General features: G+C 45.3%; 53 protein-coding genes and 2 tRNA genes (1 of these 55 running past the window's edge). 32 read left to right on the forward strand and 23 right to left on the reverse strand.

Annotated elements, in window-relative coordinates; all coding sequences use genetic code 11:
- A partial coding sequence (locus tag B0H50_RS04365; protein ID WP_199219607.1) for a DUF4372 domain-containing protein occupies positions 1-398 on the reverse strand: 398 nt, incomplete at its 3' end.
- A 104-nt stretch (positions 399-502) separates the two neighbouring features.
- On the opposite strand from B0H50_RS04365, the gene B0H50_RS04370 reads away from it, so the two are divergent.
- The 8 genes from B0H50_RS04370 to B0H50_RS04405 all read left to right on the forward strand — a co-directional run bounded on the left by B0H50_RS04370 (position 503) and on the right by B0H50_RS04405 (position 7,629).
- Positions 503-1,606: a BamA/TamA family outer membrane protein gene (locus tag B0H50_RS04370; protein WP_106197238.1), complete on the forward strand. Its 1,104-nt coding sequence runs from the start codon at positions 503-505 to the stop codon at positions 1,604-1,606.
- An 11-nt stretch (positions 1,607-1,617) separates the two neighbouring features.
- Positions 1,618-2,028 carry an acyl-CoA thioesterase gene (locus B0H50_RS04375; protein WP_109587308.1) on the forward strand — a complete coding sequence of 137 codons (411 nt, stop codon included), beginning with the start codon at positions 1,618-1,620 and terminating at the stop codon, positions 2,026-2,028.
- Between the two features lie 127 nt (positions 2,029-2,155).
- Entirely contained in the window at positions 2,156-2,401 is a 246-nt protein-coding gene (locus B0H50_RS04380; RefSeq protein WP_106197240.1) for an acyl carrier protein, read from the forward strand.
- A gap of 23 nt (positions 2,402-2,424) precedes the next feature.
- Positions 2,425-4,821, forward strand: a complete 2,397-nt coding sequence (locus tag B0H50_RS04385; protein ID WP_106197241.1) for a beta-ketoacyl-[acyl-carrier-protein] synthase family protein — start codon at positions 2,425-2,427, stop codon at positions 4,819-4,821.
- Positions 4,822-4,833: 12 nt separating this feature from the next.
- Entirely contained in the window at positions 4,834-5,565 is a 732-nt protein-coding gene (locus tag B0H50_RS04390; RefSeq protein ID WP_106197242.1) for an SDR family NAD(P)-dependent oxidoreductase, read from the forward strand.
- Complete coding sequence (gene fabZ, locus B0H50_RS04395; protein WP_106197243.1) at positions 5,562-6,008, forward strand: 3-hydroxyacyl-ACP dehydratase FabZ; 447 nt, start codon at positions 5,562-5,564, stop codon at positions 6,006-6,008. The genes B0H50_RS04390 and fabZ overlap by 4 nt, the downstream gene beginning before the upstream one ends.
- 104 nt (positions 6,009-6,112) lie before the next feature.
- On the forward strand, positions 6,113-6,787 hold the full coding sequence (locus tag B0H50_RS04400; RefSeq protein ID WP_106197244.1) for a lysophospholipid acyltransferase family protein: 675 nt from the start codon (positions 6,113-6,115) through the stop codon (positions 6,785-6,787).
- The gene (locus B0H50_RS04405) at positions 6,784-7,629 is read left to right on the forward strand and encodes a patatin-like phospholipase family protein (RefSeq protein ID WP_106197245.1); all 846 of its coding nucleotides are present in this window, start codon (positions 6,784-6,786) and stop codon (positions 7,627-7,629) included. Before B0H50_RS04400 ends, B0H50_RS04405 begins: the two co-directional genes overlap by 4 nt.
- 42 nt (positions 7,630-7,671) lie before the next feature.
- Here B0H50_RS04405 and B0H50_RS04410 read toward each other — a convergent pair whose 3' ends face one another.
- Both B0H50_RS04410 and B0H50_RS04415 read right to left on the reverse strand, forming a co-directional pair.
- A complete protein-coding gene (locus tag B0H50_RS04410) occupies positions 7,672-9,156 on the reverse strand; it encodes a DUF1846 domain-containing protein (protein WP_109587309.1) in 1,485 nt (494 codons plus the stop codon).
- A gap of 61 nt (positions 9,157-9,217) precedes the next feature.
- Entirely contained in the window at positions 9,218-10,189 is a 972-nt protein-coding gene (locus tag B0H50_RS04415) for a cation transporter (RefSeq protein ID WP_106197247.1), read from the reverse strand.
- A gap of 126 nt (positions 10,190-10,315) precedes the next feature.
- Here B0H50_RS04415 and B0H50_RS04420 point away from each other — a divergent pair, with 126 nt between their 5' ends.
- The 5 genes from B0H50_RS04420 (at position 10,316) to B0H50_RS04440 (ending at position 18,018) form a co-directional block, all read left to right on the forward strand.
- Complete coding sequence (locus B0H50_RS04420) at positions 10,316-10,909, forward strand: PadR family transcriptional regulator (protein WP_106197248.1); 594 nt, start codon at positions 10,316-10,318, stop codon at positions 10,907-10,909.
- Between the two features lie 28 nt (positions 10,910-10,937).
- Positions 10,938-13,439, forward strand: coding sequence for a GH36-type glycosyl hydrolase domain-containing protein (locus tag B0H50_RS04425; RefSeq protein WP_106197249.1), 2,502 nt, complete (start codon positions 10,938-10,940; stop codon positions 13,437-13,439).
- A 110-nt stretch (positions 13,440-13,549) separates the two neighbouring features.
- On the forward strand, positions 13,550-15,025 hold the full coding sequence (locus B0H50_RS04430) for a vWA domain-containing protein (RefSeq protein WP_199219608.1): 1,476 nt from the start codon (positions 13,550-13,552) through the stop codon (positions 15,023-15,025).
- Positions 15,026-15,027: 2 nt separating this feature from the next.
- Entirely contained in the window at positions 15,028-16,533 is a 1,506-nt protein-coding gene (locus tag B0H50_RS04435; protein ID WP_106197250.1) for an ATP-binding protein, read from the forward strand.
- Positions 16,534-16,563: 30 nt separating this feature from the next.
- A complete protein-coding gene (locus tag B0H50_RS04440) occupies positions 16,564-18,018 on the forward strand; it encodes a leucine-rich repeat domain-containing protein (protein ID WP_109587310.1) in 1,455 nt (484 codons plus the stop codon).
- On the opposite strand, the gene rph is transcribed toward B0H50_RS04440, so the two are convergent.
- The 5 genes from rph to B0H50_RS13435 all read right to left on the reverse strand — a co-directional run bounded on the left by rph (position 18,010) and on the right by B0H50_RS13435 (position 21,115).
- Positions 18,010-18,732, reverse strand: a complete 723-nt coding sequence (gene rph / locus B0H50_RS04445; protein WP_106197252.1) for a ribonuclease PH — start codon at positions 18,730-18,732, stop codon at positions 18,010-18,012. The genes B0H50_RS04440 and rph overlap by 9 nt on opposite strands.
- A gap of 1 nt (position 18,733) precedes the next feature.
- Positions 18,734-19,594 carry a prephenate dehydratase gene (locus B0H50_RS04450; RefSeq protein ID WP_106197253.1) on the reverse strand — a complete coding sequence of 287 codons (861 nt, stop codon included), beginning with the start codon at positions 19,592-19,594 and terminating at the stop codon, positions 18,734-18,736.
- Positions 19,591-20,106, reverse strand: coding sequence for a C40 family peptidase (locus B0H50_RS04455; RefSeq protein WP_146129090.1), 516 nt, complete (start codon positions 20,104-20,106; stop codon positions 19,591-19,593). Before B0H50_RS04455 ends, B0H50_RS04450 begins: the two co-directional genes overlap by 4 nt.
- A gap of 81 nt (positions 20,107-20,187) precedes the next feature.
- Positions 20,188-20,604 (reverse strand): fibrobacter succinogenes major paralogous domain-containing protein, encoded by a 417-nt coding sequence (locus tag B0H50_RS04460; RefSeq protein ID WP_146129091.1) that lies wholly within the window; start codon positions 20,602-20,604, stop codon positions 20,188-20,190.
- On the reverse strand, positions 20,594-21,115 hold the full coding sequence (locus tag B0H50_RS13435; protein WP_199191837.1) for a hypothetical protein: 522 nt from the start codon (positions 21,113-21,115) through the stop codon (positions 20,594-20,596). The genes B0H50_RS04460 and B0H50_RS13435 overlap by 11 nt, the downstream gene beginning before the upstream one ends.
- Before the next feature lie 194 nt (positions 21,116-21,309).
- On the opposite strand from B0H50_RS13435, the gene B0H50_RS04470 reads away from it, so the two are divergent.
- The 5 genes from B0H50_RS04470 (at position 21,310) to pgk (ending at position 25,415) form a co-directional block, all read left to right on the forward strand.
- Positions 21,310-22,083, forward strand: a complete 774-nt coding sequence (locus B0H50_RS04470; protein WP_106197256.1) for an amino acid ABC transporter substrate-binding protein — start codon at positions 21,310-21,312, stop codon at positions 22,081-22,083.
- 18 nt (positions 22,084-22,101) lie between these two features.
- The gene (locus tag B0H50_RS04475) at positions 22,102-22,761 is read left to right on the forward strand and encodes an amino acid ABC transporter permease (RefSeq protein ID WP_106197257.1); all 660 of its coding nucleotides are present in this window, start codon (positions 22,102-22,104) and stop codon (positions 22,759-22,761) included.
- A gap of 8 nt (positions 22,762-22,769) precedes the next feature.
- On the forward strand, positions 22,770-23,561 hold the full coding sequence (locus B0H50_RS04480; protein ID WP_106197258.1) for an amino acid ABC transporter ATP-binding protein: 792 nt from the start codon (positions 22,770-22,772) through the stop codon (positions 23,559-23,561).
- 14 nt (positions 23,562-23,575) lie between these two features.
- Positions 23,576-24,016 (forward strand): acyl-CoA thioesterase, encoded by a 441-nt coding sequence (locus B0H50_RS04485; protein WP_106197259.1) that lies wholly within the window; start codon positions 23,576-23,578, stop codon positions 24,014-24,016.
- A gap of 142 nt (positions 24,017-24,158) precedes the next feature.
- A complete protein-coding gene (gene pgk / locus B0H50_RS04490) occupies positions 24,159-25,415 on the forward strand; it encodes a phosphoglycerate kinase (RefSeq protein ID WP_106197260.1) in 1,257 nt (418 codons plus the stop codon).
- Between the two features lie 146 nt (positions 25,416-25,561).
- Here pgk and B0H50_RS04495 read toward each other — a convergent pair.
- A tRNA-Pro gene (locus B0H50_RS04495) sits at positions 25,562-25,635 on the reverse strand.
- Positions 25,636-25,787: 152 nt separating this feature from the next.
- Between B0H50_RS04495 and B0H50_RS04500 the strand changes: the two genes are divergently transcribed.
- Positions 25,788-26,339 (forward strand): deoxycytidylate deaminase, encoded by a 552-nt coding sequence (locus tag B0H50_RS04500; RefSeq protein ID WP_106197261.1) that lies wholly within the window; start codon positions 25,788-25,790, stop codon positions 26,337-26,339.
- A 70-nt stretch (positions 26,340-26,409) separates the two neighbouring features.
- Here the strand turns inward: B0H50_RS04500 and B0H50_RS04505 are convergent, their stop codons facing one another.
- From B0H50_RS04505 to B0H50_RS04515, 3 genes are all read right to left on the reverse strand, one after another.
- A complete protein-coding gene (locus B0H50_RS04505; protein WP_106197262.1) occupies positions 26,410-26,688 on the reverse strand; it encodes a hypothetical protein in 279 nt (92 codons plus the stop codon).
- A 113-nt stretch (positions 26,689-26,801) separates the two neighbouring features.
- The gene (locus tag B0H50_RS04510) at positions 26,802-28,046 is read right to left on the reverse strand and encodes a conjugal transfer protein TraF (protein ID WP_106197263.1); all 1,245 of its coding nucleotides are present in this window, start codon (positions 28,044-28,046) and stop codon (positions 26,802-26,804) included.
- 12 nt (positions 28,047-28,058) lie between these two features.
- Positions 28,059-29,288 (reverse strand): hypothetical protein, encoded by a 1,230-nt coding sequence (locus tag B0H50_RS04515; protein ID WP_106197264.1) that lies wholly within the window; start codon positions 29,286-29,288, stop codon positions 28,059-28,061.
- A 107-nt stretch (positions 29,289-29,395) separates the two neighbouring features.
- Here B0H50_RS04515 and B0H50_RS04520 point away from each other — a divergent pair, with 107 nt between their 5' ends.
- Both B0H50_RS04520 and B0H50_RS04525 read left to right on the forward strand, forming a co-directional pair.
- Positions 29,396-30,181, forward strand: a complete 786-nt coding sequence (locus tag B0H50_RS04520) for a YkgJ family cysteine cluster protein (protein ID WP_106197265.1) — start codon at positions 29,396-29,398, stop codon at positions 30,179-30,181.
- Positions 30,171-30,950 carry a hypothetical protein gene (locus B0H50_RS04525; protein ID WP_106197266.1) on the forward strand — a complete coding sequence of 260 codons (780 nt, stop codon included), beginning with the start codon at positions 30,171-30,173 and terminating at the stop codon, positions 30,948-30,950. The genes B0H50_RS04520 and B0H50_RS04525 overlap by 11 nt, the downstream gene beginning before the upstream one ends.
- Before the next feature lie 67 nt (positions 30,951-31,017).
- Here the strand turns inward: B0H50_RS04525 and B0H50_RS04530 are convergent.
- The 3 genes from B0H50_RS04530 to B0H50_RS04540 form a co-directional block, all read right to left on the reverse strand.
- Positions 31,018-31,091: transfer RNA gene (locus B0H50_RS04530), tRNA-Ala, on the reverse strand.
- 41 nt (positions 31,092-31,132) lie between these two features.
- A complete protein-coding gene (ung, locus tag B0H50_RS04535; RefSeq protein WP_106197267.1) occupies positions 31,133-31,801 on the reverse strand; it encodes a uracil-DNA glycosylase in 669 nt (222 codons plus the stop codon).
- A 68-nt stretch (positions 31,802-31,869) separates the two neighbouring features.
- Entirely contained in the window at positions 31,870-32,559 is a 690-nt protein-coding gene (locus tag B0H50_RS04540) for an FISUMP domain-containing protein (RefSeq protein ID WP_109587311.1), read from the reverse strand.
- A 69-nt stretch (positions 32,560-32,628) separates the two neighbouring features.
- Here B0H50_RS04540 and B0H50_RS04545 point away from each other — a divergent pair, with 69 nt between their 5' ends.
- The 5 genes from B0H50_RS04545 (at position 32,629) to B0H50_RS04565 (ending at position 45,649) form a co-directional block, all read left to right on the forward strand.
- On the forward strand, positions 32,629-35,193 hold the full coding sequence (locus B0H50_RS04545; protein ID WP_146193675.1) for a hypothetical protein: 2,565 nt from the start codon (positions 32,629-32,631) through the stop codon (positions 35,191-35,193).
- Between the two features lie 21 nt (positions 35,194-35,214).
- Positions 35,215-41,931, forward strand: coding sequence for a hypothetical protein (locus tag B0H50_RS04550; protein ID WP_109587313.1), 6,717 nt, complete (start codon positions 35,215-35,217; stop codon positions 41,929-41,931).
- The gene (locus tag B0H50_RS04555; RefSeq protein ID WP_109587314.1) at positions 41,928-44,222 is read left to right on the forward strand and encodes a LamG domain-containing protein; all 2,295 of its coding nucleotides are present in this window, start codon (positions 41,928-41,930) and stop codon (positions 44,220-44,222) included. The genes B0H50_RS04550 and B0H50_RS04555 overlap by 4 nt, the downstream gene beginning before the upstream one ends.
- Positions 44,223-44,250: 28 nt before the next feature.
- On the forward strand, positions 44,251-45,009 hold the full coding sequence (locus tag B0H50_RS04560; RefSeq protein WP_158275877.1) for an FISUMP domain-containing protein: 759 nt from the start codon (positions 44,251-44,253) through the stop codon (positions 45,007-45,009).
- 82 nt (positions 45,010-45,091) lie between these two features.
- The gene (locus tag B0H50_RS04565) at positions 45,092-45,649 is read left to right on the forward strand and encodes a hypothetical protein (RefSeq protein WP_146129094.1); all 558 of its coding nucleotides are present in this window, start codon (positions 45,092-45,094) and stop codon (positions 45,647-45,649) included.
- On the opposite strand, the gene B0H50_RS04570 is transcribed toward B0H50_RS04565, so the two are convergent.
- Genes B0H50_RS04570 through B0H50_RS04595 form a run of 6 tightly spaced genes read right to left on the reverse strand, consistent with a single transcriptional unit; the run spans position 45,646 to position 50,528 of the window.
- Positions 45,646-46,797: a class I SAM-dependent methyltransferase gene (locus tag B0H50_RS04570; protein WP_106197276.1), complete on the reverse strand. Its 1,152-nt coding sequence runs from the start codon at positions 46,795-46,797 to the stop codon at positions 45,646-45,648. The genes B0H50_RS04565 and B0H50_RS04570 overlap by 4 nt on opposite strands.
- A complete protein-coding gene (locus tag B0H50_RS04575) occupies positions 46,797-47,771 on the reverse strand; it encodes a TrmH family RNA methyltransferase (protein ID WP_233244505.1) in 975 nt (324 codons plus the stop codon). The genes B0H50_RS04570 and B0H50_RS04575 overlap by 1 nt, the downstream gene beginning before the upstream one ends.
- Positions 47,749-48,453, reverse strand: coding sequence for a 5-formyltetrahydrofolate cyclo-ligase (locus tag B0H50_RS04580; protein WP_233244507.1), 705 nt, complete (start codon positions 48,451-48,453; stop codon positions 47,749-47,751). The genes B0H50_RS04575 and B0H50_RS04580 overlap by 23 nt, the downstream gene beginning before the upstream one ends.
- Complete coding sequence (tatC, locus tag B0H50_RS04585; RefSeq protein ID WP_106197277.1) at positions 48,450-49,166, reverse strand: twin-arginine translocase subunit TatC; 717 nt, start codon at positions 49,164-49,166, stop codon at positions 48,450-48,452. The genes B0H50_RS04580 and tatC overlap by 4 nt, the downstream gene beginning before the upstream one ends.
- Positions 49,153-49,386, reverse strand: a complete 234-nt coding sequence (locus B0H50_RS04590) for a twin-arginine translocase TatA/TatE family subunit (RefSeq protein WP_106197278.1) — start codon at positions 49,384-49,386, stop codon at positions 49,153-49,155. The genes tatC and B0H50_RS04590 overlap by 14 nt, the downstream gene beginning before the upstream one ends.
- The gene (locus B0H50_RS04595; RefSeq protein WP_109587316.1) at positions 49,383-50,528 is read right to left on the reverse strand and encodes a ribonuclease D; all 1,146 of its coding nucleotides are present in this window, start codon (positions 50,526-50,528) and stop codon (positions 49,383-49,385) included. Before B0H50_RS04595 ends, B0H50_RS04590 begins: the two co-directional genes overlap by 4 nt.
- A gap of 203 nt (positions 50,529-50,731) precedes the next feature.
- Here B0H50_RS04595 and B0H50_RS04600 point away from each other — a divergent pair, with 203 nt between their 5' ends.
- The 6 genes from B0H50_RS04600 (at position 50,732) to B0H50_RS13285 (ending at position 57,135) form a co-directional block, all read left to right on the forward strand.
- Positions 50,732-51,445: a tetratricopeptide repeat protein gene (locus tag B0H50_RS04600; protein ID WP_158256402.1), complete on the forward strand. Its 714-nt coding sequence runs from the start codon at positions 50,732-50,734 to the stop codon at positions 51,443-51,445.
- Positions 51,438-52,601, forward strand: coding sequence for a serine/threonine protein kinase (locus B0H50_RS04605; protein WP_106197281.1), 1,164 nt, complete (start codon positions 51,438-51,440; stop codon positions 52,599-52,601). Before B0H50_RS04600 ends, B0H50_RS04605 begins: the two co-directional genes overlap by 8 nt.
- 9 nt (positions 52,602-52,610) lie before the next feature.
- Entirely contained in the window at positions 52,611-54,086 is a 1,476-nt protein-coding gene (locus B0H50_RS04610; protein WP_106197282.1) for a sigma-54 interaction domain-containing protein, read from the forward strand.
- A gap of 246 nt (positions 54,087-54,332) precedes the next feature.
- Positions 54,333-56,636, forward strand: a complete 2,304-nt coding sequence (locus tag B0H50_RS04615; RefSeq protein ID WP_106197345.1) for a beta-xylosidase family glycoside hydrolase — start codon at positions 54,333-54,335, stop codon at positions 56,634-56,636.
- A 29-nt stretch (positions 56,637-56,665) separates the two neighbouring features.
- The gene (locus B0H50_RS04620; protein ID WP_106197283.1) at positions 56,666-56,983 is read left to right on the forward strand and encodes an alpha-amylase family protein; all 318 of its coding nucleotides are present in this window, start codon (positions 56,666-56,668) and stop codon (positions 56,981-56,983) included.
- Positions 56,980-57,135: a hypothetical protein gene (locus tag B0H50_RS13285; RefSeq protein WP_158256403.1), complete on the forward strand. Its 156-nt coding sequence runs from the start codon at positions 56,980-56,982 to the stop codon at positions 57,133-57,135. Before B0H50_RS04620 ends, B0H50_RS13285 begins: the two co-directional genes overlap by 4 nt.
- Before the next feature lie 45 nt (positions 57,136-57,180).
- On the opposite strand, the gene B0H50_RS04625 is transcribed toward B0H50_RS13285, so the two are convergent.
- Together B0H50_RS04625 and B0H50_RS04630 are read right to left on the reverse strand one after the other, a co-directional pair.
- Complete coding sequence (locus B0H50_RS04625; RefSeq protein ID WP_109587317.1) at positions 57,181-57,447, reverse strand: hypothetical protein; 267 nt, start codon at positions 57,445-57,447, stop codon at positions 57,181-57,183.
- 65 nt (positions 57,448-57,512) lie between these two features.
- Positions 57,513-57,671 carry the final stretch of a type I restriction enzyme HsdR N-terminal domain-containing protein gene (locus B0H50_RS04630; RefSeq protein WP_106197285.1) on the reverse strand. 252 nt of this gene lie beyond the right edge of the window, so only the last 159 of its 411 coding nucleotides appear in the window; its start codon lies beyond the right edge, outside the window; the stop codon is at positions 57,513-57,515.

Below are 57,671 nucleotides of genomic sequence, written 5' to 3' on the forward strand. Positions count from 1 at the left end.
CTGTCCGGTAAAAAACGGCCGAACTTTTCGTAGAGCGACTTGTAGACGGCCTCGAAGAACTTGCAGGGGCGTCTGTTGTTCGCGTCGGAGAAAGTGCTCATCTTCAGCGATCCCGTGAACCCGGCGTGCCACAGGTGCCTCGCTTCCGTGTTCACTCCCGTAAGGATTTCGCGCAGGGACCTGTAATTTTTGAATACAGCGAACAACAGCACGAGCAGGTGCTGGAACCCGTCGAACTTCTTGACATAGCGTTCCCCGCCAACGCTGCGGGATTGCCTCAGAATTTCGCCTTTAGAGAGGTATTTTGTGATTTGTGCGTATATCGGCTGTCCGGTAAAATTTCTACTTTCCATGGTGCTTTTGAGCTTGTTTTTGATTGCAAACTGAACAATAGTCAAAAGTGGCGACTCCCGGAAACGGAAGTCGCCTTTTTTTGTTAGATTTTAGGTTGAATTAAAAAGTTTTACCGGACACTAATAATTTATTTTAAATTTGCGCCAACATGTTTTTGGGAAAGAAAATTTTACTCGGCATTTTTTTGTTTGCAGCGCTTGCGTTTGCCGATGTGAATTTTTATTCTCAAGATACTCTAGCCTTTGACACGACTTCCCAGAAAAATTTTCAGCGCTATTCGGCGGTTCCGGTTTTGGGATATACCGAAGAAACGCAGATGCAGCTGGGTGCGATGATTCTTTTCTTCTTAAAGCCCGATGAAGTCGGCGGAAAAGTGCCCGAAATCGGCATCACCGCTTACGGTTCTTCGCGCGGACAATTCCAATTTACTTTGGAGCCTTACTTTTATTTTTATCACGATAAAATCAGCCTTTGGATGGATTTAGAATATCAAGATTGGTTCGCCAGTTATTTTGGACGCGGAAATAATCCCGATATCGATGATTTTGTAAACTATAACCGCAAAAAACTTTACCTCGGGGCGCGGTTAGAATCGCGGGTGGGGCTTCCGTCTTATCTCAAATATGGCATTGAATTGCATATCGAATCTTCGGATATTGAATTTAAAGATGGAGATGATGTGCCGCTTCCGGACCCGCATTCGGGAAGTCGCAACGGTATCGGTTATTTATTTGGCTTGGATACGCGGGATAATACGAACTGGACTTCGCACGGTTTCTTAGTCGAATGGACGCAGATTTATTTTAGTGATCAATTCGGCGACTATACATTCAACTTAGAAAGCTTGGATATGCGCGGCTATACGACTCTTCCTTTCGGATCGACCGCAGCGATGGGATTTTTGTGGCAGCGGGCAGGTGGCGATGTGCCGTTTGATATGCTCGCAGGTCCCGATGGCATTAAACGATTCCGCGGTGTCGAAAGCCTTTACTTTGGCGACAATCAAGCGTTGATTTTACAATCCGAAGTGCGCCGCTATTTCGGATGGATTTTCGGCGGGCATGTCTTCTTTGAAGGCGGAAAATCCGGCGGTTATTTTAGTGAACTTATGCGGAATAAATGGCACCGTTCTGTGGGATTTGGAGCGCTTCTTGCCTTAAATCGAAGCGAGAAATTATTTGCCCGCGCCGACGTTTCTTGGGTGGACTTTGACCATGTCGGGCTTTCTTTTTATGTGCGGCAGGCATTTTAATTGGATAAAAAATGGAAACTTGTCCTTTTCAATCGACGACAGAAATTGAAGTCCGCTATGCGGAAACCGATCAAATGGGAGTTGTTCATCATTCTGTGTATGCGGTTTGGTTCGAAAAAGCGCGGACGGATTTTTTTAAGCAAGTCGGTTCTACCTACGCAGAAATTGAAAAATCGGGATTTACATCGCCGGTCTTAGAATTAAACGTCCGGTATCGGAATCCGACGCGTTACGGTGACTTTGTGCGGATTCATACGACTCTCGAACGCGAAGGCATGTTGCATTTTCGCTTTCGGTATCGGCTTTTTGTGGGCGAAGTCTTGTGCACGGTCGGTTCAACTCTGCATTGCTTTTTAAAAGAAGGAAAGCCGACCCGCGAATTACCGCCAGAGGTTTTCCGCCTTTTTCCGCAAACTCCGTAAGATTTTTCGGAATTTTTCTTGGATTTTATCGCATTTTTGTCGCTAATTATCCACGAAAAGTCCGAAGAGATAACAATTCAGTGTAAAATTTTTCTATCCTTGCAAAAATTCTAAAATGAGGTAACCCATGAACCAAGAAGAAGTGAAAAGCAAGCTCAAGTCATTCTTTATGTCGGATCTCGGCGTCGATGGCGACGTTTTGAACTACGACACTCCGCTCTTTGGCGAAGAAATCGGCTTGGACTCTGTGGATTCGCTGGAAATCATCTCCTTCGTGGATAGCAACTTCGGCGTCTCGATGACCGGTGCGGGCAAGGAACCGTTCCAGAGCATCGATACCATCGCTGACTTTATTGCCAAGCATCAGGCTTAATTTTTTCTGTTATCAGGAATATCATGACTTCGAATGATCGCCGCTGTGTCGTCACCGGTTTAGGCGTAATCTGCGCCGTCGGAAACAATGTAGAAGAAACGTGGAAGAACGCTCTGAATTCGGTTTCGGGCATTCACAAAACGACATCTGTCGATACCGACAAATGTTATGCGGATTTAGCCGCAGAAGTTCACTGTGATACTTTGGATGAAATCGATCATCCGGAGGAAAAGGATCGCGCTTCGAAACTTTGCATCAAGGCGGCAAAAGAAGCCTTGGCCGATGCAAATCTTTCGGATTTTGCAGACGACCAACGCGTAAGCGTGATCATTGGAAGTTGTGTCGGCGGCGTGATTAGCGTGGAACATTACAATCGCCACGGTAAAAATGCTTTGGATATTCCGAAGATGCCGATTGCATCCATCGCTTCGCAAGTCGCAGAAACTTGCCGCGCCGGCGGTATTGTGACGAACGTGGCGAATGCCTGCGCTGCTGGAACGATTTCAATTGCACTTGCTTGTGATTTGATTCGTTCGGGAAAAGCGGATGTCGTTATTGCGGGCGGAGCGGATTCGTTCGCCGCAGTTCCGTATTCGGGATTCCTTTCTCTCCATGCGTTAGACGAAAATGGTTGCTCGCCGTTTAATCATTGTAACGGCATTACTCTCGGCGAAGGCGCAGGAATTGTCATCGTCGAATCATTTGCTCACGCCGAAAAGCGTAAAGCAAAAACTTATTGCGAAGTGTTGGGCGCAGGCGTTACAAGCGATGCGCATCACATTACCGCTCCGCGTGAAGATGCGCTCTGCTTAACCGAAGCGATGAATCGCGCCGTGAAAAATTCGGGCATTCAAAAGAAAGATATCGGTTATGTCAACGCGCACGGAACGGGTACCGGCAAAAATGATAACGCCGAAATTACCGCGTTTACGAAATTCTTTGGCGAAGAAAATCCGACGGTGAGCGTCAGTTCGACGAAGGTCATGACCGGTCACTGCCTTGGGGCAGCGGGCGCAATCGAAGCGGTCTTTAGCATTAAAGCGCTTACGACAAATACTGTCCTTCCGACATTGCATTATTCCGCCGAAGATTCCGAAGCGCTCAAAGCAAAAGTCGGCGCTTTGGATTTTGTGCAGAACGTGCCGCATGAAAAAGAATTGCAGTGCGTGATGAGCAATAACGTCGCCTTTGGCGGCACGAACGCGAGCATTATCTTCTCGAAGAAAGCGGGAAATGTGCAGGCGCTTTCTGCAAAAGACAAAAAAATCGCAGTCACCGGTCTCGGGATTGTGTGTCCGCTCGGCAATAGCAAAGACGCTTACATTGCCGCGGTCGAAAAAGATGCAAAGCCCGAAAGCGCATCGATTCATTCGACGATTGCCTTGGACGATTACAAAGAACTCGGCATCAAGATGGCTTTCTACCGGAAGCTTGACAATTTAGGTCAGCTGCAAACGGTCTCGGGCATGCGCGCATTGCAAGATGGTAACTTCAAAGTTTCGGACGAAAATGCAAAAGACATCGGCATTATCGTGGGAACAAGCGAAGGCGGTCTCGGTGCGACATACGATTTTGAAGAACTCATCGCAAAACTCGGCAACGCACAAGGTAGCGCATTTAAATTCCCGCATACAGTTTATAATGCAGCGGGCGGTTACCTTTCGATTTGTTCGGGCATTAAAGGCTACGGCGTAACGATTACGACGGGTCCGCTCTCGGGTCTCGATAGCATCGGTTATTCGATGAATGTCATTCACGACGGACAAGAACATGCGATGATGGCAACGGGAACCGATGAAAATCTCCCGATTATTACAGAATTTGCGCAAAAGTTAAATGTAGCTGCCGATCAAGTGGTCGCTCCGTATTCGAATTCGAACGGTTGCGTTGTCGGCGACGGTAGCGTTTCCATTTTGATGGAAGCGGATGACTTTGCAAAATCTCGCGGCGCAAAAATTTACTGCTATGCGCTCGGTTACGGTAACGGTCGTAAGAATGTGAATTTCGGACATATCTCGGGTTCGGATTCTGCGCTGGATCTCGCTATCCGCGAAGCTCTCGCCGATGCAAAAATTTCGGTGGACGATATCGACGCGGTCTGCGGATTTGCCAATGGCTACGCAAAACTCGATGCGATTGAAAAGTCGTCGCTTTCTCGCGTCTTCGGCGATCGTTTAGAAAAGCTCCCGCTCATCGAAGTGAAGGAACGCGTGGGCGAAGGCCGTGCGGGCTCGGCAGCGCTTGCTGCAGCAGAAGCCGCTTTGCTTTTAAGCGGTGAACTCAAGAGCGAAAACGCTTACTTTGTCGGCAAAGACGGTGCGGTGAAAACGCAAAAAATCGATGCAGCCGATTTGAAGAAAGTCCTTGTGATTTCGTTTGCAACGGGCGGTTCTTATAGCGCAGTCGTTCTCGGAAAGTAATTGGAGAAAATTATGAAAGTTGCATTGGTTACAGGCGCTTCGAAAGGAATCGGCAAAGCTTGTGCGCTTCGCTTAGCAAAAGACGGTTATACTGTCGTCGTGAATTATTCAAGTTCCGATGCAGCCGCTCAAGAAACTCTTGCGCAGATTCAGGCCGCGGGCGGCGAAGGCATGGTTTACAAAGCCGATGTTTCAAAACTCGATCAGGTGAAGTTAATGGTTCGCGAAGTCTTTAAGGCTTACGGAAGAATTGACGTTCTCGTGAACAATGCAGGAATTGTCCGCGACGAATATTTGCTCATGATCAATCCCGATACTCTTGACAAATGCATCGACTTGAATGTGAAGGGCTACATTTATTGCGCGCAGCAAGTTGCTCTCAAAATGTTTAAGCAAAAGTCGGGCGTTATCGTGAATATGTCTTCGGTCAGTTCGAAATTTGCCTTAGCGGGTCAAAGCGTTTACAGCGCAACAAAGGGCGCAGTCAATTCGCTCACGCAGACTTTGGCAAAAGAACTCGGCGGCTACGGCATTCGCGTCAACGCTGTCGCTCCGGGATTTATTCAAACCGAAATGATCGATGCGATTCCCGCAGAAAAGCGCGAAGAATATGTGAAGCAAATTCCGCTGAAGCGTTTTGGCACAGCAGACGAAGTGGCAAATCTCGTTTCGGCGATTGCATCCGATGAATTTGCGTATGTGACAGGTCAAGTGTTCGTCCTCGATGGGGGACTTTCTCTATGATGAACATTTACGAAATCAGCGAACGTATTGCGCAGCGTCCGCCGTTTCAAATGGTTGAAAAAGTCTTAGAACTTGTTCCCAATGAATCGGCAACGGGCATTAAAAATGTGAGCGTCAACGAACCGTATTTTATGGGACATTTTCCGGGTGCGCCGATTATGCCGGGAGTTCTCATCGTCGAAAGTTGCGCGCAGCTTTGTTCGCTCGTCATCGAGAAAAAGCCCGAAGATTTGGAAAAGAATCTTTATGTGCTGTTAAAAATCGATGGTTTTAAATTTGTAAAACCTGTGATTCCCGGCGATCAGCTCGAAATGACCGTCACAAAGACGAAAGGCGGCGGTGTTTTAGTCGGCTTTAATTGCGTCGTGAAAGTGAACGGCGTTGTGCACGCCAAAGGCGATTTAACCTTTACAACTGTTCCCAAAGAAAATTTGGGCAAGTAACGAAAAGGAGCTGCAAAATTGCGGCTCTTTTTTTATGCGAAATTCGGTAAGAATCCGACGAAATGCGCCGAGAAAGGGGATATTTTTCTACATTTTGCCCGCCTATGGCCGATCAAAAAACGGAAAATTCGCTTTACGAACGTTTGATGCGATTCTTTGTCATCGTGGTGATTTACACGGTGCGCTATGTCTTTTATATCTGGTTCCGCCCGAAGGTGACTTTTACCGATGATTCTGTCCGGTCTACACGACTCAAATCGCCGGCGGTCATTATTGCGAACCACACGAATATGCTCGATCCGATTATGATGCTCGCGGTATTTTTTTACCATCGGAGTATCGTCGTCGCCAAAGATCAAATTGAAGACCCGCATTTTAGTTGGGCGCTGAAACGCGCCGCTTGCGTGATTCCTTGCGACCGCTTTAACTTGGACACCGAATGGGCGTTAATCGCCAAGCGTGAAATTGAAAAAGGAAATTCGGTGATTATTTTCCCCGAGGGAAAGTGCCGCGACGATGGTCAGTTAAATGAATTTAAAACGGGATTTGCTTTCCTCGCCCGTTCCACGGGGACTCCGGTGATTTCCGTCGGGTTGGATGGAATTTACAAATTTGGACATCGGACGCAAGTCGTCATCGGGGCGGCTGAAAAAATTGAACGCGTCAAAGGAATTCCGTCGTCAAAGCATTTAACCGAACGCAGCGAATATTTCCAGAAAAAAATTTGGAAATTAAAACAACAGGCTTTGGGCAAAAGTTCTGAAGAGGTTTGTCCATGAAAGTAGGCCTAGTTCTCGAAGGCGGTTCGCGTCAGACAATTTTTTCGGCAGGCATTCTCGATGCCATGCTCGATGAAAATATCGTGTATCCGTATATCTGCGGCGTTTCGGCAGGCGGACATGCGGCGATGAATTACGTCACCCGTCAAAAGGGTCGTCTGCGCCACATTATTATGCCGACGAAATTGCAGCGCGGAAAAAAACACGCCAATCGCATTTTGGATGGCATTCAAAAAGAATCGCATGCGTTGCATTATCTCGCCGCATACGGTGCGATGCCGTTTGATTTTCAAACATTTTTCAATTCGCCTGTCGAGTGTGAATTTACTCTCACCACTTGCGAAACGGGACGTCCTGCTTACCTTTCGGAAAAAAACGACGAAAAGAATTTGCTCGATATTATCAATGCGAGCAGTTCTGTGCCGATGCTTTTCCCGGTAGCGCAAATCGGAATTTGGCATTATGTCGATGGAACCGTTTCGGATCCGATTCCGTTTCATCGCGCTTTTGAAAAAGGCTGCGATAAAGTTGTCGTCATTTCAACGCATTTCCCCGGCGAATCGGTGACGGATTTCCGCAAATACAGTCCGATTTTAAATCCGATGTTTAAACGCAAATACCCGAATCTTTTCCGCGTGATGATGGTGCGGTTCCGGCGTTATACGCGGATGTTTGAAGAATTGAAACAGTTAGAAAAAGCGGGTAAAGTCTTTTTAATGCGCCCCGAATCCGATCTCTGCGATCTTTTCGAAACGGATTTGGATCGGTTGAACGCTTCGTATGCGATGGGCCAAAATTACGCGACCCGCCGTATGGCAGAGCTAAAAGAATTTTTGAAATAATGAATTTTTAATTGCATAAAAAAAGCGGCAAAGCCGCCTTTTTTATTCGTGGTAAAGTTTTGCAGTTTGATATTTCGGCGCCGTCGTGAGATTGACGCGGAGTCTTCGGAATAAATCCACATCGACTTGCGCTAAAATCACGCTCGCATGTACTTCGCAATGTTCTAATTCCGAAAGTTTTTCGAGGGCGATTTTTGCATTGTAATCGGTGAGAGCGCAGACGGAAAGGGCGACGAGAACTTCGTCCATGTGAAGACGCGGATTTTTATGGCGCAGTTGTTTCGTCTTTAAATTCTGAATGGGCTCGATGACCATCGGCGAAAGTAAACGCACTTCATCCGGAATTTTGGCTAAAGCTTTGAGCGCATTTAAAAGGGCGCTAGAACACGCTCCGAGAAGCGATGTCGTTTTGCCGGTAACGATTGTTCCGTCTTGCAATTCAATGGCGACTGCGGGAGCATTTGTCTCTTCGGCTTTTTTCTCGGCGAGGGTAGCGACAGCGCGGTCTTCGGGTTTGATGTGCGCTTGTTCCATCACCAATTTTAATTTGTAAATCTGTTCTTTGTCCGCTTGGCCTTTGCGCACTTGGCATAATGTATTGTAATAGCGGCGGATGATTTCTTGGTTCGAAGCATCGCACACGGCAGCGTCATCGATAATGCAATTTCCCGCCATATTGACGCCCATATCTGTCGGCGATTTATACGGCGAAGTGCCGAGAATGTGCGAGAAAATCGTATTCAAAACCGGGAAAATTTCGACGTCGCGGTTGTAGTTGACAGTCGTCTTTCCGTAGGCTTCGAGATGGAACGGATCGATCATATTCACATCGTTTAAGTCGGCGGTTGCGGCTTCGTATGCGAGATTCACCGGATGTTTGAGTGGAATATTCCAAATCGGGAAAGTTTCAAATTTTGCGTAGCCCGCTTTAATGCCGCGCTTATTTTCGTGATAAAGTTGCGAAAGGCAAACCGCCATTTTTCCACTGCCGGGACCGGGAGCGGTGACGACGACGAGTTCGCGCGAAGTTTCTACAAATTCATTTTTGCCGTAGCCATTATCGCTTACAATTAACGGAATATCGGACGGATAACCTTCGATTGGATAATGCCGATAAACTTTGAGCCCTAAATCTTCGAGCTTTTTTTGATAGGCGACTGCACTCGCTTGATTGTCAAAACGGGTGAGGACGACGCTGCTCACATAAAGACCATAGCCGCGGAAGGCATCGATTAAACGCAGCACATCCATATCGTATGTAATGCCCAAATCGCCGCGGACTTTATTCTTCTCAATATCGTTGGCGTTAATCGCGATGATGACTTCGGCTTTGTCTTTCATCTTCGTGAGCATTCGAATTTTGCTGTCGGGCGCAAAGCCAGGAAGGACGCGGGATGCGTGAAAATCGTCAAATAATTTTCCGCCAAATTCCAAGTAAAGTTTTCCGCCAAATTGCGCAATGCGTTCTGCAATTTTTTCCGATTGCATCTTCAAGTAGGCGTCGTTATCAAATCCGATTTTGTACATAGAAATTCCTTTTTATTCTGCGCAAAGATAAAAAAACGCACCGCATTTGCGGCGCTAAAATTTATTCTAAGAATAGTTGCAGAATCAAATTAGGGAAAAGTTTTTGCAATTCTTTTTCGAGAGAATTTCGCGTTTCACGAAAACGGAAAATATTCATCTCGGAATCCTGGATGGGTGAAATGGTCACGTCGACTTCGTAGCTTGAACCGATGTGAAAAATCAGCAATTTGCGGAGAGAAAAGGAAGAATCCAAATGCGATTTGATGACGGCTTCGGTGCGGCGTTTTAAACTTTTATTCTGCGTCGTGCGCCCGATGAGAGAAAAAAATGAATGCGTGACAACGCGAATAGGCGGCGGTAAAAGAAAAAGCGAAATGATGATGACGATAATGGAATCGCCGATGTAATTCAAAAAAGAAAGACTAGAATCCGCGGGAATAAGCGCCATTAAAATGAGAGCAATTCCTGTGCCGACTGTGACAAATGTATCCATGTAAGCGGCGACAGTTTCGGATTTGAGAATGGGACTTTCGCCTCCGGTTTTATTGGATTGTCTGCGGTAATAAAGCCAAACTCCTGCGCAGGCAAAAACCATCGCAATCGTATAAATCAAAAGCGGAATCAGTTTTAATGGCTCGGCTTCGGTTCTGTTTCCACGGACAAAGTGCAAAATATTTTCGGCGCCTTGGAAAATCGCATAAACCGTAATCGCGATAAGCAAAATTCCTTGCAGAAGCGCGTAAACATTTTCGATGCTGTAAATGCCAAACGGATATTCATCGCTTTTCACATCGCGGTCGCGGGTAATGTAAAGCGCAATGATAAAACTCACTGCAGAAATCACGCATAAACTGCCGTCTAACGCAAGCGCATAAGAACTCGCAAAAACATAACCGACCCAACCGCAAATTCCCATTAACACGTTAATCCAAATGCCGACTTTTAAAGTTTGCATTTCGATTTGTTTATAGTTTTTCGGATCCTGTTTTGGAAGGACCAAACGAGAAAATCGCAATTTTTGTTTCGCAGGCATTTTTGATAAAGTAGAAATTCATTTTTCATTCGCCTTTTGCAAAGTTTTATTCGGAATGAAAAAATTTTTCCATCTTTTATCACTTTTATTTAGTATATTCTAACTTGGAATATCGGAGAGTATGAAATGAATCGTTATGACCTCGTTTTGCTCGGGCTAATTAAAGAGCGCGAACGAAGCGGCTATGACATTATGACGGAAATTAAAAACCGTGAATTGGATCGTTGGGCTAAAATCAGCACATCGACGATTTACAATCGTTTAACGCGTTTAGAAAAAAATGGTTCTATCGAAGGCCACGCAGAACGCGACGGCAATCGCCCCGAACGCACGGTTTATCGTCTTTTGGAAAAAGGCGAAGAACTTTTGAAAAAAGAAGTATTGCGCCATTTGACGGGTTTTAACGATGACCCGCGGACTCTCGGCTACGCATTTTTGTATGCGGTCGATCCGATTGATTCTGTCCGCGTGTTAGAAGTACACGAGAAAAAACTTTTAGAAGAAATCGCTCGGTTGCAGAAAATGATTGACGAAGAGCCGCGTCCGACTCTTTATCCCGAAGGTCCTTTCCTCAACTGCATGAGCCGCGACCACATTTTGGTGGAATTAAAATACACGCGCGCAGCGATTGCCATTTTACGCGATCCTCAGAAGCAGAAAAAGCTCGGCGGCTATTTCTATATTAACTTTGGATCTCGCGATTTTAACAAAAACGCTTAGAATTTCATTCACCATACACGGAGATAAAATGAAAGCTACGACAAAGAAAAAGCCGGCTGTAAAGGCAAAAGCCAACAAGTACGGCTACTTTGATGATGCTGCAAAAGAATACGTTCTCACCACCCCGGCAACGCCGATTAAGTGGTGCAATTACGTCGGAACTCTCGATTTCGGCGGTATCGTCGATACGACGGGCGGAACCCTCATCTGCAAAGGTGACCCGGCTCTGAACCGTATCACGAAGTACATCGCACAAATGCCTTGCTCGGATTTCAAGGCGAGCACGGTTTATGTTCGCGTTAAAGACGGAAAGAGCTACAAGGTTTTCTCTCCGTTCTATGTCCCGACTCTCACAAAACTCGACAAGTGGGAATGCCACGTTGGTCTTTCTTATAGCCGTTGGATCGCCGAAGCTTTCGGTCTCCGCGTGCAGGTGACGATTTTCGTTCCGACGAAGTCGAATACTCTTCTTCAAGACATCCAGGTGACGAACATCGCCGGCGGTGCAAAAGAAGTCGACATTATCCCGGTTTATGAATTCAGCCATTTCGAAGCCGAAAAGCAGCTCACGAATGCTGACTGGGTTCCGCAGACCATGACCCTCAAGGCGCATCCGGAAAAGGATGGCCACTTGGTTCTCGAACAATACGCTTATATGAAGCGCGATTACGCGGTAAACTATGTGACCGCAGATTGCAAGGTCTCTAGCTTTGACGGCGACCGTCGCGTGTTCCTCGGTCAGAACGAAATGGGCTCTTGGCAGCGTCCGCTTTCCTTGGACAACAAGGAACTTTCGAATAGCGAATGCGACCGCGGCGACAATATCGCAGCGCTCATGATTCATGCGGGCAAAATCGGTGCGAAGAAAACTTTCCGCACTTGCACTCAGCTCGGTCAGGAACAATCTTTGAAGGTTGCTGCAAAGGCAATCAAGAAGTATCGCGATTTGAAGAATGTCGATAAGGCATTTGACGAACTCGCCAAGTTCTGGGAAAATTACCTCTCCACGATTCAGGTGAAGACTCCGGAAGCTTCGTTCAATACGATGGTGAACGTGCACAATCCGCGTCAATGCCACACGACAAAGAACTGGAGCCGTTATCTTTCCTTGTATCAGTTGGGCTACGGCACAAGCCGCGGCATCGGCTATCGTGACTCGACGCAGGATTTGATGGGCGTCATGAGCCACATGCCGGAAGAAGCTCTCGTCCTCACGAAGAATTTGATTTCTGTTCAGCGTCCGGAAGGCAATGCGATGCACCAATATGCGCCGCTCGCTCTTGCCGAAGACACTGGCAGCGAAGCAAATGAAGGCGATTCCCGCGAAAAGGCAAATGCCGTTGACGCAAATGGCAATCACCTTTATGCAGACTGGTACGGCGATGACCATCTTTGGATCGTTCTCACCGTGGCTAGCTACCTCAAAGAAACCGGTAAAATGGAACTTCTCGACGAAGAAATTCCGTTCTACGAGAAAGGCAAGAAGCGTGCAGAACGCGAAAAGGGCACGATTCTCGAACACTTGAAGCGTTCGCTTCAATTTACCCGCAATCACTTGGGCAAACACGGTCTTCCGCTCCTCGGCTTCGCCGACTGGAACGACTGCATGAACCTTCCGCTCGGTGCAGAATCCACTTTCAACACAGCTCTTTATGCAAAGGCTTTGCTCGAAATGATGGATATCGAAGAACACCTCGGCGATACTGCTGCAGTGGAAATGTACAAGGGCTGGTACGAAGATGTCAAGAAGGCATTTAATGACAGCGCTTGGGACGGCAAGTGGTGGATTCGCTGGTTCGATAAGGACGGCGGTGCTTACGGTACGAATAAAGCGAAGTACGGCAAGATTTACTGCAACGGTCAGTCTTGGCCGGTGATCAGCGGCATCGCAACTGGTGAACGCGCAGAAGAAGGCATGGACAGCTTGAATAAACTCCTCAACACCAAGTACGGTGTGAAGAGCTCGACTCCGGGCTATCGCGGATTCGAACCGGCTGTCGGAGGCATCTCCACTTATCCTCCAGGAGCCAAGGAAAACGGCGGTATCTTCCTCCACACGAACCCGTGGGTGATGATTGCCGAAACAATCCTCGGCCGTGGCGATAACGCTTACAATTACTATTGCCAGATTAACCCGGCTGCGAAGAACGATATCCTCGACATCTTCGAATCGGAACCGTACTGCTATCCGCAGAACATTCTCGGTGACGAACACAAGCAGTTCGGCTTGGGCCGTAACGCATGGCTCTCGGGCACATCGACTTGGACTTATCAAGCTGCAACGCAGTACATTCTCGGCATCCGTGCAAGCTACAACGGCCTCGTTGTTGATCCTTGCATTCCGTCGAAGTGGAACGGCTTTGAAGCAACTCGTAAGTTCCGCGGTGCAACCTATCAAATCACGGTGAAGAATCCGGATCACGTTTCGAAGGGCGTCGCCAAGATGATTGTTGACGGTCAAGAAGTGGATTCGAATGTCGCGCCGATTTTCACGAAGGGCACGCACAAAGTCGAAGTCATCCTCGGCTAATTTCTGCAGAAATTGCAAAAGAGACTCGCTGAAAAGCGGGTCTTTTTTTGTATATTTCAAAAAAATTGAGGATAAATATGACTGAGGGTGAAGCAAAGACTATTTTGTCTTTGTCTCAAGAAATTATGCTGCTCGCAAATAATACGCTGGTTGTCAATCTGCGTTTTTTAGATGCTGCCATGAGCCGACTCGTTTTAATGCCGACCGATAAAATGGAAGGGCTTTCAACGGACGGACATTTTCTTTATTACAACCCGCAAGGAATTTTGAAAAATTATAAAGCGGAAAAAGAATTGGTAGTGCGCAATTATTTGCACAGTTTATTGCATTGCATTTTTCGCCATCACATCATAACGCGTTTGGTGAATCCGAATGCGTGGAATTTAGCGTGCGATATCGCAGTCGAAGTGATTATCGACGAATTAAAACTTTCGCAATTAAAAGTTTATCGCGAATCGTATCAGGAGAGTGTCGTTTCAAATCTTCAGTCCAAAATCAAATATCTCACCGCCGAAAAAATTTACGATTACTTGATTTCCAACGCAACCGAAGAAGATTTTGCGCAGTGGGCGCGCTATTTTAAAGGCGACGATCATTCGATATGGTATTCGCAGCAAAATGCCGAAAACGTTGATGGCAACGACGATTCCAAAAATTCTGAATCGCAATCGAACAAAAAAAGTTCACCGCAAAACGAGAAAAAATCTTCGGAAAAAAAAGGCGAAAATTTATCGGGCGAAAATTCAGAAAAGAAAAATTCAGAGGATCAAAAATCATCGGGTGAAAATTTAGAACAAGAAAATTCTTCCGACAAAAAATCTTCGGGCAGTTTACAAAGTCTTCAAGAGCAAATGGAAGATTGGAAAAATATCGCCGAAAAAATGCAAATGGATTTGGAAACATTTTCCAAAGAACGCGGTGATGCTGCGGGCAATTTAATGCAAAATTTAAAAGCGGCGACGCGTGAAAAATACGATTACACGGCGTTTTTAAAACGTTTTGCTGTGATGGGCGAAGCGATGAAAATCAATGACGATGAATTTGATTACATTTTTTACACCTATGGACTTTCGGCTTATAAAAATCGCCCGCTGATTGAACCGCTAGAATATAAAGATGTCAAACGCATTCGAGAATTTGTGATTGCAATCGATACATCGGGCTCGACTTCTGGCGAATTGGTAGAAACTTTTGTGACGAAAACTTATAACATCTTGAAGCAATCGGAAAGTTTTCATTCGAAAGTGAATATTCACATTATTCAGTGTGATGCAGAAATTCAGTGCGACGAAAAAATTACTTCGCAAGAAGAATTCGAACGCTACATAAAGACAATGAAAATTTACGGCGGAGGCGGAACGGACTTTTGCCCAGTTTTCCGCTATGTGGAAAAATTGCAAAAGGAACGCGAATTTAGCAATTTAAAAGGTCTCATTTATTTGACCGATGGCTGTGGAATTTTTCCGAAGCAAAAACCGAATTATAATACCGCATTCGTTTTTATCGATGACGAAATGAATAATTATAAAGTTCCCGCGTGGGCGATCAAATTGATTTTAGAAAAAGAAGATCTCCAGGAGAAATAACGATGAACATTCAAGAAGCCAAAGAACAAATTAAAAATGCGATGACCGCTTATTTTACCAAAGATGATTTGGGAAATTACATTGTTCCGATTGAAAAGCAGCGTCCGGTCTTTTTAATGGGGCCTCCGGGAGTTGGTAAAACAGCGATTATGGAACAAGTCGCGCAAGAATTAGGCGTTGGACTTTTGTCGTATTCGATGACTCATCATACGCGGCAAAGTGCGCTCGGACTTCCGTCGATTGAAGAAAAAACTTTCAACGGAAAAACGTATAAAGTCTCGGAATACACGATGAGCGAAATTATTTCTGCGGTGTATGAATTGATGGAAAAAACGGGAGTCAAAGAAGGCATTTTATTTTTGGACGAAATCAACTGCGTTTCGGAAACTTTGGCGCCGATTATGTTACAATTTTTGCAGTATAAAATTTTCGGACGTCACCGCGTTCCCGATGGTTGGATTGTCGTCACCGCAGGAAACCCGCCCGAATACAATAACTCGGTGCGTGAATTTGACATTGTGACTTGGGATCGTTTAAAACGCATCGACATTGAACCCGATTTTAATGCGTGGAAAAAATACGCGTATAAAGCAGGAGTGCACGCGTCGATTATTACATACTTAGAAATTCGTCAAGGCGATTTTTACAGCATCGAAAGCACTGTCGAAGGCAAAAGTTTTGTGACGGCGCGCGGCTGGGAAGATTTGTCGCAGATGATTATTTTGTATGAAAAGAACAATATCCAAGTCGATGTGAAATTGATTTCGCAGTATGTGCAAAATGCGAAAATCGCCAAATCGTTTGCGGCTTATTATGATTTGTTCAATAAGTACAAGAGCGATTATCAAATCGATTCGATTTTGAGCGGCAAGGCTTCAAAAGAAATTAAAACGCGTGCGAAAAAAGCAAAATTCGATGAACGTTTATCGCTTCTCGGATTGATTTTGGATGCGATTTCTTCGGAAACAAAAACGGTGATGAATTTAGATGTGACGATCAAAACGGTAATGGAAGTTTTGTCTAAATTCAAAAAGTCGGTTTTAAACGAAAAAGAAAATCCGACGCAGACATTGCAAAATTTAATTGAAAAGCAAAAATCAATTCTTGAAAATGGCAGAGATGCGCAGACTTTATCGTTAAACGATCAGCAAATTCAACATCGCGCAATCGCTGTTCTCGAAAATTTACTTCCGTCGATCAAAAATTTAGATGGGAAAAAAGCATTTGCAAACGTCAAAGCGGACTTTGATTCGCGCGTGAAAAAATTAAAAGAAGAATCGGAATCGACGAAAAATAAAATGAATCATGCGCTGAGTTTTGCGGGCGAAGTCTTTGAAAAAGGCCAAGAAATTTTGGTGCTAGTAACCGAAATGACGGCGAACGCAAACATTGTCCGCTTTATTTCTAAATATGGTTGCGACGAATATTTTAAGTACAATCAAGAATTGATGTTTAGCGATCGCGCCAAAGCGATTGAACAAAAAATTGACGAATTAAAAATTGTTTAAATTGTATCTTATTTGAAAATCGGAGGAAATATGTTTCAAGTGGATGATGACGGCACATTAACCGCTTACTCGGGCGATGAAACGGAAATCGTCATTCCGAGTTCGGTGAAAACGATTGCGCAATCTGCTTTTCACGGCAATGCAAAAATCAAATCGGTAGAAATTCCCGATTCCGTCGAAGCGATTGAAAATACCGCTTTTGAAAATTGTACAGCGCTTGAATATGTGCATATTCCGAAGTCGATTTGGCGATTAGAATCGTGGACATTTCGCGGTTGCACGCACTTGAAAAAAGTCGATTTAGAAGAAAATTTAACTCTCATCGGAATGGAAACTTTTTACGAATGCGAAGCGCTTGAATCCATTCATATTCCGAAAACAGTTGAATTGATTTTGCAGTATGCATTTGCAAAATGTCGCTCTTTAAAATCGATTAACATTCCGCATTTGGTGGATACGATTTCGGTGAGAACTTTTGCATTTTGCTCTCAATTAGAATCGATTACATTTGAACGGGAGAAAGATTCTTTTTTGGACGAAGAAACCTTGGCGTTAGAGTGTATTCAAGATGATGCGTTTTTAAATTGCTCTGCGTTAAAATCGATTACGATTCCCGAAAACGTCAATGAAATTGGTGAAAACGCTTTCTTCGGTTGCACGAGTTTAGCTTCGGTTCAGTTGGAAAATCAAAGCGGAGAAATTTCTTGGAGTTCTTTTCAGGGAACGCCTTGGATTAAAAATTTATCCGAAAAGTTTGTGATTTTTGAAAATGGACTTCTCTGGAAATATCGCGGGAGCGATGAAGAAATCGTTATTCCGCCCGAAGTCAAAAAAATCGGCAAGAATGCATTTGAAAATGCCCGCTACTTGGAATCGGTAAAAATTCCCGAAACGGTAGAATGCGTTTGTGCAAATGCGTTTGAAAATTGCGAATCTTTGGAAGTCGTCGAAGTGCAATTTTCTAAAACCGATGTGCATCCGCAAGCGTTTTCGGAATGTTACGAATTGAAAAAAATTATCATCCCCGAAAAGCAAGAACCTCTCGACGTTTTATTCGAAAGCGATGCGTCAGAATTAAAAATTTATAACGGGCGAGAAAGCGTTCCTTTTCCGATTGGATCGCAATATTACGAAGATGTTCAGCAGATTTGTCAAATGTTTAGCACAAAAAATTTTGCAGCACCGGAATTGGAAGAGGATATTAAATATCCGCTCATTCTCAAATATTTCTGGGAAACGAACGACGCCGATGCCGAAAAATTTATGCAAGAAAATTTCAGTTCGCTTTGCGGTTATGTCATGGAAAAAGGCGACGAAGAAAATTTCAAAAAGTTGATGGATTGGGGCAAAGGAATTACGCCGCAGAATATCGATGAACTGATACAAAAAGCACTCCAAATCGAAAATTTGGAGTACCGTTTGCATTTAATGAATTATCAAAAAGAACATTTCGAAAATTCGAAAGATTCGTATCGCTTAAACTAATTCACCGCCGATGAGTTGCATTTGCAGCGGATAAATTTCGCGGCAAGCTTTTTCACCGAGGCCGATGAGAGTGTCTAAGGTTTTGCGGTCAAAGTCGGAATGTTCACCGGTTCCTTGAATTTCGATGAACGATTTGGCGTCGCGCATGACGATATTCATATCAACATCGGCTGCGGAATCTTCGATATAGCAAAGATCCAAAAGCGGTTCTCCGTGAACAACGCCGACAGAAATTGCGGTTACCGCATGCTTTAAAATGGGCTGTGTAATGCCGAGACGCGCTTTGATTTTTTTGAGGGCGAGCGCAAGGGCGACAAATCCGCCGATAATGCTTGCGGTTCGCGTGCCACCATCGGCTTGAATGACATCGCAATCGACGACGATTGCATTTTCGCCGAGAGCGTTTAAGTCGGCAGCACCGCGGAGAGAACGTCCGATTAAACGTTGAATTTCTTGAGTGCGACCCGATGCGCCTTTGCGTTCGCGTTCAACGCGTTTGCCTGTGCTTTGCGGGAGGAGAGAATATTCGGCGGTAATCCAACCGCGGCCTTTGCCGGCGAGCCAAGCGGGAACTTCGGGAAGGAGAGTGGCGTTGCAGATGACGCGCGTATTTCCCATTTCAATTAAGACAGAACCATCTGCCGAAGAGATGAATCCCGGAGTCATTTTCACGGGACGAGTTTCGTTGAATTGACGACCATCGATGCGTTCCATTTTAAGCCTCGTATTTTAAACGTTCTGTTTTGCCGCAGACAAAAGAGCCTAAGCGGTAAGTGAAAGTGGTAAATTGATTTAATTCGTCCAAAGCTTCGATGACTTTTTCGTCTTTCGGATTCCCGAGAAAGGCGACGTAAAAAATGTAGCCCCACGGTTTATCGGGATGCGGACGGCTTTCGATGCGCGTCAAATTGATTCCGCGGCGAGCGAATGCGCCGAGGGCATTGTAAAGCGCTGCGGGCTTGTCATCGTTTGCGAGTTCAAAGAGAATGACTGTTTTGATATTGTCTTCGCTCGAAACCGCTTTCGGTTCTTTTTGAATCGCATAAAAACGGGTAAAGTTGACGCCTTTGATATTTTCCAAATTCGTGCGCAAAATATTTAAGCCGTAAAGTTTTGCTGCATAAGTGCTCGCAATTCCGCCATCGGTTAAATTTTTCCGCTTGGCGACTTCTTCAGCAGAGCCTGCGGTGTCAAAGAAAATGACTTTTTCAATCGCTGGAAATTCGTTAAAGAAATGGCTGCATTGGGCGAGTGCTTGCGGGTGACTCATCACGCGTTTTAAACTTTCGAGAGTCGCTCCCGGATAAGCGCAAAGGCAATGTTCGATTTGCAATTTGACTTCGCCCACAATCGGGTGACGCCATTTGGCGAGCAAATCATAATTTTCGTAAATGGATCCTGCGGTAGAATTTTCAATGGGGATTGCACCGCCGTCGGCTTTGCCGGTTTCAATCGCTTGATAAATTTCTTCGAATGTGTTCATCGGGAGCACATCGATGTCTTCGCCAAAAAGATAGCGCGCTGCGGATTCGCTGTAAGCGCCACGACGTCCTTGAAATGCGATTTTCTTTTTCATTGAATTCTCCTAGCACCTTTGTAACGCGGTTGCCAATACGGATCGGAAAGCGGACTAATCATCACCCCTTTCGAAGTGCTCGCGTGGGTAAAATTGCCGTCCGAAAGATAAAGCCCAACGTGATCCACTCCGGATCCACCGCCAAAGAAAACGAGATCGCCGGCTTTGAGTTCATCTTTATCGACTTTCTTTCCCATGTTATACATCGACGTGGAACTGTGGGGAAGTGAAACGCCGGTTTTTTCTTTGTAAATATTCATCACATAGCCCGAACAATCGGTTCCGCTTTTTGACGCGGCGCCGTATTTGTAGCGCGTTCCAATCCACGGTTTGATAATCGGCATCCAGTCTGCGGCTTCGCCCGTCGAAGATTGCATCACTTGATTGGTATGCGCTTCGCCTTGGGAAAGTTTATACGAACCCGATTCGCGGTCATAACTCGGCCGAAGAGGCATCGCGCAAGAAGTCAATAAAAATGCAGCAAAAGAAAAAAGAAGAAAAGAAAATTTCATCGGAAAAAAAGTAGAAAAAAGCGGCAAAGCCGCTTATTCGTGAAAAATTAGGAAGGGAAATCGTCGTTAATTTTTTTTCACTTAATTTTCCACTAAGACCGCGCGCAGGTTGAGGCCGCGGAAGCGATAATAAAAAGAGCCCGTATTATGTTGCGGTTCTGTAAAGTAAGTGTTGGTGGCGCAAATTTTGCATTCTGCGTTCGGCGTAATGCTCCAATAACGGCCTTCGGTGCCTTTGTGGATTAAAGTATCGTTGGAATAATAACCGCCGGCGGGGAAGAAAATGGAATTTTTATTGTAGCAACGCACAGTGTAGCCCGCAATTTTTTCGCCCGCGCTATTTTCAACTTCTTCCCATCTCCAGTTGCATTTTTCAATTTCGCGCATTTCCTCATCGGTTGGAAGGCGCCATTTCTTTCCCCAATTTGCGGTGGCTGCATCGTATTTGGGATTTGCTTTAGCATCGTCTTCGGAAAGGGTGGAGTCGTTACACAACAAACAATCTTTCGGAAAATTTTTCTTTCGGAGTAATTTCCCCAAAGGCAAAGTAATCGCCGAAATCCGTGGGCTCGTCAGCGCCGATATTTTTAATCGCCCATTTTGTTTCGCTCGGAAGATTCAAATCGACCGCTAAATCGGCGGGGAACAAATCTTTAGAACTGCTAGAAATTTCTTCGGAGCTAGAACTTTCTTCGCTCGAACTCAAAATTTCGCTGGAACTTGAAACTTCTTCGCTTGAACTCGAAATTTCGCTGCTGCTCGATTCGATTTTTTCCGAGGAACTCGAAACGCTTTCCGACGAAGAAGATTTTGAAATGGAACTCGAAGAAATTGCTGACGAAGAAATCGCCGACGAACTGGAAACTTTTTTTGACGATGAACTTTGTTCTCTGCTCGAAGAAATTTCTTCGGAACTAGAACTCAAAATTTCTGTAGGCGCGCTGCTCGAATCGTCACAAGCAGAAATAAAAAATGCAAAAGCTGCAATCCAAGGGATGAAATATTTCATGATAAACTCCTGTGGGCGGAAAACATAAAAAAATCGATGAATTATTTCGATGAATGAATTGAAATTTCAAATGAATTTTTGCATAATTGTCAATTATCGCGGGGCTCTGCCTCGGACGCACGCTATTTCTTCAAAAGATTCGTCGGTCTCGTTTAAAAAGTATTCTAGATTTGAATCAAACTAAGGAGTTGATTATGAAAAAATGGATGCCGCTTTTTGCGATTCTCTTTGCGCTCGTCGCATGCCAAAGTTCGGATACTTCGAAAGAAGATCAGTCTTTGAATAAGGTGAAAGCAGCGGGCGAATTAGTGCTCGGCTTAGACGATTCCTTCCCGCCGATGGGATTCCGCAATAAGGAAAATGAAATCGTGGGATTTGATATCGATTTGGCAAAAGAAGTGGCAATGCGTTTAGGCGTTAAACTCCGCACGCAGCCGATTTCTTGGGATGCGAAAGAACAAGAATTGAGCACCGGAAAAATTGACTGCATTTGGAACGGCATGTCCATCGATTCTGCGCGTGCTACAGCGATGAATCTTTCTTCGCCGTATTTGAAAAATCGCATGGTCTTTGTTGTAAAGGATTCTTCCATTTCGAATCTCGCAGCTTTAGCGGGCAAAAAAATCGCCGTGCAAAATGGTTCCACCGCTCAGAAACTTCTCGAAGCTTCGGACGCTGGCAAAAATGCTTCGGCTTTGATTCCGTTTGACGATAACTTGACCGCTTTGATGGATTTGGAACGCGGCGGTGTCGAATCGGTTTTCCTCGACGAAGTCGTTGCAAAGTATTTGATTACTGCAAACGAAAAACCGTTCATCGTGATGAACGAAGGTCTTAGCGAAGAAGAATACGCCATCGGCTTCCGCAAAAAAGATCAAAAACTCCGCGATGCTGTGGATAGCGTTTTGAACGCAATGCGCGCAGACGGTGCGTTCTCGATGATTTCGAGCAAGTGGTTTGGCAAATAATTTTCCTCGACGATTCGCATGGCTGATATGAATTCTCTTCTCCCGATTTTGTGGGGCGGTTTCTGTACCACTCTCGCAATTTTCGGGCTGACCCTTCTCTTCTCGATTCCGCTTGGACTTTTGGTTGCGGTTCTGAAAATGAGCCGCTTCCGCATCGTCCGTTATCCCGTTGCCTTTTACATTTCGGTGATGCGCGGAACGCCTCTGCTTTTGCAAATCGTCGCCATTTATTTTGGTTCATTTTATCTCTCGGAATATTTGGGAGTACAGTTGACCTTTGATCGATTCCCCGCAGTGATTGTGGCGTTTACCATTAACTATGCCGCTTATTTCGCAGAAATTTTCCGCGGTGGCATTCAATCGATTAGCAAAGGGCAATACGAAGCGGCTGCGATGCTTGGACTTTCGCGGACGCAAACTTTTTACCGCATTATTCTTCCGCAGGTTGTGAAGCGCGTTGTTCCCGCGAGCGCAAACGAAGTCATCACTTTGGTGAAGGATACTTCTCTTGCGCAAGTCATTGCGGTGACGGAACTTTTTGCCTTGGCGAAAAAGCAGCAAGCCGCATACGCGAGCATTTATCCGCTTTTTGTCGCGGGCATTTTTTATTACATCGCGAATTTACTCTTAAGCGTTCTCTTTGCTTTTGTGGAACGTAAATTGAATTATTACAAGTGAGGCGCGAAATGGAAGAATTGAAAAATACAGCGCCGATTTTACACGTGAGTCATCTCAAAAAATCCTTTGACGATGTCGCCGTTTTAAAAGACATTTCGTTTGATTTGAATGCGGGCGAAGTGCTTTCGATCATCGGCCCTTCGGGCTCGGGAAAAAGTACACTGCTTCGTTGCTTAACGCAGCTCGAAACTTTTGAAGCGGGCGAAGTTTGCATCGATGGAAAAGATATGGTGATTCCAGGCGTTAAAACGAAAAATGGCGTAAAATATGCGCCGGCAAAAACGCTGCGGGAAATTCGCCTTTCAACGGGACTTGTTTTTCAGAATTTCAATTTATTCCCGCATTTAACGGTTCTGCAAAATTTAACGCTTGCGCCGATTCGCGTTTTAGAAAAGAACCGCGAAGAAGCGCGTGACCTCGCACGAGAATTGCTCAAACGCATGGGACTAGAAAATAAAGAAAAAGCGTATCCGTGTGAACTTTCGGGCGGGCAACAGCAACGCGTTTCGATTGCGCGCGCATTGGCGATGAATCCAAAAATTCTTTTCTTCGATGAACCGACAAGCGCTCTCGATCCAGAACTTACCGGCGAAGTTTTGAAAATCATCAAAGGCTTAACAGAATTGCAGATGACGATGGTCATCGTAACGCATGAAATGGCTTTTGCGCGAGATGTCGCGGATAAAGTTCTTTTTATGGACGGCGGCGTTATCGTCGAGCAAGGAACTCCAGAATATGTCTTCGGCAAATCGGAAAACGATCGTTTAAACGCATTCCTTTCGCGCTTTGCAAACGATTAACGGGAGAATTGAAAATGCACGCAGCGATGGAAAAAGAAGAAAATTTTTCGGAATACAAGAAAACTTTCCGCGTCGATGAATCGATGATCGATCGGAATCGTCATTTGAATAATGTAGTCTGCGTAGAATGGATTCAAGACATCGCCATCGAACATTCGGATGTCACCGGCGGCACTCAAAAAATGGAAGAACTCGGTGCGGGTTGGATGATTCGGACGCAGCATGTCGAATATAAATCGCAAGCGTTTCTCGACGACGAAATTGAAGGCACGACATGGGTGGGGGAATATTCCAAAATTTCGACGAATCGCTTTTCAAAATTTGTCCGCAAATCCGACGGCAAAGAAATTTTTTCGGCGGTGACGACTTGGGTGCTCGTCGATTTAAACCGAGGCCGTCCCATCGCTATTCCCGAAGAATTGAAAAATTATTTTAGAAAAGCGGATAATTTATAATTGATAGGGATAGAATTTGCGCGTTTCGTGCGAAAATTTCAAAAAAATTAAAGTTTTAAACTTCATGTTTTAATTTGCGCCGAAGGCGCCTAATTTTCTATATTATTGCCGTAAAGTTTTCACATTAAAAGAAGGTACAACGATGGCAAAACTTTCCATTGAAGATATCGAACTCAAGGGCAAACGCGTTTTCATTCGCGTCGATTTCAACGTTCCGCAGGATAAGGTAACGGGCGAAATCACCAATACCAAACGTATTGAAGCGGCTCTTCCGACCATTCAATATGCACTTGACAAGGGTGCTGCTGTGATTCTCGCTTCTCATCTCGGCCGTCCGAATGGCAAGGTGAACGCAAAGTTCTCTCTCGCTCCGGTTGCAAAGAAGCTCGAAGAACTCATCAAGAAGCCGGTGAAGTTCCTCTCGGATTGCGTCGGTGCAGAAGTCGAAGCAGAATGCGCAAAGGCTCAGCCGGGCGAAATCATCCTTCTTGAAAACCTCCGCTTCCACATCGAAGAAGAAGGCAAAGCAAAGATCAAGAACGAAGACGGAACCGAAACCAAGATTAAGGCAGATCCGGCTAAGGTCGAAGAATTCCGCGCTTCTCTTTCGAAGCTCGCAGACGTTTATGTGAACGATGCATTTGGAACTGCACACCGCGCTCACTCCTCGATGGTCGGCGTCAATCTGCCGGTTCGCGCTGCAGGCTTCCTCATGAATAAGGAACTCAAGGCATTTGATAAGGTCTTGAACAATCCTCCGCGTCCGTTCCTCGCAATCCTCGGCGGTGCTAAGGTTGCAGACAAGATTCAGCTCATCAACAACTTGCTCGACAAGGCGGATGAAATTATCATCGGCGGCGGCATGGCTTTCACTTTCAAGAAGGTGATTGACAATATCCAGATCGGCGCTTCTCTCTATGACGAAGAAGGCGCAAAGATCGTTCCGGAATTGATGGCAAAGGCAAAGGCAAACGGCAAGAAGATTATTCTTCCGGTGGACTACATCGCAGCGGACAAGTTCGCAGCCGATGCAGCGACCAAGGCTTGCACCGATGCAGAAGGCATTCCGGAAGGCTGGATGGGCTTGGACGTTGGTGCAAAGTCCACAGAACTCTTTGTGAATGCAATCAAGGGCGCAAAGACCATCGTTTGGAATGGTCCTGCTGGCGTGTTTGAATTTGCTGCATTTGAAAAGGCAACGAAGGCGATGGCAGATGCAATCGTCGAAGCAACTGCTGCAGGTGCAATCACCGTGATCGGTGGTGGTGATACCGCAACGGCTGCGAAGAAGTATGGCGCCGACAAGAAGGTGACCCACACTTCTACCGGTGGCGGCGCTTCCCTCGAACTCCTCGAAGGTAAAGTGCTTCCGGGTGTTGCTTTCCTCACCGACAAGTAATTTGCTTTAAACGCAAAAAAAGCCTCCGCATTGCGGAGGCTTTTTTTGTTGCATAAGGAATGATGTGAAATGCGCAAAATCTTTGTTTGAAGTTTCAATAAAAAAACTTCGCAGGGAATTGCGAAGTTTTCAGTGCGAAGTTTTTATCGGGGTAGCCAGATTCGAACTGACGACATTCTGCTCCCAAAGCAGACGCTCTACCAGACTGAGCTACACCCCGTAGCCGAACCAAATATAGTAAAAAGGAAGAAAATAAGGAAAAATTCTTTGCAATTTTTCATTTCTAAGCCACCGCGAGAATGAACAAAGTCGTCATAATTTTCCTTTTTCATTCTTCATTCCTAACATCTCATTAAATTGTATATTTTGCCTATGAACGAAGAACGCAGAAAACTTCGCGATGAAGTTTATACGCAGATGATGATGGCGCAAGCGCGCCTTTCAAAAGATTTGAATACGCAGATGGGCGCAGTCCTCGTTTCGGGCGATGGACGCGTGCTCAGTACCGGTTACAATGGAGCGCCAGCGGGCTTTGACGATGCGACGATTCCTTATACCCGCGAAAAGCAAAAACTCGCTTACGATTTATTCGACGCAGACACGGGCGAACTCATTTCGCACCATGAATTTGAAGCGAATAAATATCCGTTTATGGTGCACGCCGAAATCAATGCGCTGCATTATGCCCGCGGGAAAGTGCCACCCAATTCGAAACTTTACGTCATCGGTTTTCCGTGTGAACGCTGCGCTTTGGAAATTGCGCTTTCGGGAGTTGCCGAAGTCTTTGTGACGAAGGATGATTACGATCCGAATTCAACATTGAACAATAGCCGCGACACCGCTTATTATATGTTTGCGCAAGCGGGAATTTTGGTGACGATTTGCGGAAAGCGGCTGCGCCCAGTAATTTCAAAAGTCAACTAGCAGTCGCTGTTAACATTTTAAAAACAAAAAAGGTCCGCTGTGCTGCGGACCCTTTTCTTTACCGAGAAAGTTACTTGCCGAACTTTTCGCTTGCGCGTTGAACCGCAGGATCAGACTGAGCGGCCTTAATCTTGCGCTTGATGTCTTCTTCAATGCCGCGTTTGAGTTTGTTTGCGAGTGCGTCGCCGAAACGATCTGCGAGAGAGTCCGAGAACGGAGCTACTTTCTTTGGAGCTTGGCGGAATTTGTTGTTTCCACCGGCACGGCGAGGCTTTCTGGCGGGTTTCTTGGATTCGGCTGCGGGAGCGTTCTTCTTTTCAGTGGTTTCTTTTTGTTCGTTTTCTGCCATAATTGTACCTCGGAAGATGAATGTTATAAATTTCCGCGACAAATTTAGAAAATTAGGCGGAAATCGGAGGAATGCTCGAGGTAAAATATAGGCGGCGACTGCGTCGCTTTCGGTTAAAAGCCGACGCTTGCTTGCACCATATAGACGCGGCTTTCGTCTTGACCGGTATAATAACCGCGTTCTTCGCCCCAAGTCGCAAATTCGACTTCGATAAAGCGGAGCGCTTCGACAGCGACACCTGCCGATGGATAACCGCCGCGGAAACCTCCCGAAAGGCGAAGCTTTAAAAGGCGTAAATTATCGTTGTAACCGGGGAAGGCGAGAAGCACTTGCTCAATTTCCATGCCGAAATTCACATGGCTGAGAGTTTTGTAATTGCGGGAGTGGGCGATGGCATTTTCATAGTCGATTGCGAAATTGACTTTGCGTGAGAATGCCGAATTGCGATTTAAGTAACGCGGACTATACGCCATACCGAGTGTTAAATTCGGCATAATGCGTTCGTCGGCGAGTTCGGTAAAGAAAATGTTATTGCAAGAAGCGCCGAGACGAATTTCGCGGGTAGCTTGATAGAGCATTCCGACATCCATACCGATTCCGAGTTCGCTAAATTCTGCGACGTCTGCGGCATCTTTTAAGCGGTCTTCCAAAGTATCTTTCATCGAATTGAAATTCGAAACATCGATGCGGACCATATCGACGCGTTGACGTTTCGCGACTTTTAATCCTGCGCCGACGGCAAAATTATCGGTAATTCCGTAAGCTCCGCCCATTTGAGCGACTGCGTCCACGTAGAATGTATCCACGCCGAAGTAAGGAATCACGATGCCACCGTCCACGTAAGGCGCGACATTTCCATCGACCCAAACCGCTGCGCCGAAATTGTGAAATGCGACTTCTAAATCGGCTTTCGCAATAATGTTTAACAGCATGTGATCGTATTTGTTGATGCGCTTCGTCATCTCGGGATGCTTCGCTAACGAATCGGCGAAGGCGCGTTCTGCGGACATCGAAGATTTTTTTGCATCGCGTTCCGCGTCATCGTACATGTCATCGAGATCGTCGATCAAATTGTAAATGCGGCGGGCTTCAAAGAAGGGACCTGCAAAGCCTGCGTTCAAACGCACATCGACGGAATTTGCTGGGTAGTATCCAGTCTCCGGAAATTTTTCGTAATTGCCGAGACGTCCCATTTGATTGAGACCTGCGTAGTTGTAATAAATCGCTTCTTTATCATCGACGATTGCGACGTGGGCGTTTCCCATAGCGAGTGCGCGGAGAGATTTATGCTTCGGGCCTTGAGCTGCAAAACAACAAGCCGCACAGGCGAAAATCAAAAGATGAGATAATGCTTTCATTTTTCCATTCCCCTAGCGGTTGCGAAACCAAGCTTTAAATTCTTTTTCGGTGTAATTATTCCAGCAGCGTCCGATCAAACGCTGACGTTCTTTCAGCGGATATTTGATTTTCGTCGAATCCGTATCTTCCATGATGGCGCGGAGATTTGCTTGATAAGTCGAATCATTACTTTTCTTCGGTTCAAAGTCAACGGCAAAAAGAAGTTTGTTCTTTTCGTTCAAATGCAATTCTAAACTGTCTTCTTTCACGCCATTCAAATCGTGATCGAGAGAATCTCTGCCGATTCCAATCCAAGAAACCGTCGAATCCGGAGCGCGTTCTAGCGGTACCAGTCGCAGGTCTTCGTCGATTAAACCATCGCCGTCGTTGTCGATGCCGTCGAGAATTTCTTCGTCTACGCAGCCATCGCCATCGTTATCGATGCCGTCGCCGACTTTGTAAAATCCAATCGTCGCTTTAGCGGTTTGCGAATTGGCTTCGGCGTCTGCACCGAGCAACTGTGAAATCGCGGAACCTTCGCCGTCGAACATTCCCGATTCTTCTAATGCATCCGAAACTTTCGGAAGCACATTGTCGAGGGTATTTGCTAAATCGCTTTGTAATTGAGAAAGGCTGTTGTTGAATTGATTTAAAACCGCGGTATCGTTTAACGCATTTTCATACATCGATTCGACATCGATTGAAAGAGTCTTGTCGTCGTTCAAAGAAATTTTGACGCTCGATCCGACAGAATTGCGGAAACGCAAAATCGTATAAGCGAATTCCAAAATGCCGTAGCTCACGGAGAAATTGGAATACGTCACCATGCGATCCGAAAGTTTGATTGCAGGATTTTTCTCGGTCAAGGAATCGCGGCGGACGAGTTCGCGGAGCGGGAAAAGGGCGAGGCTAATCGCATTAAAATATTCTTCGGCGACTTCTTCGTCCAAATTCATCAGCGGAATTTCATTTTCATCGGAATTGATTTCGGCGACGATTCCCAGCGGATTTTTCACATTGGCATAAAGGCGCGCTTTGGCGAGTCCGAACCAAGCCTCGGAGCGCGTCGAGTCGGCGGCGAGTGCGCTTTCAAAAAAGTTCACAGCACTTTTGTATTCGGCATCGCGGAAACTTTTCTGCCCTTCGTAGATGAGCATCGAAGCGTCATCTTTATCAACAGAAACATCATCGGATGGACTAAAAATATTGCAGCTCATGAGCGAGGCTACAAGCAGTCCGAAAAGCAAACGTGAAAATTTCATTCCAATTCTCCCAAAGTCCTAAGACTAGTCGAGTACTAAGTAAAAAATACTTTCATCTTTTGAAAAAATAAGAACAAAAAGAAAATTCACTTCATATATTTGGCATTGTGAATGATAACTTGGAATATTTCCCATCGCCTGCGTATAAACACGCCGTTCTGCGGATGCGCGGACTTCTCCATGCCGAAAAATCGCGCTTAGAAAATATCGCGAAAGAAAAGTGTCGTGAACACGCCTTTGCCGAAGATAATTTCGAAGAGGAATTGCCGCAGATTCGAGAATTTAGCGTCGCTTATCACGCCGCATTTATGCGTTACCTCGCCGCTGTTTTACCGCAACATCCAAACGGAGTCCAGTGCAAAGCGGGCTGCGGAAATTGCTGTCATCATTTTCCGATGTCGGTAGAACCGTTCGAGTTGGTCGAATTTTACAGCGAAGTGCGCAAACGCTCCGATTTAATTTCGTATTTAGAAGAATGTCATTTTCGGACGCGGGAATATTATGCGCTGCTCAAAAAGGGCGAAGAACTCGGTGAAGAAGACCCCGAAGATTATGCGCTCATTCAATACTTCAACAAAAGTTTTGCGTGCCCGTTCATCTTAAAAAACGGAAGCTGCGGCATTTATCCCGAACGGCCTGTCACGTGTCGAATGTATTTCAGCGAAACGCCGGGAACTTTCTGCGTGCCCGAACATTTGCTCACGGAAAAGAATAAAAGTTTCATCATTTATTTGCCCGATGACATTGAAGATTTAATCGCAGAAGTTTCCGCGCATTATCAAGAATTATCGCTTCCCGAAGGCCTTTACGAGGGCGTTCTCGCGATGAATGCTTTTGAGCAGGCATTCGCCAAAGCAGAAAATTCGGCACAGGAAAATCCTCATGTCGGATGAATTGCAAATCGATCTTTTCGGATTTACTCCCGAAATTCCCGAGCCCCTGCCAATCAATAATCGGACGTCAAAAGATGGCAGCGTGCATTTCATCTACGAAGAACGGCTGAAGAAAAGTATCCGCTGTCGCAAAAAAAAGTTTGAAGAAATTTATGAACTCAAACTTCCGGGTTATATGCAAAGCGACGAATTTTTCCCGGTGCGCGAAATGGCTGCGCAGTGGACGCATTTGGCTTTTAAACGGAAAACCGCCGAAACAAAAGCGAAGTGTTCCGAATTGCTTTCGCGGATTTGGGCGGCGACAAATCAAATTTTATCGGATTTAAATCTCCCGGGAATTCGCTCGGTGCGGCTTCCGCCGATTCGCCCCATCGGAAAACATCACAATTTGGAAAAAGTTTTTCAAGCGGTGAACGAAACTTATTTTCACGGCGAACTCAACGCGCGCATTACGTGGAGCGGGCGCGCAGGCGGGCTCAGCTTTCACACGATTCGCAAAGATCCGTTTACCGGCGAAGAAGTCAATTTGATAAGCATTAGCCGCGGCTATGATTTTGAAAATTGTCCGCTTTATGCGGTTGCGGGAGTCGTTTATCACGAATGTCTGCACATTGTGATTCCGCCCGAAGTCAAAAATGGTCGCCGCATTGTGCATGGGAAAAATTTTAGAACTTGCGAACGCCGCTACATTTACTACGAAGAATGGATGAAATGGCACAAAGAAGTGCTCCCGAAAAATGTGCGAAAATTATTAAACGATGAAAAATAAAAGCGGACGATTGTCCGTTTTTTTGTGTGATTCCAATAAAAAAGACTCGGAAAATTCCGAGTCTTCGTGGAGATAAGGGGAGTCGAACCCCTGACCTATAGATTGCGAACCTATCGCTCTACCAAACTGAGCTATATCCCCATAGATTTGCGGGTCAAATATATCTTTTCTTTGAATTTTTGTCAAGGTGTCCAGTCAATTTCTGCGATTCCTTTGCTTCGAAGGAAGGCGTTTGCCTGACTAAAGTGGCGGCAGCCGAAAAATCCGCGGTAAGCAGAAAGGGGACTCGGGTGCGGGGCTTCGAGAATGCAGTGGCCATGGTTCGGTGCGATAAGCGCTTTCTTGCGGATGGCGAAGCTTCCCCAAAGGAGAAATACCAAGTTTTCTTTTGTTTCGGAAAGGCGTTGGATAATGGTATCGGTAAATTCTTGCCAGCCGATTTGAGAATGCGAAGCCGCTTGATGGGCGCGGACAGTTAAACTCGCATTGAGCAAGAGAACTCCTTCGCGGGCCCATTTTTCAAGGTTCCCGCTCTGCGGAATGGGGATGCCCAAGTCATCGTGAAGTTCTTTAAAAATGTTGACGAGAGAGGGTGGCGGCTGCACGCCGTCGGCGACAGAAAAACAAAGACCGTTGGCTTGACCGGGATTGTGGTAAGGATCTTGCCCGATGATGACCGCTTTAACTTTGTCCACGGGGCATTCGTCGAGAGCTGCAAAAATTTTTGAACCCGGCGGATAGATGGTAAATTTCTTTTTTTCTTCGAGAAGGACTTCTTTGAGATGCAAAAAATAAGGCATTTCAAATTGGTCTTTGAGCATTTCAAGCCAAGAAGGATCGAGTTTAATCATGAAAAAAATTTAGAAAATTAGGAATGAGAATTAAATGGCGCGCCGTAGGCGCGCGGGGGACTCAATCCCTAATCCCTTACGCAACGAACTGATAGATATCCCACACGGTCATCTGCAAACACAGCATGTAAATTCTGTGTTTGAAATTCAACTGCATACCATGTATAGTCAGCCGGAGTGCTAGTCCAAAGCAAAGCAATGAAACCATCACGTTTTTTCCCACCGTCACCATTTCCAAGTACACCATTAACCGGAATTGGTTTTACTGCAAAGCCGCACTCATCAGTTCCATTGGATTGCCAACCTGGATTCAGAGGAACCCAACCTTCCGTAGCTTTTAAATGGTATCCCGCATTCTCAATGCCACCCACACTTGCTAAAAGAACTTGCCATTCTTCGGCACTTGGCAAATGCCAGCCGGTTGGACAAGCTGTTTGGGCAGTTACTGTTGTATAGATACGACCTTTTTCTATAGTGCAGAGAGTGTCTGCACAGGGGGACATTCCATCATCAAAATTTAAATTTTGAGCTATCCAGACTTGATTTCCTATCGTTGTGTATTTGTACACTTGTCCATCGCGCGCGTCTGTAAAAGTGCCGCGGTTAGGTTCGCCGTAGGCGTTTGTGCCTTCAGTCGGACAGACTTCAGCTGCGTCAAAGGAATTGCCATCGGCAGAGGAGCTGTTATCCGAGCAGGATGTAAATATGGAGGCAAAGAATGCCACTGAAAGAATTGTTAAAAGTTTGATTGATTTCATATTGCGGTCTGGATTTGATTGTAAAATGTTTTTTTTTTGAAAAAAAATAATAGAAAATATCTTGCGTTTTTGAATAATTTTCTTATCTTTTTTTTATTATTTTTACAATTTGAGTTTAAAATGAAAAATTTCCTTACCGTTCTGCACCTGCTTGCTGTTTGTTTGTATGCGGCAGTGGCAGAGCCTTCGCAGTCTTCAATGGCGATACTGCTGGATGCGTCGGGCTTGTGCAAGGAAAGTTCTTCTGAATCTTGGCAGAATTTGGAAGTCAAAAACTTCTTGAAAAATAACGCCTTTTATGGCGATGCAAATGCAATTTATTGTAAATCCTATGATGATGCACTGAGTCCTGCCGATGCGGCGAAAATTCTTTTTAGCGGCTCTAATTCTGTTTTCAATGAAGCGATAAAAAAGTGGTCTCAGAATAAACAACGTAATCAATCAGAAGATGTACCGAGCCGATTTGTCATCATTGCGGAAGGTGCTGCCGGCTTGGCCGTTCGCGAATACATTCAAAGTAAAAATTACCGAGGCGAAATTGCAAATGTACTGTTTTTCAACACGCCTCATGAAGGGACTGGTTTTGCTGATCAGGCTTTGCTCAAAAATTCGTCTGCATTGAACAAGTCCAAATCCGCGTCCGATTACAGCGATATCATTCCGCTTGCGTTAGCGGTTTATCTTGTCGGTGGTAGCGACGCTCTTGAGTCGTTGATGATGTCGCTTCTGAAAGAAGCGGTCTTTGGAATGGCTCAGAATACGAATAAGGTAAAGGAAAATTTTTCCAGTTTTTTTAGCGATGCAGATAAATCCTACAAGTCGATGTTGTATTTGTCACAAGATTTGGATTTGAACGACAAGGTTTATGACGAAGTAAAAACGAAGGCTCGAGAAAAGGGAATTGAATTAAAGGATTATGTTGGCAATACACAGCTTTTGAATTCGTATTCCAAACTAGGCACTTTTGAACATCCATTTTACAATAACGTTTATTCCTACGGGCTTCCTACAATCGGAAATGGGCGTAGGACTCTGGCCGATTTTGCAGACCAGGCAAAGAACCATGTGAGCAAAGAAAAACTCCGGGAAATGCTCACGGAATCCGTTTCGACAAAGCTTGTAGAAAGTGGCATCAATGCAGATGCTGAAAAAATTGGCAACTATTTTTCGAGTGCAGTGTCGGAAGATTTTGCAGCCGAAGCAAAATCGGCTGCTGAAAAAATCGCAGCCGAATATAAAATTCCTATATCACAAATCTCGGATTGCGTGCAAAGTATTTCATCATTGAGCAAATTGAAATTCAACAAGGAAAATCTGCCAAGTTCAATTCTGAAAGTCATCAGCATCGCAAATAAATTCTTACCCGAAAAATACAAGTCGGAACTGTACTCCACCTTTATTGACGAGTACTCCGCAACCCTTTCTGAAATGGACAGAAGTGCAAAAGAAATCCGGGGTGAATTGAAAAAGGGAACGAAACTGATTTCGAACAACCTGTCCAATTACGCCATCAATTTTTTTGACGAGGGAACATTTGACGTACCTGCCGTCAGCGCCATCGGAAAGAATGTAAGAGCCTTCAAGGAATCCGGGGTTACGCAAATAGGGTATTCCTTAGAAGATTACATTAAGGAAAAAGGAGACGACTATAAAGAATTGAAAAGCTATTTGGAACATGTATCCAAAGCAGGCAAACTGGAAGAAACAAGGGAAAATATTAACCTAGGCTTAAAAATCGGATGTTCAGTTATAGAGCATATACATCCAGCAGCGGGAAAAGCATGTCGGGCGGCCCAGTTTACGGCAAATGTGGCATTAATCGCCAATACATCTTCAGCCATTGAAAATGCAGTGAAAGAAGTGGCATCGTTGAAAGACGCCAAGTTCATTGCAGTTAAAAAGTCAATGGACAAAAACCAGCATCAAAGTTTCTGGAATGATCATAACGGAATCAGGCGAGATATTCAATTTTCCGACATGGAAAAGATGTTGTTTGGAACGCCGGTGGTCTCTTTGCAGACGGTTCACCAGAAAACGGATTCCTCCGACAATATCATCCCGCTTGCGCTGTACAAAACATTCAATCAAGTAGATAGTTTCGAGGATATTTCGGGAGATTCAACCGTTTACGGTTATGCGTTCCTGGAAAAAGAGTTTGTTGAAATTCCGCGTCATTCTCTAGCTAACAGCAACTCCGTGATGATGAAGGATATCCGCTATGAAAAGCGGGATGGTTTGCAATTCAAATATTCTCGGTATGCAGCGATGGACGCCTTTACCGTCAGGGATTTTATCAAGGAATATCGTTTTGTCATTGACGACTTCCAGCCGGATAAGCTTCGCCTGATCAAGTTTGACTTTAATGCCCGAATGCAGATTGCTTTTGAACGCGATGGAGATTTCTGGTACATCTATCGTGGAATCAATAATATATGGGAGTCGCAAGCTATAGATACATTATCAGAAAGCCCGGTTCAAAAGGACGGGCTTTTTGTTTTTCGCCCCAAGGACATTTTCAACCGCGGCGTCAAGGATGCCAAAGACAGCATTTTTCTCAGCGCAATCCAGGAGGACGGAGCCAACAGCATTAGTATTTATGTTGTCAATAATATCGGCTATGCGAATAACCAATGAATCAACTTTCGCTTCCAAGCGGTGGATTTTATCGTCGATGAGGGCTGGCCAAAATCGTTTGAGACCGTGTCGAAAATGGATGCTGCAAACATCTATGTCAACGACTGGGGCTATGGGGCGATTGCAAAAAAATGCAGTCTTGTGGTTTCGTCACCAAGTTTCCAGGATACGGTTGAAGTCCTCGCAGACAGCTTGGAAGGTGTCGGGAACCGCCTGAAATTCCGGGCTGATTTAACGTCCGTCTGGGAAAAGCATCCGCTTGAAAATGGAACCTACACCCTCAACTGGAAACTCCATTTTATTCTAAAGACCTTGAAGGCGAACAACTCCATCGAAGAACAGAATATCGATTATACGCCGCAGACAATTGTGTATGGAGACATTTCTGCTCCAGGAATTGCCTTTGATACGACTTTCACAAAAAATACAGTTTCTTTCCATAATGACGACGCATTCGCCTATGTGGTAAGCCTGGACACCTTGGAAAACCGCATTCTGCGCGGGCTGCGCAGTTTTCTGGTGCGCAAGGACTCAAAGGAAACTCTGGATTTGCTCCACAGGGCAAATGTTGGCGAACCGTCTTACGCCATCGGCAGAACAGACACCATGCCGTCGTGGAGTGGCTATGCAGAGCTGTATGTGCAGGCGTTTGATTTTGCAAATCCCGACAATATCACGAAGACAAGCCTTATCAACGCAGCAAGGGATTCGGCAAAAAACTCGTGGGCACTGGTGATGCAGAACGATACGACTTTCAAAAACGGAATCAACGGAACTTCCATCCATCGCACGATCCTTGTTGATAACGAGCCTCCGCAAGTTGCAAACGAACACGTGGAAGTTCTCAGTTTTATAGACAGCTCAATACCTACTTTTGCAAAAAAGCAGAATGGTTCTGAAATTCTTTTGAACGCCAAAGACACACTGCTCGTGTCATTCGATATAAACGAAAATTTGTTTGGACGCGATTCCGAATCGGTGTCGGTGGAACTTGTTTTCAAGGATTCTCTCGGCACAGAAAACATCAGGTGGAAACGCTATCTTCAGGATTCGACGATAAAAAAGTCGTCAAGGAATTTTATCTTCAAGGAACCCGACGCAACCAGACTTAATGATGGAGTTTATAGCTTGACTGTAATCCTCATCGATGAAGTCGGGAATAAAAGCGAAAAAAGTATCTTGGAAAATTTGCACGTAGATCGCACTGCACCACAAATCCGTGGTGTGACCTTGGGCGATGTCGCCTACGCAAATGTGGCTGAGCTGAAAAACGGAACTGCCTACTTGAGCGAGGAAATAGATGATTCAAGAAATCTTTCTGACCTCGACTGCTACGTAAAAGTGAGTGTCAACGATGGCGTGGGAAAATGGGTTGGCCCCGTTGCTGAATCGGGACGCAAAAATTCTCTAAATTTCAGCTATGAGTTTGATATAATGCATGCCGTCACGGATTTCAGCGATGGAATATGGTATGTCTATTTCGGGTGCTTTGATGATGCCGGAAACTTCAGAATGAACATGAATTTTATCGGAATGGGTGCTCGCTATCCCGAAATAACTTATCCCAAATCCAGTTCGGAATTTTATACAAATAAAATGCTCGTTAAAGGCGTTGCGCCCAATCCCGATGTTCATGGAAACAGCAACAAGGGCACGTTCCAAATTTCATGGAAAAAGCTAGAGGATTCAACCTGGTCCGAAAACGGAATTGACTACCTTGTATTTGACAAGAGCTTATCTGCTACAGAAAGAGATTTGGCGGTATGGAATATCGCAAAGCTGAACCTTGAAAAGGGCGAATACGCCATTAGACTTTCCGTGAGGGAATGTGACACCTGCAAATGGATTTCTAGTGAAACGATTGTTCCTGTAGATGACCTTATTTTGCCCGATTCGGCGAATGCTCCGAAATTGGTGATCACGCCGCCAGTCGGAAACCAGGTTTCAGGGCATACAAAGGATGCTACTATAGAGTTGAAAAATGTTCCGAGTTCATCGAAATGGATTGTGAAAGCGTCTATTGAAGCGCCCTCTCCCAAGGATTCCTCCGTTTATATCAGGGCGCTCGAAAAAACATTTGACCCGATGACGATTTCGCCATTCAGGGTGCCCGCACTTGCATCGGACACGGGGCTGTCCATTTGGCAGGAAAACGATGGCTGCACTTGGCATGTTCGCTATGCAGGGACTGCGCTGGGAATCAAGCTGAACGATTCTGCAGAAAAAAGAATGGAACCCTCTTTGGCTATTCGATTCATCAAAGAAAACATTGACTGGCTTGATTCTCCTAAAGCGGATTCGACTGATGAACTGAGCATCCTCATGGACAGCATTCGTGTCAAAAATGATGACGTCGATTTTTTAATACCGGCATACAACAAAACCAACTATTGGACTGTCGGGAAAGACAGCGTTCACTTGACATTTAAGACAACATCTTCGTTTACGGTCGACATTTCTTCTATCGACATTTCCACTATCGACAGCGCCCGGTACAAAAGTTCGCTTTACCCAGTCGTCTATGTCCATCCAGAAAGTTACAAGGCGCATGTTGCCTGGAACGGCCTGGTAAACGGAACTTATCCCAGCGGAAGTCTTGTCCGGATGAATGTCGTTGCCTACGAAAAGGGAAACGAGAAAAACATCATCAGCGAAAGTGCGCAGTGGTATCTGGAATACGAAAAAACGGGTATCGAGATTTCGTCCAATAACTTGGACAAATACTATGTGAACTTCTTGGGATCCAACTCGGATTCCACTGCGATGGCCGCGGGCGATTACGGATTCCAGTTTAAGCTGACGGGGCGTTCTGCTTTTGTTTGGGCAGAAATTCTGGATTCAACAAGGAACGTGGTGCACACGCTTTTGGATAGTGCGCTCATTTTGGCGACCGCGACAGACCAGTGGCAGACGCTTCGCTGGAATGGAGTCAGGGACGATTCGTTTGTTCAGGCTGGTTCATACAGCGTTCATATTCTTGTGAAAAATGACACAGGTGCGGTCGTCATTGATACGCTTTATCCGTTCGAAATGAAGCATGGCGAAAACATCAGGGAAGCTGCAAAAGATTCGAGCGGACGCACGGCTGAATTGACCATGCTAGAGGCTGCGCTGGATTCAAGCGGAAATTATCGCTATGTCGGAAAGCCAGACTACTTGCTGCGTACAAATGTTACCGCGACGACATTGCCAAAAGAAAGAAGAACCTTCAATTATGAATGGGATGTATACGGAACGCAGTACCCGATTGAATACATGAAAACCCGCCCGAGCCTTGGAATCAGAAGACACCGGGATGAATTCTGGGTGACTGTCGTGACGATGGTGATGAGTGAATCAAAAAAATATCAGATTACAGATGGTCCTTGGAATAAAAACCATTGTGTTCAACAAGACGATGTAAAAAAATACATGGGATATTGGTATAAATTGTCTGTTGAAAAAGTTCGTTTTTTAAAAGGTGAGAAATACAAAGAAATACCTGTTGACTTGAATGATACAAACGGGAACAAAACAATGGTTTATGGGTATACGCATAACTCTCATGATTCTGATCCTAATGATACCTTGCACAATTTGGTTGCTATAAAGGTTTTCCCCGCTAGTTCGTATGAATATATCTTAGGTGATTTGCATGGAAAGTCATATTTTGAGAATGCGGTATCTTCTAGTAAATATCAGTCAGCGGAAGACTTTCCGTGGGATTTGATCTACCAAAAGGGTTCATATATGGATTCAGATACGTCACGATTGTTGCATTGGTTTAACAACTGGGGCATGGCCTTGTATTATGAAGCAGTTAATACCGATTTTAAAATTCTTTCAAAATTGGATAGTTTGCAAAATACATTTGGTGATAAGTCATCAACTACGCCAGCCTGCACGCCTGATAGCGGCAATACTCTAACTGAGAATGAATCTAAATTTGTATGCGGACCAAAAACCGCAAAGGATGAAATTGATTCAGCTGTAATAGCGCAATTCAATCCACATGCATTCATGATGGATGTAAGGTTAGAGCCATTTGATGGTGATTCGATTTTTGTTAAGAAAAATTTCAATAAAGATCATTGCTCTGAAATGGACGGCTCCGGCACTGATATCAAGGTAAAATTTGTACTTTCAATCGATTCTAATTATTGGGAACCAAGTAATTGGGGTACAAACAATCTCGCCAATCGCTATGTCCGTTTTGATCCGCTGAACAAAACATTGTATGGCGAAGAAGGGTATGTGAAAAAATTGCATCATTTGGACTGGTTCGATTTTACCAATTTTTATGACGGTTCCAAATGGGTGAAAAATTCTGCGCTAAATAATGGACCGACCGTATTCGAGGCGCAGCGTTTATGGGTGTGGCCTGTTCCCGAAAATCCACTCATGTTTAATGATGAAATTGACACTTCAAGATTCCATAACGATCCTTCGGCTCATTACTATCCTTCTGTATATTCCTGGAGATTCTACCGCGGAAGCGACGATTTCACCTTCAAAGCGGAAACTAGAAAATCAGACGGTGAATTACGCTCCACATTTAGCAGCAATGATCCTGCAGCGACCAGTGGTAAAGACGAGATTATCAAAGAACTACCGATGCCTCATGGAATCTACTTCGATGTGGCTCCGATGATGAGCCTTGATACAGCAAAGATCGCCGTCATTATAAAGAATGCTAATACTTCAGTTTCCTATCCTCTTGGCGATAAGAATTGTAATGTGACTCCATCCGAAGGCTTTCGTTTTTATGGCTGTGACAAGCTGGTGTCGCATGTACATGAGAATAAAGATGATTGGACTGATGACTTGTGGGAAAATACATTCCTCATAGGCAGAAACGGATATTTCCGCAATCCGCTTACGGATGACAGTGCCACCCTTTATGCATTGACGAGCGTTAAGAATCCCCAGAAAGAATTTGATTTGAATAAAACATTGACAAAGCATGTTGACTCTGCTGACTGGAATCCGAAAAAATCCGCATGGAGTTTTGTGTTGAAACCGGATACGTCTTCCAGCGATTTCCTTTTTGGTCAAGCTATCTCGATCGGAGGCTATCGCCTGAAATCGAATCAGGATGATTCTCTTGGCTGGGAAATTGACACTACCAATGCTAATCTCAAAAAATTCACGGTTCAAAACAGAGGCAAACTCGATTCTGCGACTTTGGATTTTTACCGTTCCCGCGATTCGATTTTTACAACTCCAAAGAGTTTGAACAATGTAAATCTTGGCGATACGGTTCCGCTCGCTCGAGTTGTCGCACAGAGCTCTGCAACAAGGGACACAATTCTGTCTTCTATCTGGTCTAGAAATTTGTCGGCCACATCCGTCAATGTATACAAAAGAAAAATGCAGAACGATTTGAGACCGATTCAGCATCCCTATTTACGGGTTGCATACGATTCTTCTGCCAAGCAGTTTATCGTGAATCGCAATTCTACGGACATCTATGCAAATCGCGAAGACGAAATCGTCACGCTTCGCGGCAGCGTCCCATTCCCGGTAATGGACTGGAAAATTTCCTATGTGCAAAACGGGATGCGTTTCAAGGTTGCCGAAGGAAGGGACGAACCGATCGAAGGTTCCATGAATGTGAACAAACTTCATGGGAATACATCGTTCTTCCTGACTTACAAGGGTGTCGACAATTTCACCTATTACCGACAGCTGGATGTCCATATCGGAAACCAGGTCAAGGCGAGAACGAAGAGTTTGATCCAGTCCATGTATGGCAACGTGTCGGTCGCGTTTGACGAAAACGCCTGGGCAAATGATGCGGATGTCAATGTGCGCACCATGGATCCGAGCGAATGTTACGACTGCAGCCTGTTCCGAAACATGGCTCCCGTAGGGCCAGTGCTTGAAATGCAGCCATCGCATGTGTTTCCGGCAGGTCATGAACCGATCGTGACGATAGACATTTCCATGGCGACGCTGAAGGAAGCCAATGTTGATTATCGCAACCTGAAAATCTACAAGCTGGATGCAGTTAACAAAAAAATAATTCCGTTGGAACTTGTCGGACTTACAGGGCTTTTCAATTCTAACAAGAGCGAGTGCAAGGCTGCTGATTCGTCTAAGTGCACCTTCGTAAGGCTCTCCGCCAAAACGCCTACGTTCTCTGAATTTATCGTAATGGATTCGCTGAAGGCAGGAAGCGTTGTCGCCAAGGATTCCGTCGATGGAGTCGAACCGTTCTCCTGCGCGCAAATGGACGGTCTCTGGAACGATACGCTCTGGATGGGGACAATAAACGGTTGGCTTGAATACCCCTACCTGTGCAATGGAAAAAGCAATTACCTGTTGCAGCTCAGTTCAGCTGGCTACGTGTCGGCAGAACATCGAGGAGCGTCCTCAGCACCGATTGTGTGGCCTGCCAGAAATCCAGATTTAAACAAGGTTGATTCCGTATACCAGTCGACAATCGTATTCTATGGCATAGACGGAAATACGGAACAAAAGTTGGGCCCGGTAGTTCGTTTGGATTCTGTCGCACCCATCATTGAAAATGTGGAAATCGCTGAATCCGAAAGCGAGGACGGCTCGCGCATTATCCATGTCGAAGCAGACATTGACGAAACCGGCAGCGGCCTCGCGAAGACGACCGCGGAACTTTTCTTTGGCGGAAATCTCCTGCGAAGCGAAACCGCATTGAACAACGATGCTCCTGTATACGACTTCAAGTTGGAAAAAAGGACCTGTACAGCTGCGTTGGTTGCAAGGCGACAGTCAAGGTGATTGCCGAGGATCTTGGACACAATACAGACAATGTTGTAAAACAGACCGAAAAACTTTACCCGTTCCCGTCGACACTAGTCCTATGGTATCCGCTGGGCGAAGGCTCCGGAAACATCGGCTATGAGGTAATGACAAAGGACGAACCCAAGCGAATGCACATGGATCTCGCCTCCATCGCAAATCCATGGCATGCAAGCTATGGTGTGCGCCTGTACAAAGCGGCCGACTCCGCAAGCAGTAGATACAAACTCGCCGCGTTGGATTCGCTTCGTCCGTTCAGCTTCGAGCTCAATTACACTCCGGGCCATACCCAAAGGGCGGAGTGGTCCATTCTCAGTTTTGTAGGCGATAACGAATGGACATTTGGCCTAGGCACCTACAATCGTTACTTTATCAAAGTTCACTCAAAAATGTTCTACTTCAACGCCAAGCGAGACCCCGGCATATCGACCCACATCGTCGTTGTCGTCGATGGAAAAAATGCGAGCCTCTATAAAAATGGAAGCCACGTCGAAACGATAAAACTTGATGACGAACTGTATTATGGCGGAAACGGTAAACTCTCCATTGGTGCGCGCAACGGCGTAAACAGTGCCGTCGGAAACATTTCCAACTTGCGGCTCTATTCGTCCGCACTCACGGCAGCACAGGTTAAAAGCCTTTTCAGCGGATTGATTGGCGAAGACAACTTCAACATCAAAACGGTTCGCGCAGTCTCGATAGAAAACAGAAACGGCCTTGCTGTAGACCAGTCCTGCTCGGCACCGGGCAAAGCTTACCTGCATCAAGACACCTTTGACGACAGCGGGACGATGACATGGAATGTCGATGTAAACGCCGACAACTACGCGCTCTACCTGCTCCACCGAAATTACATTTCCGAGGAATCGAAGGTGGAAGTCCTTGTAGACGGAACATCCGTCGGCCTCTTCAAATTGACATCGACTGGATTATGGAAAAACGAACGAGTTCTAGATTTCAACCGCTATCTAACTGCAGGAACGCACGAAGTTACCATTCGACCTTTGGGCAATTTGGGCATAGCCGCATTGTCACTGGTAAGCACGAACGCTAATTTGGATGCAAGCCTTGTCAATTATGATGAATCCTCGTGGACAAATCCGGAACCGAAGGCGACAGTGCTCATGAAGTACGAACCCGTAGACGACAGAAAATGGGCGCAGGTCCGCTTTGACATCCGCAACATGACGGACAAGGCTTTGGAAAACGCTCGCATCCGCTACTACTACAAGGGCGAGGGCGAAAATGTGAATGCGGTGTCGTTCTATCCGGGGTCGCCCATGCGCGTGATCAACGACGCAGGTTCCGTGTTCTACGCTGAGCTTTCACTTACCGAGGCGATTGCGGCTTACAATTCCGCCTATTTCGGACAAGGTCCCTTGATCGGGCTTCACCGTCTGTCGTTGCCCAACAACCACTTCCCCTACTGGGAAATTTCTGACGACCCGAGCTACCTTGCCGAAGCGAAAACGGATTTTACGAACGCAACGGGAGTCGCCCTGCTGGATTCCGACGGAAACCTGTTGAACGAGTTCAGCTGCTATGACGAAGATGGCCCTATGCAAAAGGCGAAAGTCAAGGTTCGCGCCATGGCAAAGGACGTCGAACTCGGTTCACAAAGTGCAAGCAATGTGGCCGTGTATGTAGAAAACGTGGGCTCTACTCCAGTGGATAGCTTCGAAGTGCGCTACTATTTTAGGGATACCGCCGAAACAATCGCGGATATCCACTGGAACGAGTTTGCGGCAAGCAAAAACGCAAACGCGGGCGGCGATTTAAACTATATATCGTTCGTGTACAATGTTATCTTAAACCCAGGCGAAAAATCCGATTACGGAAACGGGGTGCAGTTCGCCCTGCATCACCCGGGCTGGACAAATGACTTTGACGCACACGACGACCCGTCCCATCACAACCTGAAAAGTAACGCAATGGCAGAAGCGGACTCCATCCTGATTCTGGATAAACTAGGAAACCTGCTTTGGGGAGGCGCCCCAGAGCCTTGCTTCAGCACCGGCTACGTAACCCATGAAACCTATGAAGAACTTGTCCACCGAGAAGGTGACGTCGTCTGTGTGAACATCGAAAAGAGCGACTACTACATTCTTGAAACGGTAAACGCCATCGGCATTCCACAAAAGACCCTGTACAAGGGAACTTGGGATGCCGGGGAACACTCGGTGACAGTCAACATGCACAGTATTCAGCCCTCCAGCTTTATAGTGCTGCGCAAGGGCTCGGAAATTCTCTCATGGAAACTTCTAAACTAAAAAATCACAAACAACAATGGATAACAAAATGAAATCCTTCAAATTTTTAACAATTCTTTCAGCGGCATTCATTGACTCTGTATTCACATCCTGCTCGGATAACAGTTCCTCCGCCGAGGGCGATTCCTTTGACGCTTCCGTCGTCTGCCCGGCCGATGGCCTGAATGCTTACGGCGAACCCAACCGTGGCACTTTTACAGATGCTCGCGATGGGCAAGTGTATAAATACACCACGATTGGAAATCAAGTCTGGATGGCGGAAAACTTGAAATTCGATGCGCCGTATAGCGTGTGCTATGAAAAGATTGAAGGATTCTGTGATACATTTGGCAAGTATTATTCGCTTCATGAAAATGGTGAAATTTTAGGATCCTTTGACCAGCAGCTTCTAGATACAATTTGTCCTGCGGGTTGGCATGTTCCTTCTGTCGATGAATGGACTGTGTTGAAGCAAACTCTCGGTGAAGGGGAAAAAACTGCTCTTAGATTGATATCTTCAATGAAAATAGATGAATTGTATGCTGGGGATACCACTTATCTTAATGAACGTTTAGGGTATTCAGTTGGAAGTTTTTTCACTCCCGGCACAGATGATTGCTCTTTTAACTCAATATTAGCAGGATCCCTTAATTCATATGGCGATATTGATGCTGGATTTGTAACGTCAAGATATTGGACTTCCTCGGCAAGAGATTTTTCGTCTTCTTATGGATTTTCTTTCAATAAATCGGGATTTTATTTACCTATGAATTTGGATAAAATGAGTATCCGTTGCATAAAGAATTAACATGAAAAAGATTTTTTTATTCGCAATAGCTTTTTTTACCCAGTTCACTTTTGCCCTGTCGTTAGACCAGGTAAGAGCAGATTTGAAAAAGAGTTGCCTTCCGCAAGATTCGATTGAAATGAATTTACGCGTTACGGTGAATGCTGCAGGTATTCACCAGCAAACAGAGATGTATATCGTAAATAAGGGTGCGAACAAAAGTTATACAGAAATCAAAAGTACTTTCTTGAATCAGCGCAGCATTGCAAACGGCAAAAAGATGAAAGTTGTCAATCTGAATACGAACAAAAGTCAAATTCTAGACTACGACGGAGAATCCTTGCGTTCCAATACCTACGCTAATTTCAACCCGTTCGATTCTGGAACATGGGACGCTCCGCAGTTCTATTCAGGAAACATTTACAAAATTCAAGGAACGCTTGGTACCATTTATTACAACAACAAGGCGAAACGCATTGAAAAAATCGAATCCGAAAAAGATGGCAAAAATACATTGACCACGTTTACCTACGATGCAAACAACCATTTAAAGAAAATGGTTGTATCCGTCATGGTAAATGGAGTTGAAAGCGTTGTGACATCAGAATTCTTGCGCTTGCAAAAATCGGATAAAGTGCCGGATTCTCTGTTTGACTTTTAATATTTCATAGTTAGAATCGCAGATTTTTCGCCAGCAATTCGAGTGTAAAATAAAATCGCTTCGTTTTTGCCTTTGGGGGAGAGGCGTTTGATTTCGGCTTCGGGGACGATTTCTACACCGCGTTTTTTGAGTGTGATTTTTCCGATATCAAATTCTTTGAGCAGTTTTTTGACTTTGCCGGTAGAAAGCGGAACGCTTCCTAGAACGCGGTAATTGTGAAAGGCGCTTGCGTCGAAAGGGGAATTACTTGTGACGTATGCGATGCCGTTTGAAATGAGATGTGCATCTGCGTTTTCTTTTTGGGCGATTTCCGCGAAGAGATGACTCCGGACGAGAACGGAAACGGGTTCGGCAAGAAATTGCGAAAGCGGTCCGATCGTAAGTTCTTTAGAGGAAGTTCCGACCCAACTTTTGGGGACGCTATTTTCGATGTAAACGGCTCGAGTTTTCCCCGGATTTTTTGTGAGTTCGCCGAAGAGAATCAAACATTCGCGACAATCATTTTTTGCACCGAGGTAAATAATTTCGCAGTCTGTGGGAAATTCGTTGGCGGGGTAACCGGGCGGAAGCTTTGCCATGCCGCCTTTGTAATCGCGGGCGATTTGAATGACTTCGGATAATGTCGGCGTTAACTCCGAAAAGTTGCGCTGATTATCGCCGTCTTTTTGCCTACGAGCGGGATCGATGGTGAAAAATTCTCCGCGGGATTTTAACTCACGAATATCTTCGCAGAGCGCTTCGCGCGGGCTTCCGAGTGCGCGAGTGTTGAAACGATACATTTGAACGCGTTCTTCGGACAAATCAATTCCGCGGACAGAAAGATTCTTCGGTAAGAAAAAACTATCTCCGCCCATACCGCAGCAAAGATCGTCTACACTCGTTGCTTTTTCAAAAAGTTCTGCTTTGTAGCGTCCGATATCGGCAGCCGTCGATTGTTCTAATGCGAGTTTATCGCAGGCGAGAATTGCATCGGTTTCAAATTTTTTTCGGTATTTCGGAACGAGTGCAATGTAATCCAAAATGGATCCGCGCAAATTTGCCCACGGACTTTTGGAAAGCATTTCGGCGAGTTTTAACACTTCGGTTTTCTTTTGAACCGCTTCGTTTACAAAGCGAATAAATTCCGCATCGTCAAACGGGAGAAACATTAAAGTTTTTTCCGCGCGATTTCGTAAAGGCCGAGGGAAAGGGCGACAGATGCGTTGTAAGACTGCGCTTCTGCGTTCATCGGAATGCGGAGAACGTCGGTGCATTGCTTCCGAATAAACGGCGGAAGGCCGACATCTTCTCCGCCGACGGCGAGGACGATTTGACTTCCGAACGCATAGTCCACGAGAGAAACATTTGTGTCGGCATCGAGCCCTAAAATTTGATAGCCGGCTTGTTTGAGTTCGCCGATGGTCTGCTCTAAATTATTCGGACGGCAAATGCGGAGTTTGTCAACGGCTCCGGTAGAAGCCCGCGTGACCGTTGGCGTAAGCCCGCACATTCCTTTCGACGGCATAAGAAAAATATCGGCACCGAGTCCGAGTGAAGAACGAATGCATGCGCCGAGATTTCTCGGGTCTTCAATGTTTGTTGCGATGACGACGAGCTTTGGCAAATTCTTTTCTTTTGCCGTGTAAAATTCTTCTTTGACATCGTCCCATTGCAGCAATTCTTTTTCGTTGCAAAGAGCGACGACGCCTTGATTCGGCACGGCGTAAGAATCCAAAATTCGCGCTTCAACTTGTTGCACGTGAATGCGATTTTTCTTGGCGATTTTTTGCAGCGCATACAGTTTTGGATTTCCCGAATTGTGACGGAAAAGAACGCGGTGCACTTTCATCGGCGAATTGTTCAAAAGTTCTGCGACTTCGCGGATGCCGCCGACAGCTGTCTGCGGGGCGCTTTCTTCGTCGCCCATCGCGATGTTAACTTGCGACGGACGTGGACGCGCTTCAAATTCGTTGTCACGGTCATCGCGGAAAGCGGGTCTTGTATCGCGGCTTTGACGGAATCCGCGGTCTTTACCGAAACGAGGAGAGCGACCGTAGCCAAAAGATTCCCGCGGCTTTTCAGAAAATGACGGTTCGTCATTTTGCGTTTCGCGGTTTGCATTAAACGGTTGCTTTTTCCACATGAGGAGTCTCCTTTTCCGGATCGTTTTTGACGGCTACAATATAGTTCATTGGAATGTCGTGTGGCATTAAAGGAATCGGATTTGTAGACACTTGAGCGCTGAAAGCGATTCCGCATTTTAATGTCTCGGGATGACGCGCAAGAAATCGGTCGTAGTAACCTTTGCCGTGTCCGTGACGTCCACCGTCCCAAGAAAATTGAACACCGGGAACGAGAGCAAAAGGAATTTTTCCCGAGTAAGCGGCGAGATTTTTTGCGGGCTCGTACACGTGAAAACGACCTTCCAAAAGTTCTGTTTTTAGATTGTGAATTTCGACAAATTCCATTTCGCCATCGGCAAATGTCCGCGGAAGAAGTAAGCGTCCTTCGCTTGCGAGCTCTTCTAAAAGCGGTAAAATATCGGGCTCATTTTGGAGCGGATAAAAGGCGGCAACTTTTTTCGCGGATTGATAAGGCGGAAAATTTTTCACCGCTTGCACAATCCAAGCGCTTTCTTTTTCGCGCATTTTTTCGGGAGAATTTTCTTCTAAAATCGCATCTTCCAAATCGAATTTCATCTTGAATAATTTTCCTTTGTAATGCTTGAATTTGGCGAAGGCTTTCCCCAAATTTTCGGGAGAAAAAAGGAGAAGCGCAAGCAAAAAAAGAAACGCATATTCGGCAAATCCAATTTCGGCGTTCATCGTTTTCTCCAGGCGAGATGATAGGTGAGAAGGCTCAATAAATATAAAAGGGAAAGGGGAATTGCCATCCAAAAAAGCGAGAGCAAATCCGGCGGCGTAAAGAAAGCCGAAAGAAATGCGATGAGAAATAAAATCAATCGAAAATGCCGCAGAAGAAAACGGCGATCCGCGATTCCGGTTTGCGCAAAAAACGCTGCGGCGACAGGCAGTTGAAAAAGAATGGCGAAGAGAATTTCAAAACGGAAAAGGAAAGAAACGTAAGAAGTCTGCGACCAAAGTTGCGTAATCGATTCCGAATAATTTGCGAGGAAATGAAAGAGAAGAGGAATGGCAAAAAAATAGGCGAACGCTCCGCCCGCAAAAAAAAGAATGCATGCGGCGAAAAATGCGAAAAGAAAAATGCGCCGATTATTTTGAACTGCGGGCGCACAGAACGCATAAAGATGATAAAGAAAAATCGGCGAAGTCAAAAGAATTGCGATTAAACTCGCGACGAGAAGACTCACCGAAATTCCTTCGGCGGGAGAAAGATTGACGAGATTAACAGCCGAAGAATTTTTTAATGGCAGTAAAATAAATGGCCAAAAAAAATCAAATGCATAAAAAGCAAAAACGGCGACAATCGCAAAAGAAATCGTGCAAATGAAAAGGCGAGTGCGAAGTTCCTGAAGATGTTCAGAAATCGTCATCTCGCTTTTTTCAATTTTTTTCATCGGAATTTTTCGCAGAAGAATCGCTTAAATTTTCTGCATTTTTGTTTGCCGAGTTTTCCGCTTTTTCGGAATCGAAAGAAGTCTTTTCGCCTTTTTCCGCTTTGCGAAATTCGCGGAGAGCTTTGCCGAGTGCCGCTCCGAGTTCGGGAATGCGACGTGCTCCGAGAAGAATGACGGCGAGTAAAATAAGCAATAAAATTTCGGGAATGCCAATTCTCATAAAATTTCCTCGGTAGCGGTTAATTTGGTATGAAGAATGCCGTTCCAAATCGAACGTTGCCAATGTAAAAAGTGAGCGGCTTCGTAGCGGTCATCCCAAGTGGAGCCTATCGGAGAAGCGAGTGCGATGAGCTGGGCGCGATTTGCGAGCATCGATTCGTCGAGATTCAATTCGGCTGCGCGTTCGTTGCGCCAAATTTTTAATGTGTCGATGAGTTCGCCATCGGGACTTGTGAGCGGAGGCGGTGCTTTGTGCTGCATTTCGGGCCATTCCGATTCGGGGATTTGCATCGCATTTTGAAGCATTTGCAAAAAGTCGCTGCGGCGTTCGCCCGTAAAATTCCGCGGTAATTTCGGGAGCGAATTTTCGCAGAGTTTTGGGAAAGAATAACTCGCCGAACGGACGATGGCAAGCATTAACTCGGTACCAAAAACTTTATACGGCGGACGATCTAATTTTTCCGCTTCATTTTCGCGCCACAGCCAAACTTGTTTGAGAATATTCAACGCTTTCGGCGGAAGACGGAACGAACCCGAAACGCGCCATGGATCCACTTCTTCTTTGACTTGTGTTGCGCGGAGAATTAAATCGTTGCACGATTCAATCATCCATTGAAATTTTCCTTGCGCTTGCAGTTGCTCGCCGAGACGCGCGCACAGTTCGTGCAAAAAGAATGTATCGTGAATGGCGTATTCGCACATGTCCGGCGGAAGCGGCCGTGTTGTCCAATCGGATTTTTGATTGTCTTTGGGAAGCTCTACGCCGAAATATTTTTTGACAAGACTTGCGTAACCGAGACCTTCTTCGCCGAGAAATTTTGCGGCGATCATCGTATCGAAAATGTGCTTCGGCGAAAATCGAAATGTGTGCCAAAGCATGCGCAAATCGTAATCCGCACCGTGGAAAATTAAAGTGTTCATCGCCTTCGTTTGAAAAATCGGGCGAATATCAATCGGTGCAAATGGATCGACAATGTAATGGTGTTCGCCGATTGTAATCTGAACTAAGCAGAGACGCACATTGTAATGATACATCGAATCGGCTTCGGTATCGACCGCTGCCATTTCATAGTGCGAAAGATCCTCCAGCAGAGCGCTCAAGGTTTCTTCGTCTTCTACGAGAATATACGGATCGTTTACCATTTGCCTTGTAATATAAATACTTCTGCGCAGAAAATTTTCCGCTTTTTATTTTTTATCCCGATTTTATGTTCACGGTGAGCGGTATCAACTTTGTTTTTTGGGGAAACTAAATGCGACGAAATTCTTTTTTCGTGGCGATAGCGTTCAAAAAATCTATATTGCAAGAATAATTTTTTCGGGTAAATTTGCCGATGAAAAGAAAAATGCAAAAGAATTCCATTCTTTCGAAAGCGGCTTGGAAAGCGTTCTGCTTCGCCGTGATTTTGGCATTTTTCGGTTGCCGCTCTTTAGAAACTTTGGGAAATGAAGCGTTAAATGTCGGCGATTACGACCGCGCAATTGCCGCATTTTCCAAAGCGTTAGACGAATTTCCAGCGGATAGAGATGCGCGTTATGGCATGGCGCTTGCGCGATTTGGCAAAGCGGAAGCCGGTGAAAAAATCGGCGAACATTCCGTGGAACTTTGGACGAAAACGGTTGCCGAATTTCGCATTTTAGAAAAAATCGATTCGTCGGCAGCAAAAGAAATGCATTCGTCTGCGCTCTTCTATTTAGCGCGCGCAAAAATTTCGGAAAATGAAAAAGCAAAAGTTCTCGGCATTTTGAATGAATCGTTAAAGCTCGATAGCGCAAACGATTTCAGCTGGAATTTAAAAGCGTTAGCGCTCCAAGGGGCGGGCGATAGAGAAAGCGCACAGAAAATTTTTACAGAAATTTTGAAAAGAAATGCGGCGTTTGCTCCGGCGTATTCGAATCTCGGAAGCCTTTATTGGGAAGACGGAAAAGTCGAAGATGCGTGGGACATTTGGTCGATGGGCGCAAAGCGTTTTCCGAAAAATCATGCGCTGCAATTTTGGACAAAAGTCGCCGAAGATAGTTTGAAATCTGCGGTGCTTTCGGGGAATTCTCATGAATGAAAATTTTGAAAATCGACTTTCGCATTTTCAAAAAGTGGGCGCGGGCAGTGAAGCGGTCGTTTACCGCGCACTTCTCGACGAAAAAATTCCTGTCGCATTTCGTTGGAATTTAGAAAGCGTTTCGGCGAAAAATGAAAGCGCAAAAATAGACGATGGCGAAGTGAAAAAGTTCGCGGGAATGGCGACGATTTTAGGCAAAGGAATTTTGAAAAATCGTCCGTTTTCTCTTGCGGAATATATCGTCGGAATTTCAAGTGCCGAAGCTTCGCCGATGCCGCCGAAAATCGCGGTGAAAATGCTTCGCAAACTTTGCGGAAATCTTTCGGTGATGGCGGATGCCGAAATTTTTCACGGGGATTTAAGCCCCGAAAATGTGCTCATCGATGAAAAAGAAAATCCAGTTCTTATCGACTTCGGTTCGTCTTGCGTCGGAACGCCGCGCTTCATTTCTCCCGAATGTTTGGAAGGAAATGCAGCGACAGAAAAAAGTGAAATTTTTAGTTTGGGCGCGCTGTTATATTTTTGGATTTCGGGTGAACCGCTTTTTGGTGGAGACAGTTTAAACGCGATTGAAAATTCCATTTTCCAAGTGGATGATTACGACGAAACTTTGTGCTTGCGCAGCCTCGGAAAATTGCCGATTGAAATTATCCAAAAATTAGAACCGCTTTGGAAAGGAACTCTCCGCCGCGATGCAAACGATCGCTTTGAAGATTTAGATGAATTAGACGAATGTTTAGAAATCGCCGAAAGCGAACTTTCTCTCGACGATTCGCCTTTGAGCGCTCAGCAAGAATTGATTTGGAAAAATCATCTTGCGCTTTCGATTCGGGAACACGAAACGGGAGTTCGTCATGCGCCCGAAGAATTTCTTTTTGCTGAAACACAAAAATCGGGAACTTTTATTCCGAAGTTTTTCAAAAAGTGCTTTTCAAATGGGAACTTTTTTCCCATTCTCGGTATTTTTCTCTTTATTTTTATTCTTCTCAGTTTTATATTCTTCTTGAAGACAAATTCTCCGGATGTGGAAACCGTCGGAAAATCCATGCTCAAAAAAACGCGTTCGCTCGAAAGTGAAGAAAGCGTGGAAAATGATTCGGCAGTTTCTGTCCGCGGAATGATGACGGATGCAGATTCTAATTCTGCAGACGAATAAAGGAGAATTATGAATCAAGAATCGATGCAAGCGTCGGCAGAATTGCTCGACATGTTGATGCAACTTTTGGATGAATCGACTCCGCAAGAATTGCTTCCGCGCATTGCGAAAGTTGCGTGTCAAGTTTTGCATGCGGATTCTGCGGTTTTAGAAATTCCCGCGGAACTTGCGGATGAACCGTTTCGTTTTGCGTATCCGGCATCGGTTGCGATTTCATCGAGTGCGGTGCGCCGCGCCCGCGAAGAAAAAACAGCGGTGCTTTGGAATCAAGCGGATGGCGATGTGGATATTTCAAAATCCATCGTCAAAAATAAACTTACAAGTATTATGGTCGCTCCGTTTCGGACGCCTTCGGCCAATGTCGTTTCGGGATTTTTGTATTTGCAACGCGAAGCCCGCAAAGAACCGTTTACGGAAATGGAGAAAAAACTTTTTGATCAATTCGTTCACGTTTCCGAAAAAATTGCATTCTCCGCTTATAATCGTCAAAGCGATAGGGAATCGTTAGATGCGCTTCGCGGCATTACCCGCAAAGGCGCAATTGTTTATTCGTCCGAATCGATGGCGAAGATGATTGCGAAAGCCGAAAAATTTTTAGCGTTGCCTGCGCCGATTATTATCCGCGGCGAAACGGGAACGGGAAAAGAAGTGCTCGCCCGTTGGATTCACAGCCAAAGTCCGCGGGCAGAAAAACCGTTTGTCGCCATTAACTGCGGAGCGATTCCGGAAAATTTAATGGAATCGATTTTGTTTGGGCATGTGAAAGGCTCGTTTACGGGAGCTATCGATACGCGAAAAGGCGTTTTCGAAGAAGCCGAAGGCGGGACGCTTTTTCTCGATGAAATCGGCGAACTTCCGCTGACGATGCAAGTGAAACTTCTCCGCGTTTTGCAAGAGCATCACATTACACGTGTCGGCGATAACCGTGAAATTCCGGTGAATGTGCGAATCATTTCGGCAACTCATGTGAATTTGGAAAAAGCGATTGAAGAACATCGCTTCCGCGAAGATTTGTATTATCGCATTCAAGTGATGTCCCTTGATTTGCCACCGCTTCGAGAACGCGGACAAGATGTGCTTTTGCTCGCCGAAGATTTTGCAAAACATTATGCGCAAGAATATGGCCTTGGACGTTTTCATTTTTCACGCGCCGCCGAAAAAGCGCTGCTCGCGTATTCGTTCCCCGGCAATGTACGCGAACTCGAAAATAAAGTGCAAAAGGCTTTGGTCCAGGCCGAAAAATGCATTATCCAGCCGAAGGATTTAGAGCTCGATGTGCTCCGCGAAAAAGTGAAAGAATCTCCGCGAACTCTCAAAGAATCCCGCGAAATTTCGGACCGAGCTGTCATCGATTCTGCGCTTCGTGATGCCAATGGCAACTTAACTTTAGCCGCAACGATTTTAGGAGTCGATCGCAAAGTCCTCCGCGAAATCATGGAAAGGCTGAATATGAAAAAAGAAGAATACAAGAAAATGAGAAATTAGGAATGTAGATGATGGCGACGAAAATTGTAGTGAATTGAAATTCTTCAACGATAAATTGGGTTGCAAAATACTATATGGCAAAAACAAAGAAAATGTGAGAGAAAAGAAAAATGATTTGGAAAAATTTTAGTTGTTAATAGACTTGATAATTTATCCATAAAACATTTTCCCGTGGCGGCCTTCTTCTTTGGAATCGAACTTACTTTTAGTTTGTATAAGCGGTGGTGCGCTTATGAAGGAGTCAAAATGGGATGGTTTAAAAGTTTGGGAATTTCCCTGGCTTGTTTTTGTGTTGCAAATGCGGCGACGGTTTCAAATCCGATTATTTGGGCAGATGTTCCCGATGTATCGACGACGCGCGTGGACGATACTTATTACATGGTTTCGACGACGATGCATTTTGCGCCCGGCGTCCCAGTGATGAAATCGACGGATTTAGCGAATTGGCGCACGGTCGGCTATGCGTATCAGACTTTAACGAATAACGATAATCAGAATTTAGAGAACGGAAAAGACGCCTACGGAAAAGGTTCGTGGGCTTCGAGCATTCGGTATCACAAGGGATTTTTTTATGTTCTCACGCCATCTTATACGACAGGGAAAACGCACCTTTATAAAACCGATGACGTCGAAAGCGGTAACTGGAGCGAAGTGCAACTTCCGTTTTATCACGATCCATCGCTTTTTTTTGATGATGACGGCTCTGTCTTTGTGATTTATGGCGGCGGAGAAATTAGCTATGTTGAATTAAATTCCGATGCATCGGGAGTGAAACAAGGCGGAAGAAGCGGAAAATTAAACGGCGTCAATGCCGAAACGGCGGCGGGCACGAGCAATTTTATCGTCAAGCAAGAAGGTTCGCAAATGTTCAAAGTGAACGGCGAATATTACTTGTTTACGATTTCTTGGCCGAGCGGAAAATGCAGAACCGAATTGGTGTATCGTTCGAAAACTTTGCTCGGCGAATACACGGGAAAAATTTTCCTGCAAAATAATGGAGTGGCTCAAGGCGGCATTTTTGATACTCCCGAAGGAAACTGGTATGCGATGCTTTTCCGCGATTCGGGACCTGTCGGACGCATTCCATATTTGGTGCCGATGAAATGGGAAAATGGTTGGCCCGTTGCCGAGAATGGAAGCGCTCCTGAAACGTTGAATTTGCCAAACGAAACGGCTGTCGGTTATAACTTAGTCACGTCGGATGATTTTACTTCGGATGCTTTGGCTTTAGAATGGCAATGGAATCACAATCCCGATAATAAAAATTGGTCGTTAAAAGCAAATCCGGGAAATTTACGCATTACGACGAGCCGCGTCGATTCTCGCATTGTGACGGCAAAAAATACTCTCACGCAGCGCACCTTTGGCCCGAAATGTTCGGGGCGAATTTTACTCGATGGAGCGCACATGAAAGACGGCGATATTGCAGGGCTTGTGGCGCTTCAAGATAAGAAAGGATTTGTCGGACTCACGAAAGAAAATGGAAATTATAAAGTCGTGATGTTTGAAGGCGATAAAGATTCGGAATCGCAGAAAGCGTCTGCACCATTTGCAAGTTCAAAAATTTATTTGCGAATCGATTTTGATTTGCCGCGCGATAAAGGAACGGCTTCATTTTATTACAGCGAAAATGGAAATTCTTGGACGAAAATCGGTTCGGATGTATCGCTCGAATATTCGCTTGGAATGTTTGTCGGTTACCGCTTTGGGCTTTTCAATTATGCGACGAAAACGGCGGGCGGTTACGTCGATTTTGATTGGTTTAAAATCGGGCGCAATGTAAGTGAAGAAATTTATCTCGATGATGAAGAACCGATTCCGCAGACAGCGCATAATGCGACTCAGACTCCGTGGGCAATTCCGGGGAAAATTGAAATGGAAGACTTTGACGATCCGGGCAAAGGAAAGGACGCGCAGTCTTACAGCGAAAGCGACGCAGAAAACCATGGCGATAGCGATTACCGCGAAGGCACAGGCGTCGACCTTTACAAAAAGGCGACGGGCATTATCGTGGGTTACAACGCCGAAGGCGAATGGCTCGAATACACAGTGAATGTGAAAAAGGCGGGCGACTATACGCTCTTTGTGGCGGTTGCTGCGGCGGGCTCCACTTCGAGTTTCAAATTTTCTCTCGACAGCGATGATATTACCGAAGAAATTGCGGTTCCCGCTGCGAAAGAAGGCGAAGAAAATTACGATGAGTACAACAAAGTCAAAGCGAATGTGACTCTCCCCGAAGGAATTCATATTTTGCGTTTTACGGTGATGGGCGCGTGGCTTGATATTGACTACATCACATTCGTCTCGGGAAAGGATGCGGTAGATCCAGAACCGATTGAAAAACCTTCTGCGATTGCAAAAATTCACATGCAAGCAACTGGCGTGCAAAAATATCGCGTGTTCAGCCTGAATGGAAACTTGTTAGGAACGATTTTCAGCGATGGCGTAAACCTTGTGCAGTCGACTCGCAATCTTGTAGGTGAACGTGGCGTTTACATTGTCAAGCCTTCGCGCGGAGGCATGTTGCAGAGGATTACCATTTCAAAATAATGGGTTGTTTTGAAAGGCGAGGTTTCTCGATGAAAAGAAAATTTGTACAAAATAAATGGAATTGGACCAGTGCGATTCTATTGTCGTTAGGGATAACTGCAGAGACAAATGCAAATCCCGATAGTCTCGTGCTGACGCCGCCGATGGGTTGGAACAGCTGGAATATTTTTCACGAAAACATCAACGAAAATCAGATTAAGGAAATCGCCGATGCGATGGTTTCTTCGGGTATGCGCGATGCGGGATACATTTATATAAATCTCGACGATAACTGGATGGATACCAAGCGCGATGCAAACGGTGCGCTCACGCACAATCCGAAAACGTTTCCGAGTGGCATGAAATGAGTGTGCACCGCTTCGCGGTGTTCCGCCTTTGTGAAAAAAGCGCGATGGCAAAAAAGAAAACCGCAGAAAAACCATCTGCGGAATTGAAAGAAGCCGAAGAAATCGGACGAAAATTAGCAAGAGCAATAAAAGGAGAAGTATTTGGCGTGTAAAAAGATTATTCAAACCAAAATAAAAAGCAGCAAAAATGCTGCGATTTATTTTTTATAAAAGAAGTCTTTTAAAGTTTGCTTAGAATCAAATTCTTTCTTTTTTCTCTCTTTACGAATTTTAACCGAGGACGTTCTCCAAGCGTGAATAATCATACCAATAAACACAATCCAAATCGCCATAAAAAACGGACTACCGCTAAACGGTGCTCCAAAAAGGAAAGCAATAATAAAAAAGACGAAAATCACGCCTAAAACAAGATTAACCCCGGAAAGAATTCCGCCAAATAGCATGTCTAGAAAAGGAAATTTCATAATCTAGCCTCCGAGTTCATGATTTTACATTATCAAAATAAATTAAAATTTGAACAAAAATGTTACTAAAAATCAGGAAGATTTTCAATTCTGTGGTAGCTTTTTTTGTCGGCGTTTAGGGCTAGGAAAATGGCGGATTCGCCGAGGGCGAGCATGATGAATTTCGGCGTGAGAATGCGCAGATATTTGTTGATTTGCACTTGCAATAAAGCGGGCGAATCGAC

Origin of the sequence: Hallerella porci, assembly GCF_003148885.1 — a bacterium.
Classification (GTDB): domain Bacteria; phylum Fibrobacterota; class Fibrobacteria; order Fibrobacterales; family Fibrobacteraceae; genus Hallerella; species Hallerella porci.

Coding starts and splice junctions, on each gene's coding strand:
- B0H50_RS04470 (WP_106197256.1), top strand. CDS start 21,310: ATGAAAAAATGGATGCCGCTTTTTGCGATTCTCTTTGCGCTCGTCGCA.
- B0H50_RS04425 (WP_106197249.1), top strand. CDS start 10,938: ATGAAAGCTACGACAAAGAAAAAGCCGGCTGTAAAGGCAAAAGCCAAC.
- B0H50_RS04370 (WP_106197238.1), top strand. CDS start 503: ATGTTTTTGGGAAAGAAAATTTTACTCGGCATTTTTTTGTTTGCAGCG.
- B0H50_RS04595 (WP_109587316.1), bottom strand. CDS start 50,528: ATGGTAAACGATCCGTATATTCTCGTAGAAGACGAAGAAACCTTGAGC.
- B0H50_RS04500 (WP_106197261.1), top strand. CDS start 25,788: ATGAACGAAGAACGCAGAAAACTTCGCGATGAAGTTTATACGCAGATG.
- B0H50_RS04475 (WP_106197257.1), top strand. CDS start 22,102: ATGGCTGATATGAATTCTCTTCTCCCGATTTTGTGGGGCGGTTTCTGT.
- B0H50_RS13285 (WP_158256403.1), top strand. CDS start 56,980: ATGAGTGTGCACCGCTTCGCGGTGTTCCGCCTTTGTGAAAAAAGCGCG.
- B0H50_RS04505 (WP_106197262.1), bottom strand. CDS start 26,688: ATGGCAGAAAACGAACAAAAAGAAACCACTGAAAAGAAGAACGCTCCC.
- B0H50_RS04625 (WP_109587317.1), bottom strand. CDS start 57,447: ATGAAATTTCCTTTTCTAGACATGCTATTTGGCGGAATTCTTTCCGGG.
- B0H50_RS04450 (WP_106197253.1), bottom strand. CDS start 19,594: ATGAAAAAGAAAATCGCATTTCAAGGACGTCGTGGCGCTTACAGCGAA.
- B0H50_RS04605 (WP_106197281.1), top strand. CDS start 51,438: ATGAATGAAAATTTTGAAAATCGACTTTCGCATTTTCAAAAAGTGGGC.
- B0H50_RS04415 (WP_106197247.1), bottom strand. CDS start 10,189: ATGCCTGCGAAACAAAAATTGCGATTTTCTCGTTTGGTCCTTCCAAAA.
- B0H50_RS13435 (WP_199191837.1), bottom strand. CDS start 21,115: ATGAAATATTTCATCCCTTGGATTGCAGCTTTTGCATTTTTTATTTCT.
- B0H50_RS04510 (WP_106197263.1), bottom strand. CDS start 28,046: ATGAAAGCATTATCTCATCTTTTGATTTTCGCCTGTGCGGCTTGTTGT.
- ung (WP_106197267.1), bottom strand. CDS start 31,801: ATGATTAAACTCGATCCTTCTTGGCTTGAAATGCTCAAAGACCAATTT.
- B0H50_RS04515 (WP_106197264.1), bottom strand. CDS start 29,288: ATGAAATTTTCACGTTTGCTTTTCGGACTGCTTGTAGCCTCGCTCATG.
- B0H50_RS04600 (WP_158256402.1), top strand. CDS start 50,732: ATGCAAAAGAATTCCATTCTTTCGAAAGCGGCTTGGAAAGCGTTCTGC.
- B0H50_RS04580 (WP_233244507.1), bottom strand. CDS start 48,453: ATGAACGCCGAAATTGGATTTGCCGAATATGCGTTTCTTTTTTTGCTT.
- B0H50_RS04525 (WP_106197266.1), top strand. CDS start 30,171: ATGTCGGATGAATTGCAAATCGATCTTTTCGGATTTACTCCCGAAATT.
- B0H50_RS04540 (WP_109587311.1), bottom strand. CDS start 32,559: ATGAAATCAATCAAACTTTTAACAATTCTTTCAGTGGCATTCTTTGCC.
- rph (WP_106197252.1), bottom strand. CDS start 18,732: ATGGAACGCATCGATGGTCGTCAATTCAACGAAACTCGTCCCGTGAAA.
- fabZ (WP_106197243.1), top strand. CDS start 5,562: ATGATGAACATTTACGAAATCAGCGAACGTATTGCGCAGCGTCCGCCG.
- B0H50_RS04570 (WP_106197276.1), bottom strand. CDS start 46,797: ATGTTTCTCCCGTTTGACGATGCGGAATTTATTCGCTTTGTAAACGAA.
- B0H50_RS04440 (WP_109587310.1), top strand. CDS start 16,564: ATGTTTCAAGTGGATGATGACGGCACATTAACCGCTTACTCGGGCGAT.
- B0H50_RS04610 (WP_106197282.1), top strand. CDS start 52,611: ATGAATCAAGAATCGATGCAAGCGTCGGCAGAATTGCTCGACATGTTG.
- B0H50_RS04405 (WP_106197245.1), top strand. CDS start 6,784: ATGAAAGTAGGCCTAGTTCTCGAAGGCGGTTCGCGTCAGACAATTTTT.
- B0H50_RS04390 (WP_106197242.1), top strand. CDS start 4,834: ATGAAAGTTGCATTGGTTACAGGCGCTTCGAAAGGAATCGGCAAAGCT.
- B0H50_RS04575 (WP_233244505.1), bottom strand. CDS start 47,771: ATGTGGAAAAAGCAACCGTTTAATGCAAACCGCGAAACGCAAAATGAC.
- B0H50_RS04380 (WP_106197240.1), top strand. CDS start 2,156: ATGAACCAAGAAGAAGTGAAAAGCAAGCTCAAGTCATTCTTTATGTCG.
- B0H50_RS04480 (WP_106197258.1), top strand. CDS start 22,770: ATGGAAGAATTGAAAAATACAGCGCCGATTTTACACGTGAGTCATCTC.
- pgk (WP_106197260.1), top strand. CDS start 24,159: ATGGCAAAACTTTCCATTGAAGATATCGAACTCAAGGGCAAACGCGTT.
- B0H50_RS04615 (WP_106197345.1), top strand. CDS start 54,333: ATGGGATGGTTTAAAAGTTTGGGAATTTCCCTGGCTTGTTTTTGTGTT.
- B0H50_RS04455 (WP_146129090.1), bottom strand. CDS start 20,106: ATGAAATTTTCTTTTCTTCTTTTTTCTTTTGCTGCATTTTTATTGACT.
- B0H50_RS04620 (WP_106197283.1), top strand. CDS start 56,666: ATGAAAAGAAAATTTGTACAAAATAAATGGAATTGGACCAGTGCGATT.
- B0H50_RS04560 (WP_158275877.1), top strand. CDS start 44,251: ATGAAATCCTTCAAATTTTTAACAATTCTTTCAGCGGCATTCATTGAC.
- B0H50_RS04375 (WP_109587308.1), top strand. CDS start 1,618: ATGGAAACTTGTCCTTTTCAATCGACGACAGAAATTGAAGTCCGCTAT.
- tatC (WP_106197277.1), bottom strand. CDS start 49,166: ATGAAAAAAATTGAAAAAAGCGAGATGACGATTTCTGAACATCTTCAG.
- B0H50_RS04420 (WP_106197248.1), top strand. CDS start 10,316: ATGAATCGTTATGACCTCGTTTTGCTCGGGCTAATTAAAGAGCGCGAA.
- B0H50_RS04485 (WP_106197259.1), top strand. CDS start 23,576: ATGCACGCAGCGATGGAAAAAGAAGAAAATTTTTCGGAATACAAGAAA.
- B0H50_RS04435 (WP_106197250.1), top strand. CDS start 15,028: ATGAACATTCAAGAAGCCAAAGAACAAATTAAAAATGCGATGACCGCT.
- B0H50_RS04400 (WP_106197244.1), top strand. CDS start 6,113: ATGGCCGATCAAAAAACGGAAAATTCGCTTTACGAACGTTTGATGCGA.
- B0H50_RS04410 (WP_109587309.1), bottom strand. CDS start 9,156: ATGTACAAAATCGGATTTGATAACGACGCCTACTTGAAGATGCAATCG.
- B0H50_RS04385 (WP_106197241.1), top strand. CDS start 2,425: ATGACTTCGAATGATCGCCGCTGTGTCGTCACCGGTTTAGGCGTAATC.
- B0H50_RS04590 (WP_106197278.1), bottom strand. CDS start 49,386: ATGAGAATTGGCATTCCCGAAATTTTATTGCTTATTTTACTCGCCGTC.